At 42.0% G+C, this 57671-nt stretch carries 46 protein-coding genes (2 of these 46 cut by a window edge); 30 read left to right on the plus strand and 16 right to left on the minus strand.

Going from position 1 to position 57671, the window contains the following annotated elements; all coding sequences use genetic code 11:
- The 3 genes in view from pstB to pstC are tightly spaced (at most 27 nt apart) and all read right to left on the minus strand, a layout consistent with a single transcriptional unit that may run on beyond the window.
- Nucleotides 1-588 carry the 5' portion of a phosphate ABC transporter ATP-binding protein PstB gene (gene pstB / locus DWW23_RS15560; protein ID WP_122354195.1) on the minus strand. The gene continues 165 nt to the left of window position 1, outside the view, so the window shows 588 of its 753 coding nt (coding positions 1-588); the start codon lies at nucleotides 586-588; its stop codon lies off the left edge, out of view.
- Nucleotides 589-615: 27 nt separating this feature from the next.
- Nucleotides 616-1503: a phosphate ABC transporter permease PstA gene (pstA, locus tag DWW23_RS15565; RefSeq protein ID WP_122354196.1), complete on the minus strand. Its 888-nt coding sequence runs from the start codon at nucleotides 1501-1503 to the stop codon at nucleotides 616-618.
- A gap of 7 nt (nucleotides 1504-1510) precedes the next feature.
- Nucleotides 1511-2698, minus strand: coding sequence for a phosphate ABC transporter permease subunit PstC (pstC, locus tag DWW23_RS15570; protein ID WP_122354197.1), 1188 nt, complete (start codon nucleotides 2696-2698; stop codon nucleotides 1511-1513).
- Nucleotides 2699-2943: 245 nt separating this feature from the next.
- Here pstC and DWW23_RS15575 point away from each other — a divergent pair, with 245 nt between their 5' ends.
- The 4 genes from DWW23_RS15575 to DWW23_RS15590 are packed head-to-tail and all read left to right on the plus strand — an operon-like array spanning nucleotide 2944 to nucleotide 7070.
- Nucleotides 2944-4146: a glycoside hydrolase family 88 protein gene (locus tag DWW23_RS15575; protein ID WP_122354198.1), complete on the plus strand. Its 1203-nt coding sequence runs from the start codon at nucleotides 2944-2946 to the stop codon at nucleotides 4144-4146.
- Nucleotides 4147-4152: 6 nt separating this feature from the next.
- Nucleotides 4153-5373 carry a DUF2264 domain-containing protein gene (locus DWW23_RS15580; RefSeq protein WP_122354199.1) on the plus strand — a complete coding sequence of 407 codons (1221 nt, stop codon included), beginning with the start codon at nucleotides 4153-4155 and terminating at the stop codon, nucleotides 5371-5373.
- 46 nt (nucleotides 5374-5419) lie between these two features.
- Entirely contained in the window at nucleotides 5420-6262 is an 843-nt protein-coding gene (gene kduI, locus DWW23_RS15585) for a 5-dehydro-4-deoxy-D-glucuronate isomerase (RefSeq protein WP_122354200.1), read from the plus strand.
- A 13-nt stretch (nucleotides 6263-6275) separates the two neighbouring features.
- Complete coding sequence (locus DWW23_RS15590) at nucleotides 6276-7070, plus strand: gluconate 5-dehydrogenase (RefSeq protein ID WP_122354201.1); 795 nt, start codon at nucleotides 6276-6278, stop codon at nucleotides 7068-7070.
- A gap of 127 nt (nucleotides 7071-7197) precedes the next feature.
- On the opposite strand, the gene DWW23_RS15595 is transcribed toward DWW23_RS15590, so the two are convergent.
- The 3 genes from DWW23_RS15595 to DWW23_RS15605 form a co-directional block, all read right to left on the minus strand.
- Nucleotides 7198-8472, minus strand: coding sequence for a hypothetical protein (locus DWW23_RS15595; protein ID WP_122354202.1), 1275 nt, complete (start codon nucleotides 8470-8472; stop codon nucleotides 7198-7200).
- Nucleotides 8473-9301: 829 nt separating this feature from the next.
- Nucleotides 9302-10798 carry an acetyl-CoA hydrolase/transferase family protein gene (locus DWW23_RS15600; protein ID WP_122354203.1) on the minus strand — a complete coding sequence of 499 codons (1497 nt, stop codon included), beginning with the start codon at nucleotides 10796-10798 and terminating at the stop codon, nucleotides 9302-9304.
- 75 nt (nucleotides 10799-10873) lie between these two features.
- Nucleotides 10874-11311, minus strand: coding sequence for a hypothetical protein (locus tag DWW23_RS15605; RefSeq protein ID WP_122354204.1), 438 nt, complete (start codon nucleotides 11309-11311; stop codon nucleotides 10874-10876).
- Nucleotides 11312-11562: 251 nt separating this feature from the next.
- Between DWW23_RS15605 and miaB the strand changes: the two genes are divergently transcribed.
- The 26 genes from miaB to DWW23_RS15735 all read left to right on the plus strand — a co-directional run bounded on the left by miaB (nucleotide 11563) and on the right by DWW23_RS15735 (nucleotide 47353).
- On the plus strand, nucleotides 11563-12936 hold the full coding sequence (gene miaB / locus DWW23_RS15610; protein WP_122354205.1) for a tRNA (N6-isopentenyl adenosine(37)-C2)-methylthiotransferase MiaB: 1374 nt from the start codon (nucleotides 11563-11565) through the stop codon (nucleotides 12934-12936).
- A gap of 231 nt (nucleotides 12937-13167) precedes the next feature.
- Nucleotides 13168-13983 carry a hypothetical protein gene (locus DWW23_RS26385; RefSeq protein ID WP_147382618.1) on the plus strand — a complete coding sequence of 272 codons (816 nt, stop codon included), beginning with the start codon at nucleotides 13168-13170 and terminating at the stop codon, nucleotides 13981-13983.
- A 6-nt stretch (nucleotides 13984-13989) separates the two neighbouring features.
- Nucleotides 13990-14754 carry a hypothetical protein gene (locus tag DWW23_RS15620; RefSeq protein WP_122354207.1) on the plus strand — a complete coding sequence of 255 codons (765 nt, stop codon included), beginning with the start codon at nucleotides 13990-13992 and terminating at the stop codon, nucleotides 14752-14754.
- A 286-nt stretch (nucleotides 14755-15040) separates the two neighbouring features.
- Nucleotides 15041-15619 carry an RNA polymerase sigma factor gene (locus DWW23_RS15625; RefSeq protein WP_122354208.1) on the plus strand — a complete coding sequence of 193 codons (579 nt, stop codon included), beginning with the start codon at nucleotides 15041-15043 and terminating at the stop codon, nucleotides 15617-15619.
- A 66-nt stretch (nucleotides 15620-15685) separates the two neighbouring features.
- Entirely contained in the window at nucleotides 15686-16759 is a 1074-nt protein-coding gene (locus tag DWW23_RS15630) for a FecR family protein (RefSeq protein ID WP_122354288.1), read from the plus strand.
- A 147-nt stretch (nucleotides 16760-16906) separates the two neighbouring features.
- A complete protein-coding gene (locus tag DWW23_RS15635) occupies nucleotides 16907-20338 on the plus strand; it encodes a TonB-dependent receptor (protein ID WP_122354209.1) in 3432 nt (1143 codons plus the stop codon).
- An 11-nt stretch (nucleotides 20339-20349) separates the two neighbouring features.
- A complete protein-coding gene (locus DWW23_RS15640; RefSeq protein WP_122354210.1) occupies nucleotides 20350-22242 on the plus strand; it encodes a RagB/SusD family nutrient uptake outer membrane protein in 1893 nt (630 codons plus the stop codon).
- Between the two features lie 27 nt (nucleotides 22243-22269).
- The gene (locus DWW23_RS15645) at nucleotides 22270-23451 is read left to right on the plus strand and encodes a DUF5000 domain-containing lipoprotein (RefSeq protein ID WP_122354211.1); all 1182 of its coding nucleotides are present in this window, start codon (nucleotides 22270-22272) and stop codon (nucleotides 23449-23451) included.
- 21 nt (nucleotides 23452-23472) lie between these two features.
- Nucleotides 23473-24180, plus strand: coding sequence for a DUF4998 domain-containing protein (locus tag DWW23_RS15650; protein WP_122354212.1), 708 nt, complete (start codon nucleotides 23473-23475; stop codon nucleotides 24178-24180).
- A 143-nt stretch (nucleotides 24181-24323) separates the two neighbouring features.
- On the plus strand, nucleotides 24324-26585 hold the full coding sequence (locus tag DWW23_RS15655) for an alpha-N-acetylglucosaminidase (RefSeq protein ID WP_122354213.1): 2262 nt from the start codon (nucleotides 24324-24326) through the stop codon (nucleotides 26583-26585).
- 651 nt (nucleotides 26586-27236) lie between these two features.
- Complete coding sequence (locus DWW23_RS15660) at nucleotides 27237-30194, plus strand: TonB-dependent receptor (RefSeq protein WP_187576740.1); 2958 nt, start codon at nucleotides 27237-27239, stop codon at nucleotides 30192-30194.
- Between the two features lie 23 nt (nucleotides 30195-30217).
- Complete coding sequence (locus DWW23_RS15665) at nucleotides 30218-31732, plus strand: RagB/SusD family nutrient uptake outer membrane protein (RefSeq protein ID WP_122354215.1); 1515 nt, start codon at nucleotides 30218-30220, stop codon at nucleotides 31730-31732.
- Between the two features lie 155 nt (nucleotides 31733-31887).
- Entirely contained in the window at nucleotides 31888-33201 is a 1314-nt protein-coding gene (locus DWW23_RS15670) for a hypothetical protein (protein WP_122354216.1), read from the plus strand.
- A gap of 13 nt (nucleotides 33202-33214) precedes the next feature.
- On the plus strand, nucleotides 33215-33730 hold the full coding sequence (locus DWW23_RS15675; protein WP_122354289.1) for a hypothetical protein: 516 nt from the start codon (nucleotides 33215-33217) through the stop codon (nucleotides 33728-33730).
- A gap of 263 nt (nucleotides 33731-33993) precedes the next feature.
- Complete coding sequence (locus DWW23_RS15680) at nucleotides 33994-34872, plus strand: ABC transporter permease (protein WP_122354217.1); 879 nt, start codon at nucleotides 33994-33996, stop codon at nucleotides 34870-34872.
- 12 nt (nucleotides 34873-34884) lie between these two features.
- Nucleotides 34885-35127 (plus strand): DUF3098 domain-containing protein, encoded by a 243-nt coding sequence (locus tag DWW23_RS15685; RefSeq protein ID WP_122354218.1) that lies wholly within the window; start codon nucleotides 34885-34887, stop codon nucleotides 35125-35127.
- On the plus strand, nucleotides 35124-35924 hold the full coding sequence (locus DWW23_RS15690; protein WP_122354219.1) for an undecaprenyl-diphosphate phosphatase: 801 nt from the start codon (nucleotides 35124-35126) through the stop codon (nucleotides 35922-35924). The genes DWW23_RS15685 and DWW23_RS15690 overlap by 4 nt, the downstream gene beginning before the upstream one ends.
- 6 nt (nucleotides 35925-35930) lie before the next feature.
- On the plus strand, nucleotides 35931-36662 hold the full coding sequence (gene truB, locus DWW23_RS15695; RefSeq protein ID WP_122354220.1) for a tRNA pseudouridine(55) synthase TruB: 732 nt from the start codon (nucleotides 35931-35933) through the stop codon (nucleotides 36660-36662).
- A gap of 32 nt (nucleotides 36663-36694) precedes the next feature.
- Nucleotides 36695-37744, plus strand: coding sequence for a tRNA preQ1(34) S-adenosylmethionine ribosyltransferase-isomerase QueA (queA, locus tag DWW23_RS15700; RefSeq protein WP_122354221.1), 1050 nt, complete (start codon nucleotides 36695-36697; stop codon nucleotides 37742-37744).
- Between the two features lie 11 nt (nucleotides 37745-37755).
- Nucleotides 37756-38223 carry a 2-amino-4-hydroxy-6-hydroxymethyldihydropteridine diphosphokinase gene (folK, locus tag DWW23_RS15705; protein WP_122354222.1) on the plus strand — a complete coding sequence of 156 codons (468 nt, stop codon included), beginning with the start codon at nucleotides 37756-37758 and terminating at the stop codon, nucleotides 38221-38223.
- Nucleotides 38224-38263: 40 nt separating this feature from the next.
- Entirely contained in the window at nucleotides 38264-38452 is a 189-nt protein-coding gene (locus tag DWW23_RS15710; protein ID WP_122354223.1) for a hypothetical protein, read from the plus strand.
- A 250-nt stretch (nucleotides 38453-38702) separates the two neighbouring features.
- Complete coding sequence (gene metK / locus DWW23_RS15715) at nucleotides 38703-39989, plus strand: methionine adenosyltransferase (RefSeq protein ID WP_122354224.1); 1287 nt, start codon at nucleotides 38703-38705, stop codon at nucleotides 39987-39989.
- A gap of 107 nt (nucleotides 39990-40096) precedes the next feature.
- A complete protein-coding gene (locus tag DWW23_RS15720; protein WP_122354225.1) occupies nucleotides 40097-40633 on the plus strand; it encodes an RNA polymerase sigma factor in 537 nt (178 codons plus the stop codon).
- 83 nt (nucleotides 40634-40716) lie between these two features.
- Nucleotides 40717-41859, plus strand: a complete 1143-nt coding sequence (locus DWW23_RS15725) for a FecR family protein (protein ID WP_122354226.1) — start codon at nucleotides 40717-40719, stop codon at nucleotides 41857-41859.
- Between the two features lie 145 nt (nucleotides 41860-42004).
- Entirely contained in the window at nucleotides 42005-45394 is a 3390-nt protein-coding gene (locus DWW23_RS15730) for a TonB-dependent receptor (protein ID WP_122354227.1), read from the plus strand.
- Between the two features lie 18 nt (nucleotides 45395-45412).
- Complete coding sequence (locus DWW23_RS15735) at nucleotides 45413-47353, plus strand: RagB/SusD family nutrient uptake outer membrane protein (RefSeq protein WP_122354228.1); 1941 nt, start codon at nucleotides 45413-45415, stop codon at nucleotides 47351-47353.
- A 71-nt stretch (nucleotides 47354-47424) separates the two neighbouring features.
- On the opposite strand, the gene DWW23_RS15740 is transcribed toward DWW23_RS15735, so the two are convergent.
- From DWW23_RS15740 to DWW23_RS15780, 10 genes are all read right to left on the minus strand, one after another.
- On the minus strand, nucleotides 47425-48195 hold the full coding sequence (locus DWW23_RS15740; RefSeq protein ID WP_122354229.1) for an ABC transporter ATP-binding protein: 771 nt from the start codon (nucleotides 48193-48195) through the stop codon (nucleotides 47425-47427).
- Between the two features lie 3 nt (nucleotides 48196-48198).
- Entirely contained in the window at nucleotides 48199-48945 is a 747-nt protein-coding gene (locus DWW23_RS15745; protein WP_122354290.1) for an ABC transporter permease, read from the minus strand.
- Between the two features lie 110 nt (nucleotides 48946-49055).
- Complete coding sequence (locus DWW23_RS15750; protein ID WP_122354230.1) at nucleotides 49056-50588, minus strand: PD40 domain-containing protein; 1533 nt, start codon at nucleotides 50586-50588, stop codon at nucleotides 49056-49058.
- Nucleotides 50589-50598: 10 nt separating this feature from the next.
- Nucleotides 50599-52332: a DUF6057 family protein gene (locus DWW23_RS15755; RefSeq protein ID WP_122354231.1), complete on the minus strand. Its 1734-nt coding sequence runs from the start codon at nucleotides 52330-52332 to the stop codon at nucleotides 50599-50601.
- Nucleotides 52333-52346: 14 nt separating this feature from the next.
- Nucleotides 52347-52577: a hypothetical protein gene (locus DWW23_RS15760; RefSeq protein ID WP_122354232.1), complete on the minus strand. Its 231-nt coding sequence runs from the start codon at nucleotides 52575-52577 to the stop codon at nucleotides 52347-52349.
- Between the two features lie 11 nt (nucleotides 52578-52588).
- Nucleotides 52589-52738 carry a DUF5989 family protein gene (locus DWW23_RS26555; protein WP_183672329.1) on the minus strand — a complete coding sequence of 50 codons (150 nt, stop codon included), beginning with the start codon at nucleotides 52736-52738 and terminating at the stop codon, nucleotides 52589-52591.
- Between the two features lies 1 nt (nucleotide 52739).
- Nucleotides 52740-54557 (minus strand): carbamoyltransferase, encoded by a 1818-nt coding sequence (locus DWW23_RS15765; protein ID WP_122354233.1) that lies wholly within the window; start codon nucleotides 54555-54557, stop codon nucleotides 52740-52742.
- A gap of 14 nt (nucleotides 54558-54571) precedes the next feature.
- The gene (locus DWW23_RS15770) at nucleotides 54572-56515 is read right to left on the minus strand and encodes an SGNH/GDSL hydrolase family protein (RefSeq protein ID WP_147382619.1); all 1944 of its coding nucleotides are present in this window, start codon (nucleotides 56513-56515) and stop codon (nucleotides 54572-54574) included.
- A gap of 72 nt (nucleotides 56516-56587) precedes the next feature.
- Nucleotides 56588-57274 carry a DUF3823 domain-containing protein gene (locus tag DWW23_RS15775; RefSeq protein WP_122354235.1) on the minus strand — a complete coding sequence of 229 codons (687 nt, stop codon included), beginning with the start codon at nucleotides 57272-57274 and terminating at the stop codon, nucleotides 56588-56590.
- Nucleotides 57275-57292: 18 nt separating this feature from the next.
- Nucleotides 57293-57671, minus strand: partial view of a RagB/SusD family nutrient uptake outer membrane protein gene (locus DWW23_RS15780; RefSeq protein WP_122354236.1) — the final stretch only. It continues 1409 nt past the right edge of the window; 379 of the gene's 1788 nt are visible here — the last part of the coding sequence; its start codon lies beyond the right edge, outside the window; its stop codon occupies nucleotides 57293-57295.

A 57671-nucleotide genomic window follows, 5' to 3' on the forward strand; every position in this document is an offset into this window, starting at 1 on the left:
ATATTCATTTTTAAGCTCATGTATGAGTTCCTCTATCTTGCTTGTCGATATAGGGTCCAGTGCAGAAGTCGGTTCATCCATCAGAAGAATAGAAGGCGATATCGCCAATGCACGGGCGATGCACAAACGCTGCTGTTGTCCGCCGGACAAGGCGAAAGCCGATTCTTTCAGTTTATCTTTTACTTCGTCCCAGAGAACGACCTGTTTAAGCGTCTTGACAACCGTCTCTTCGATATAGCCATTGTCTTTTACCCCGTTTACCCGGAGTCCGTACGCCACGTTTTCAAAGATTGTTTTCGGGAAAGGATTCGGTTTCTGGAATACCATACCCACATTTTTACGGAGCTGGTCTACCTTTTCCCCTTTTCCGTAAATATCCCTTCCGTCGATCCCGATTTTTCCGTCCATATGCGTATCGGGTATCAGATCGTTCATTCGGTTGAACAAGCGTAAGAAGGTGGATTTACCGCAACCGGAAGGACCGATGAAAGCGACCGAGGTGTTTGCTTCAATCTGCATCGAGATATTCTTTAAGGCATGGAAATCGCCATAATAGAAATCTACGTTTTGAGCATCAATCTTTATCATATTATTATTGTTTTATTCTTTCTGTTGTTAGTTCATTTTTACTTTTTTGGCGAAATAACTTCTTAGTGCATTGGCCAGTAAGTTTACAACCAGTACGATGGCGATCAGGACCAGCGCCGTTCCGTATGCCATTCCGCGTGAAGCTTCGATATCTGTTCCGCTGGTGGATATTACATACAAATGGTATGGTAAAGCCATACACTGGTCGAAGATACTTTCCGGTAATTGCGGGAGGAAGTAGGCGGCAACGGTGAAAAGGATGGGGGCTGTTTCTCCGGATACGCGTCCGATCGACAGGATCAGTCCGGTAATAATATTCGGGAAAGCCATCGGTAATACGACACGAGCTATAGTTTGCAGTTTGGTTGCTCCCAGTGCCAGGCTGCCGTGGCGGAAAGAATCGTCGATACTTTTCAGGGCTTCTTCCGTCGTGCGGATGATCAACGGCAGAGACATCAATGCCAGAGTGAACGAGCCGGCGATAATAGAATCTCCCCATCCCAGCGTGATCACGAACAGTGACATACCGAATAACCCGAAAACAACGGATGGTACACCGCTCAGGTTGTTGGTCATGATCCGGATGAAACGGATGATCTTTCCGTTTGTAGCATATTCATTCATATAAATCCCGCTCATGATCCCGATAGGGAAGCTGATCAGGCTGCTGCCTAATACGAGATAAAGTGTTCCGACGATAGCCGGGAAGATGCCTCCGGCAGTCATCCCTTCGGCAGGAGCTTCCGTAAGGAAATCCCAGCTGATTACTTTTCCTCCCTGGATAATGATAAAACCGAGGATAAAGAAGAGTATGACTACGACCAGATAACTGAGAAGAGTGAATATACCGAACGCAACTTTCTGTGAAGTCCGTTTCTTTGTGTCGACGTTGCCTAATTTTTGAACAGGTGCCATAGCTTAATCACATTTTTCTTTTGGATGAGATATATTCTACTGAAATACTTAACAGTAGCGTGATGATAAATAATACTGCCCCTAACAGGAACAATGCTTGGTAATGGGCTCCCCCGGCAGGTGCTTCACCCAGTTCTGCTGCGATGGTTGCCGGAATGGTTCGTACCGGCTCAAAGAAAGAGGTCGGTATAACGGCCGCATTACCTGTCACCATTAAAACGGCCATTGTCTCTCCGATAGCCCGTCCGATACCCAGGACGATCGCCGATGTGATACCGGATATGGAATAGGGGATAATCACTTTATAAATTGTTTGCCATTGAGTAGCTCCCAATGCCAGACTGGCCTCTTTCATTGCCCGGGGAGTCGTGCGCATGGCATCTTCTGCAACTGTGATAATGGTCGGTAATGCCATGATAGCCAATACGACGCTACCGGCAAAGGCTGTCTCTCCGACCGGAAGGTTCAATCCTTTCTGTATGAGCGGAACGATTACGACCAGACCAAAGAAACCATATACAACGGAAGGAATACCAGCCAGAAGCTCAATAACCGGTTTCAGTATTTCACGGGTTCGCTTATTGGCTATTTCCGCCAGATAGATGGCGACTGCCACACCGAATGGAAGTGAAAGGACGATTGCTCCGATGCTGACCAGCAATGTTCCCAGCAATAAAGGAATAAGTCCGAAGATGGGAGCAGGTGCGGAAGTCGGATACCATTTAGTCCCGGCGAAGAAATCGGATAGTGATATTTTCTCTTCAGGAAGAACAGTCCCCTGGAAATTTTGTGCCAGATATTGCTGGGGGAAGAATGCAATGATTCCCGGCTCTTTTCCGACCAGTTCGCTGATTTTTTCCGGGACATACTGGAACTCATCTCCCAATTCTTCTTCACTGTAATATTGTGTCAGGTCGGAAAAGCGAAAGACCAGGATCTCTTCATCTTTGCCGTTCACCTCTTTCCAGTTGGTTATTTTGGCATCGAAAATATCCATGATCGTTTCCGGAGACAGATGGCTTACATCATTACTCTTATTCACAGCGAGTACATACCCTTCTTCCACAACCGGACTGCTAAAAAGGCCGGAAGCCTCTTTAAAAAGGAAAAAGACAATCAGCAGGATCGTGAAACTGGTTACACTTCCGCTGATCAATAGTCCTCCTTCGACAATTTTTTCAAAAAACTTTCTCACGTCATTTACCTCTTTGTTCTGAGTGCAAAGTAAGGTAACATGTATTAAGAACAGGTTAAGGCGCTTTGAAGTAAATGTTACATTGATATTTCAAAAATGTTACACGGACTGACAGGTATTAATCGTAAGCCTTTTTTATGTTGTAAATTCAAGTATCTTACCTTTTTTGGATGGTTATGTCGAATTTTAGAATATAAACCAGTATATTTGCCACAAACTTAAAAACTTAATAACCTATTTTTATCATGAACAAATTTCTTTCGTACGGAGTGTTTGCGTTCACAGTGCTATTGGCTTCTTGTGATTCACAACCCAAACAGGAACCTATTGCTGATGTTATTGACCGCGGTCTGAAGGCTTCGACCGAACAAGCTCTTTTAATGGCAAAAGACCTGGAAAACCAGGAAGGTCGTCTGCCTAAAGCGATCAACAAAGAAGGCACGTTGGAAACAAGCGACTATAGCTGGTGGTGCAGCGGCTTTTTCCCTGGCGAATTATGGTATCTGTATGAAAACAATCCGACTCCGGAATTAAAGAAATATGCCGAAATGTATACCGACCGTGTGGAAGAAGTGAAAAATATCACTTACAGCCATGACGTCGGTTTTATGTTGTATTGTAGCTATGGTAACGGATACCGTCTAACCGGAAAACCGGAATATAAGGATGTGATGCTGACCGGAGCCAATTCGTTGGCGACTCGTTTCGACGAACGGGTGGGAGCGATCCGTTCCTGGGATTTCAATAAAAAGGTATGGCAGTTCCCGGTTATTATCGATAATATGATGAACCTGGAGTTTTTCAGCTGGGCATCCAAAGCATCGGGTGATGACCGTTTTCGCAAAATGGCTATCTCTCATGCAGATAAGACAATGAACAACCATTTCCGTGACGATTATAGCTGTTACCATGTAGTCTCTTATGATACGATAACTGGTGTTCCCCATAAAAAACAGACCCATCAGGGAGCTGCCGACGAGTCTGCATGGGCTCGCGGACAAGCATGGGCTTTGTACGGATTTACTATGATGTATCGTGAAACGGGAAAACCAGAATATCTGGATCAGGCAAAACATATCGCTGCATTTATCATGAATAATCCGAATATGCCGACTGATAAAGTGCCGTATTGGGATTTTGATGCTCCGGGCATTCCGAATGTTCCGAGAGATGCATCTGCCGCCGCTATTATGGCATCTGCCCTGATCGAATTGAGCCAGTTGGATAAGAGTGAAGAGGCCAAAAGTTACCTTGATTTCGCTGAACAACAGGTGCGTTCGTTGACTACTCCTGAATATCTGGCAGCTAAAGGTTCCAATTGTAATTTCGCATTGATGCATTCTACCGGCCATTTCCCGGGTAACAGCGAAGTGGATGTGCCATTGAGCTATGCAGACTATTATTATGTGGAAGCATTGATGCGTTTAAAAAAACTGACAGAAAAATAAGACTTTATGACTAATCTGATAAAAACAACTGCTTTTTTAGTATGTTTCCTGTGTTTTTCATTGAATGGTAAAGCACAGCAGAGCGGGGCGGAAGACCGTGCTTTTTGGGTAGAAACATTGACCCGTATTGCTGATCCGGTATTGACGAATCTGAGTAACAATACGTTGAAGAAGAATATGCCCTATGAATCTCTGTCGAAAGACAGGAGTGATTTCTCTCACCTGGAAGCTGTAGGCCGTCTGATCTGTGGTATTTCTCCCTGGCTGGAATTGGGGCCGGATAATACACCGGAAGGTCAGTTACGCGATAAATATATCCGTCTGGCGGTAAAAGGACTGAAGAATGCCGTCAATCCGGAATCTCCCGACTATCTGGTATTTGGAAAACCTTATCAGCCTTTGGTGGATGCCGCTTTTCTGGCGCAAGGTTTGTTACGGGCTAGAACGCAATTGTGGGATAAGTTGGATTCGCAGGCTAAAGAATGGATGATTACTGAATTTAAACGCAGTCGTGCCATTAAACCCTGGGATAACAACTGGCTTTTATTTGCTTCGACAGTTGAGGCGGCTTTGCTGGAATTTACCGGTGAGTGTGATATGGATCGTCTGACTTATGGTGTTAAGAAATTCCGTGATGACTGGTATAAAGGGGATGCCTTGTATGGTGACGGCCCTGCTTTCCACATGGACTACTATAATAGTTTTGTTATCCATCCGATGCTGACAGATGTATTGCTGGTTATGAAAAAGCATAATCTGGAAGGTGCCGATTTTGTCGATACCCAGTTGCCTCGCTTGACCCGTTATGCAGAACAGTTGGAACGTTTTATCTCTCCGGAAGGAACTTTCCCTGTAGTCGGTCGTTCTATCGTGTACCGTTTCGGTGCATTTCATGCATTGGCACAGGCTAGTTTGATGCAGGTGTTGCCCGAACGGGTAAAACCGGCTCAGGTGCGTTGTGCTATGACAGCAGTGATCCGTAACCAGATGAAATCGCCGAAGAACTTCGATGCCAACGGGTGGTTGCGTGTCGGCTTTACCGGTGAACAAATCGATATGTCTGAGTCTTATATTAATACAGGGAGTGTCTATCTGTGTGCTGTCGGTTTGCTGGCATTGGGGTTGCCGGCTTCAAATGAATTCTGGTCGGCTCCTTATGCGGAGTGGACAAACCTGCGTGCCTGGAAAGGTGAAAGTGACGTAAAGGCAGATCATGCGCTTAAGTAATTGAAAGTGGAGAATTGAAAATTGAAAATTAAATACAGATAAGAAGATGAAAACAAATTATGAATTGCGTTATGCTGCGCATCCGGAAGATGCGAAGCAATATGATACGAAACGTATTCGTCGGGATTTCCTGATCGAAACGGTTTTCGCACCGAATGAAGTAAATATGGTTTATTCCATGTACGATCGTATGATTGTGGGTGGCGCCATGCCTGTAGGTGAGGTCCTGAAACTGGAAGCGATCGATCCGTTGAAAGCTCCTTATTTCCTGACACGCCGTGAAATAGGTATTTTCAGTGTCGGTGGTCCCGGTATTGTAAAAGCGGGTGATGCAACTTTTGAACTGGACTTTAAAGAAGCGCTTTACCTGGGTTCGGGTGATCGCGAAGTGACATTTGAAAGCAAAGATGCCAAGAATCCTGCTAAATTCTATTTTAATTCGACTACGGCTCATCGTAATTATCCGGATAAAAAAGTGACCAAGGCGGATGCTGTTGTGGCTGCTATGGGGTCGCTGGAAATGTCGAACGACCGTAATATCAACAAGATGATCGTGAATCAGGTATTGCCTACCTGCCAGTTGCAGATGGGAATGACCGAACTGAAACCGGGTAGTGTATGGAATACGATGCCGGCACACGTTCATAGCCGTCGTATGGAAGCTTATTTCTATTTCGATATTCCGGAAGATCAGGCTATCTGTCATTTTATGGGTGAAGTAGACGAAACCCGCCATATCTGGATGAAAGGCGACCAGGCTGTTCTGTCTCCGGAATGGTCTATCCACAGTGCGGCCGCTACTCATAATTATACTTTTATCTGGGGTATGGGTGGTGAAAACCTGGATTATGGCGATCAGGATTTTTCTAAAATTACAGACTTAAAATAAATCGAATACTAAAATGGTAAATTTCTCATTAGAAGGAAAAGTGGCACTTGTAACAGGTGCTTCTTACGGGATTGGTTTTGCGTTGGCTACTGCTTTTTCTCAGGCAGGTGCAAAGATCGTCTTCAATGACATCAAACAGGAGCTGGTGGATAAAGGTCTGGCTGCCTATAAGGCAGAAGGTATCGATGCCAAAGGTTATGTTTGCGACGTGACCAACGAAGAACAGGTAAATGCGATGGTTGCCCAGATCGAAAAAGAAGTAGGTGTAATCGATATTCTGGTAAACAATGCCGGTATTATCAAGCGTATTCCGATGCACGAAATGACGGCTGCCGAGTTCCGCCAGGTGATCGATGTCGACCTGAATGCTCCGTTCATCGTTTCAAAAGCAGTTATCCCTTCAATGATCAAAAAAGGTCACGGAAAGATCATCAATATCTGTTCGATGATGAGTGAACTGGGACGTGAGACAGTTTCTGCCTATGCCGCAGCTAAAGGTGGCCTGAAAATGTTGACACGCAATATCGCTTCTGAATACGGCGAATATAACATCCAGTGTAACGGTATTGGTCCGGGTTATATCGCGACACCGCAGACGGCTCCGCTTCGTGAACTTCAGCCGGACGGTTCACGTCATCCGTTCGACTCTTTCATCATTGCCAAGACACCGGCAGCCCGTTGGGGAACTCCGGAAGATCTGATGGGACCGGCTGTGTTCCTGGCTTCCGATGCTTCCGACTTCGTAAACGGACATGTGTTGTATGTAGACGGTGGTATTTTGGCTTATATCGGAAAGCAACCGAAATAAATAGCCTGATAAAGACGATGGTCTTTGCTGGTAAAAAGGGTTCCTTCCGGGAGAAATTCAGATTTCTTTCGGAAGGAATTTTATTTTCTACCGGATGGAATATAAAATACTCTATAAAAAGGAAATCTTACCCCATCAATGTAATCTCCTTCACGACATGATTCTTGACAAGGGCATACATTATATGTCCCGCAAAGGAATCATCCCTGTCTTGGAAATAGAGTTCCAACTCATACAGAATACGGCCATCTTCTTGCTCTTCTGTCTTTATATGCAAGGACTGTAAATCAATTCGAGATGCAAAGTCTTCTACCGACAAAGGAGGTTCTCCTGCAGCCTCTCTCCATGAGACCAGACTCTCTGCCATTCCTTCGGCCATTCGCCGACGCCAAACCGTTTCACCTTCATCCTCCAGTTCCTTGACATACGTGTGAATGGCTGAAAGATGCTTTTTTATCAGTTCTTCATGCGGACACGGTACAATCTCCTGCCTTTTACGATTTTGCTTTTTTACGAGTTCTATCGCTTGTTCCAGATACTCTATTCGGTCGACTGGTGACAATAGGCGATTTTCCCAAAGCGTTTGCAGCATGACCAACCGTTCTTCTATCGGTTTGTCTCCATACAACGCTTCTCCATCCAATTCCAGAGAGGCGTTATGCTCATCCAAAGTCATTCTCCGTTCTATACCGAACAGTTTATTTCCTCCCTCAATCATCCGGTCGGTAAAATCATCTATGAAAACAATCAACTCATGCAGTTGAACTGGTAAATCGATCCGGTTCTTCTCTGCATTCTCTTCCACGATTCGGGCAAACTGTAGAACCCTCGCCAATACCAAAGAGAACTTCGTATCATCACGCATCAACTCGTCCGGTAAGTGCATAGCTTGTAGAGCAGGTAACATTCTAGCCAGATACTCGCTTGCCTCGCGGCATTTCACAATCATATCCGCTTCCTTATTATCCCAGGCAACAGCTGCACATTGCAGATTGTCAATAAAAGACTGGCGATCTAAATAATCCCAGTACCGCTTTTCCATCGCTTCATCCGGAAGTTCAGGAAGATGTTCCTTCAACTCTTTTATTTTAACCTTCAACGAATTCACATAAGCACGTTGCTCCGGTGGAAGCGATGTAGTTCTCTTCTTTTTTTGAGGTGCCGCAATAACGGGAGGGTAGTCTGTCGGCATTCCCACAGGTGCGATGGAAAAAGAGAAATCCACTTTCCTGCCCCAGATGGTCACTTTATAATTTTTCGATGTCTTATAGCCGTAAAACCATAATTTCATCGATTCGATCCAAAACTCCGTATTCTCCTCTATCGATACTTGCGAGATATTCGCAATCTTGTCCGTTAAGCGAAATTTCCACACATTTGTTTTATCCTCTCCATTTCCCATCTTTCTTAAATTTTCCGTCTTTAGCACTAAACAAACAACAACTTGAACAAAATACCACAACTACCAGTAAAAAAAGTTTCACAAGTTTCATGTTATTAATCGTTTTATGGTTCACTGTCTCATAGTTCTAAGGAAACGTCGGGAAGTTACAGAAAAAGTTTCGTGCTGACAAATAGATATACTCTTTATTATTTTACTAATAAAATCTTGTTTAGGATACTATTCAGTTTTGGTTTATTGGAAATATATCAAAATGACAATTCACCTATCCTATGGTTGTCCCCTCTGTGTCCTTTATCAAGTCTATTGAATCAAATGCGTTTTAATAGAAGTTGTCGGAGGTCGTTGTGTTGCTGATTGACTGGTTATTGTGTCGGTTGGCTTTTATTTGTGGTTTGGGTTTTTCAATGTGTTATATATTTATTCCTTATGGTGATATTGTGATGTTTATATTTATATCTGTTTCAGTGGTGAAGTAGAAGATGAAAACTGCTAAAAAGCATACTTTAGGGTCTGGATATGGTTACTTTTAATAGGTGTTTTTACTATAATTAACAAAAATATCTCTTTAAATGGTCCCCCATTTTATTTAAAAGGAATTTTTTTTCGTTTAAAACGAACTTACATTTTATTTAAAACGAGATGAAAGGTAGATGTTTTTTAGAGAATGTGTTAATATTTGTATTTAAAGTTTGTCCGGAAGGAAGAAAAAGAGAAATAGTAGTGTTCTTATAAAGGTCTGTTTTGTGTCAAAAAGAAATAAAAGGCGAGAAAAGAATAGCACGCAGACAGATTATTCATTGTTCTGCGTGCTATTAATATGTGATAATTATTTGTTGTATTTGCTCCAGTCTACATTGTGCATGTCACCGCTTGCTGCCAGTTCTTCGTGGAAAGCGAAGCAACATTTCAGGTTCTGCGGAGTGTGACCTTTTACACCCATTGCCAGATATTCTCTCAATAACGGCTTGTAATCCGGATGGACGCAATTGTCAATGATACAGTTTGCACGTTCGATCGGCGATTTACCACGCAGGTCGGCTACACCGTATTCTGTGATGATGATCTTTACAGAGTGTTCGCTATGATCCAGGTGAGAAACCATCGGAACGAAAGCACTGATCTTACCTTCTTTTGCTGTAGAAGGAGTTGTGAAGATAGACAGCATAGCTGAACGGGTAAAGTCGCCTGAGCCACCGATACCGTTCATCATTCTTGTTCCTGATACGTGGGTAGAGTTGATGTTACCGAAGATGTCGGCTTCCAATGCTGTGTTGATAGCGATCAGACCTAAACGGCGGGCAACTTCCGGGTTGTTGGAAATTTCCTGCGGACGAAGAAGGATTTTATCCTTGAAGAAATCGAGGTTCGCATAAATTTCGCGGATCACTTCGTTGCTTACAGATAAAGAGCAACCACTGGCGAATTTAACGCGGCCTTCTTTCATTAGGCTGATAACAGCATCCTGGATAACTTCTGTATATACATTAAATGCCGGGATTTCTTCGTTAGCTCCCATACAGCCTAAAACAGCATTGGCAACGTTGCCTACACCACTCTGCAGGGGAACGAATTCTTTCGGCAGACGGCCTGCTTTGATTTCGCTAACCAGGAAGTCGGCAACATTCTTACCGATAGCCATTGTAACGTCATCCAGCGGAGAGAACTTACCACCTTCGTTCGGTTCTTCTGTTTTAACAATGCCGACGATTTTAGCCGGATCTACCTTTACATAAGGTGTACCGATACGGTCGGAAGGAGTATAAACAGGAATTTCACGGCGATAAGGAGGATCGGCCGGTTCATAAATATCATGCATGCCACGAATTTCTTTCGGGTGGCGGCTGTTCAATTCAATAATAATACGGTCAGCCATCCGGCAGATAGTCGGCAGGATACCGACGCCACTGGTCGGAACGATTTCACCGTCTTCTGTTACATCGGCTGCTTCAACGATCGCTACATCGATTTTTCCCAGGAAACCGTAGCGCAGGTCTTGCGCCAGTTCGGAAAGGTGCATATCGAAATACTGTGCTCCGTGAGAATTCAACAATGCGCGGAGGTCTTTGTTCGATTGATATGGAGTACGGAACTTGATAGCGTTGGCACGTGCCAGTTCGCCGTCCAGCTTATCACCGGTAGAAGCGCCGGTAAACATACCGATCTGGAAAGGATTACCTTTTTCATGTTCCTCCATCGCTTTTTTTGCAATGGCTCCCGGAACAACTTTCGGACATCCGGCAGGTGTAAAACCACTGAATCCCACATTGTCGTCGTGATGTACGAACGAAGCAGCTTCTTCAGCTGTAATGAATTTTAAAGCCATGATATTATTTTTTTTATTAGATAAATACTTGTTAGTCAGCTAAACGGCTGCAAAGGTATTAAAAAAGAAGATAGATCAATACTTACGGTTAAGTATTTCTGAGTAAATAACAGCTTTTCTTAACTCTTCGATATTATTGAACTCAATATCTTCCAGCATGGTGTGTTCTTCTTCATACGGAAAGGCCATAGGGCGGGACGTACTGACTTTGGATTGATGGATTTCTTTTTCTGCGGAAAGGAAAGCTTTCGGAGTCTGCGCCTCTTTTTTCAAATTCTTTTTACCGGAAGTGGCTTTGGCCGGAGCCGGTTGTTGTGGCGACACATTTTTTACTTCTTCCAGAATTTCCCAGAAACCTTTGCCCGAAGATGTATTTTCTTCAGGGAACGTGTCATGTCCGGGCTGTCCGAGTACCTGTGTCGGGCGCTTTTTTTTGTTTTTTGAACTGAATAAACCGCTCACGGCGGCAATTATCAGAAAAACAATATAGATCCAATCGCCTAAGTTATCCATAACTTTGATTATTTTTGCACTCCAAATGTAAGAAGAATAATTGAATAGTGAAAGAGGTAAGTAATATAAGCAGTATAAAAGTAAATAAGGGTAACTTCACAGCCACCCTTATTCGATTTAACCAAAACCTTAACTATGAAAAAATTTACGTTTTTCGTATGCAAATATAGCAGTTGAATTTGAACTGTGCAAACCTTTGGAGGTTTATTTTTATAGAACGTAAGATTTTAAATTTTATTAACAAGGACAAAATGACGAATCAGGAAAATGGCGCAGACTTAAAATCTGCAGCCGGATTTGAGGAGAAAAAGTTGTTCATCGAAACCTACGGGTGCCAGATGAATGTAGCGGACAGTGAGGTAGTCGCTTCCATTATGAAAATGGATGGATATGCCATGACTGACAAAATTGAAGAAGCGGATGCTGTTTTTGTGAATACCTGTTCTGTGCGTGATAATGCGGAACAGAAAATTTACGGAAGGCTACAGTATTTCCACTCGCTTAAACGCAAAAAGAAATCGCTGATTGTCGGTGTATTGGGATGTATGGCCGAACGGGTGAAAGAAGAGTTGATCAATGTGCATCATGCGGACCTGGTTGTCGGGCCGGACTCTTATATGGACCTGCCGAACCTGGTAGGGGCTGTAGAGCATGGTGAAAAAGCGATCAATGTGGAGCTCTCCACGCAGGAGACCTATAAAGATGTGATGCCGCTGAAATTGGGTGGTGTGCATATCTCCGGTTTTGTGTCGATCATGCGCGGATGCAATAATTTTTGTACGTATTGCATTGTACCTTATACCCGCGGTCGTGAACGTAGCCGGGATGTGGAAAGTATCCTGAACGAGATACGGGATATGCGTGACAAAGGCTTTAAGGAAGCAACGTTGTTGGGGCAGAATGTGAATTCGTATGCTTTTGAGAAGGATGGTGAAACCGTAACGTTCCCGATGTTGCTGGAACGTGTGGCTTTGGAAGCTCCCGAAATGCGTATCCGTTTTGTGACATCTCATCCGAAAGATATGAGTGACGATACGCTCCGTGTGATTGCCGCCCATGATAATATCTGTAAGTATATCCATCTTCCGGCCCAGTCGGGAAGTTCGAAGATACTGAAAGTGATGAACCGGAAATATACCCGCGAATGGTATCTGGACCGTATCGCTGCTATCCGACGCATCGTCCCCGAAGCGTCTATCGCAACCGATTTGTTTTGCGGCTTCCATTCGGAAACGGAAGAGGATTATCAGGAAACGCTTTCATTGATGCGTGAAGTCAAGTATGATGCAGCTTTCCTGTTCAAATATTCCGAACGTCCTGGCACTTATGCAGCCAAACATCTTCCGGATACTGTATCGGAAGAAGAAAAAGTGCGCCGCTTGCAGGGAATGATCGACCTGCAAAATAAGTTGTCGGAAGAAAGTAATCTGCGTGATATCGGAAAAGAATTTGAAGTGTTGATCGAAGGCTTCTCCAAACGTTCCCGCGAACAGTTGTTCGGTCGTACCAGTCAGAACAAAGTCGTTATTTTTGATAAGAAGAACTATAAAGTCGGGCAGTTTGTGAAGGTGCGGATTACCCGTGCTTCTTCTGCTACATTATTTGGCGAAACGGTAGAAGGATAAAATTTTGTGTCCTGGAGTCCTAGTATAGGCTGTATATTGTCGGTGCGTTACCGATAATATGCAGCCTATATTCTTATGGTGTAAAAAAAGTTAAGATAGGACGTTTTTGTTGTTAAAATAGAGGAGTAGTCCATTATGTTCTAGTTTTATTAATAAAAGCTATAGGTATTGTTATGCGGGTCGCAGATAGTATTATAATGTTGTTAATTTTAATATTTAATAGTTATGAGTATGAGAAATGTATTAGGAATTGTAATACTTATTTTTAGTATAAGTTGTTCTGAAAGTGATTTATTGGTAGACAGAAAATTTAATAATGAAGTTATCCATTCATCTTTAAAATCGGATTCAGTTTTATTACTTAATTCAAATTGTGGTAATCGGTGTTTGCCAGAAGTAAATGTTTATCACTCTCCAGGAGGAACTGAAATATCTTGGAATTCATCTTTAAATGGAAAAGAGTGTAATTCTTTTTTTCTTTCATGTTCTGGAGCAGGACAATATCGTAGCGGATATGTAAATGAAAGCGGTTCTTGGTTTTTTAGTCATGAGGAGACTGCATACACTTTTACATATATGCTCACTTGTAAGTCGGGATGTTCTTCTTGTAGTGATAGAAAATCATTCGTAAAAAAATCAGATGAGCCAGATGGCTCTCTTAGTACTTTTACCGATTGTCAAAAAGAATATTTAAATTATAGAGTGGAAATAACAGGTGGAAATACTTTTTTGATATATAATCAAAGTTCTTTGGATGAGCAAGCCAATACAGAACATTTTTTGACTGTTGATTCTTATAAAATATATAAAATGAAGAATGGTTCTTCTATTCAGTTATTGTCTGAAGGTTCTATTTATCCTAATTTAATGATTAATGAAGTTGCTATACCTGGGGTTGATCCTTGGGACCATTGTGAAATTCGATTGTATAGTAGTTTTTGTAAATATAGTGAAGATCATTATTTATATAATGAGTTCTTCTATGATGGTTTAAATACATTACTTTCATCTATAAATACACAAACAGTAAGAATGCATTTTAATTAATTTGTTATGAAGAAGACGGGAAAATTTATTTATTTGTTGCTAGGAGCAATTGTTTATTGCTCTTGTGCTACCCAATTGAAGAAAACTCCATCAGTTGCATTTGAAAAGGTAAATGGGGATACGATTGTTTGTGAGAATATTCCAATGCAAAAGGGGAAAATCTGTATTGTCTATACAACGTCTTATGGCAACGAGTTACCTTCAGATTGTGTATTTAAGAAATCTTCTCAAGCAGATTTTACTTCTCAAAATCCTGGTCAAGGTTTGCTGGGAGGACGATTTTTTTCTGGAAAATCGGATACCACTGTAACCAGTAATATATTAGTCCAAGCAGCTGTTTATGAGGTTACACACAGGATGTTGCCAGGTATGGAATTTGTTTTGGTAAATAAAGATGATTTTAAAGATGAAGAAAATCAATATCAAACGTCAAAATTGATTAAACAGTATGAGCCGGATGTTGTGATTTCGCTGACAGATCTTACTTTCTTGGTGAATGGAGATATTAATATAGCTGGAATAACACAAATTCATACGGAAGGAACAGATACTTATACTATTGGAACTGATGATAATTATAATGGGAGTGTTTGTATTGGTTATCAGTCTAAATGGTGTGTTGATTGGATCGAAAAACAAATTAGTAAAAAAATAGAACAAAGAGGAGAGATCTATACACCCTATAGAAAAGATTATAGTTTACCTCAGGAATTATTTGTTTGTGCAAAGTTAGCAGGAGGAGATTTTGCATCTTTATTAGTTATAGAATAATGGCTACAGAGACTTGTTGTTAAGTCTTGGAATATTTAATCTTTTAGTCTTTTGAGAAAAAATATCTTAGTTCTTTAAGAACGATGTCATTTGCAATGTGCAAATATAACCTATTTTGAATAAGTTAGCTTTAAAAAAAATTAAATAGTAAAAATGGTGTAATTGCTAAGGCTCTCATTAATAGTGTGTTTTTGTCAAAAAAATATCTTAGTTCTTAAAGAACAATGTCAAATTTTCAAAATTTTTTTGTGAGAATACAGATAAATAAGATTATGCTATTTATTCAATGAAAGAGCTGAATCAATATTCAGAAAAAGCCGATGCGTTGTTGTGGGAGAAGATGATAGGTGGAGATAAAGTTGCTTTTGAGCAATTATATCGGCGTTATTATTCTCCTTTGATATCCTATGCGCTCTCTTTAAGCTTTGATGAAGGATTTGCTAAAGATTGCATTCAAGACTTGTTTATCAAGATTTTTTTATCTAAAAGCCTTAAACCTATTATTTATGTTAGAGCTTATCTTTATAGGGCGTTAAGAAATAGCTTACTGGATAGATTGAGTCTTGTCTCTGATTTTCAGGTGATTGATGATGTTGTGTCTGATAAATGCCTGGTTGAGGATGAAGAATTGATACGTTTGTTTTCGGAAGAAGACGAATCTCTAAAACAAAGCAAACTATTAGTAAATGCTTTAAATTATTTATCTGATAATCAAAAAAATGCAATTTACCTTTATTATATAAAAGAGTTTTCTTGGGATGAAATGGCTGCAGCTCTTGATATTAATCCACATTCATGTATGAATTTAGTTGCTCGCTCGATTGTGAAATTGAGGAAGTTAGTAGACCTCTTGGAAAAAAAATAATTTTTTTATAAAAAAGTGAGGAGTAAAATCTCTTTTTCCAGTTATGTAGATGATATCATATATAACATGGAAAAAAAATATAAGCAAATACAGGAAGTTGAGAAACAGTTAATCACCTTTCTTCGTTCTCGGGAAAATGAACAGAGGAGGGGAGAAGATGAGGTGTGGGAAAAAATAGAGAAAGGGCTTGCTTCAAAGAAAAGACTTTCCTTAAAACAGCGTATCTATATTTGGTCGACAGCAGCTGCTGCTGTATTTATATTTTTATTTTTCTTTATCGAATATAAGTTATCTGACGATTTAAATTCTTTGGACGAATATGTTGCATTACTGGAGGAGCCTGTTTTAGAAAGCTCCCAGATTCAAGTCTATTTATCTTCCCAGGATAAAATAACCGTGGAAGAGAATACTGCTTCAGTTACATATTCCTCTAAAGGAAATGTATTGATTAATGAAGAAAAACAAGAAACGGACTCTTTGGGAAAAGTAGAACAAGAGTATAACCAGATTGTGGTTCCGAAAGGGAAATATACCCATCTGACCCTTTCCGATGGTTCAACCGTACATATTAATTCCGGAACACGTGTTGTTTATCCTCGTGTGTTCTCCGGTAATCACCGGGAAATATATGTGGAGGGGGAAGTTTGTCTACATGTGACAAAAAATGAGAAATTTCCGTTTGTTGTTAAAACGGCCCTTTTCGCAGTAGAGGTCCTGGGAACCACATTTAATGTAAGTGCATACAAGAATGACCTGAATAATGAAGTTGTGCTGGTTAATGGTTCTGTCCGTTTATCCGACCGGAATAAAAATAAGATTGAATTAAAACCGGATCAATTGGCTGCTATTAATAATGGAAAAATAGATGCGGTAAAAAAAATCGAAGCATTAGATTATATCGCTTGGACAGATGGATTGCTAATCCTTCAATTCGAGCCTTTATCCAATGTGTTTAAAAAGTTGGAACGTTTCTATGGTGTAACAATCAATGTATCTCCTGAGGCTAGCCTGTTGAAAATGCGAGGTAAAATCGATCTGAAACAATCGTTAGACGATTTGATTGTCCTAATTTCATCTACAGCCCCAATTGTGTGGGCGAAAACAGATGAAGGATATTCCATTTATAAAAAAGAGAGATAGAATATATATTGTTTAACCTTAAATAAAATGATAAGCCTATGAGATAAGAGAAACGGAAATAAAAAATCCGGATAGTATTAGCGGTACTACCCGGATGATTAGATTGAACCAATTTGCATACAGGTTAAATCCTTAAATCACAAAGATATGAATTATAATACATTTAAAATGAAGTGGATGATAAAAAAAATAAAAATCCTCTTCTTTGTTAATCTTTTTTTGACAATTTCGTTGAATCTTGATGCTGCTTCGGTATCGAATTATGCTCAGATAAAACAGTTTACTTTCCATTTTGAGAAAAAAACAATACAAGACGTTTTTAATTATATAGAGCAGAACAGCGAGTTTGTATTCCTTTTTTACGAAAAAGTGTTGGATACGAACCGCAAGGTAAATGTTTCCGTCAAAGATGAATCTATTGAGTCTGTATTAAATAAGTTGCTGAAAGATACTTCAGTGACATACGATATCAAAGATCGTCAGGTTGTATTAAAAAAGAAGGAAGAGAAATCTCTGCCAGTTCCTGCATCGACTCCGCAACAGCAAAAAAGTGTGACGGGAAAAGTAGTGGATGAAACGGGAGAACCGTTACCAGGTGTGGCCATTGTGGTAGAAGGATCTCCTCGTGGTGTCACGACGGATATCGACGGAACTTTTAGTATAGATGTAAAAAGTTCGGACAAGCTGATATTCTCTTATCTGGGAATGGAACCTCAGACGATCCCTGTGGCAAGTAAGAAAGAGTTGATTGTCACTTTGAAAGCGAAGGTGGATGAATTGGAAGAAGTTACGGTGGTTGCTTTTGCCAAACAGAAAAAAGAAAGTGTGATTGCTTCCGTTTCAACGGTTAAACCTTCCGACCTGAAGGTCCCTTCCAGTAACTTGACAAATGCTTTTTCCGGGCGTATTGCCGGTATGATTTCTTATCAGCGTACGGGGGAACCCGGAGAAGATAATTCGGACTTTTTCATTCGTGGTGTGACGACCTTTGGTACCGGAAAGTCGAATCCGTTGATCCTGATCGATGGTGTGGAAATGACGACAGAGGACTTGGCCCGTTTGACAACCGATGATATTGCCAGCTTCTCTATTATGAAGGACGCCAATGCAACTGCTCTTTACGGAGCGCGTGGTGCGAATGGTGTTATTCTTGTCAGTACCAAGGAAGGAAAAGAGGGAAAAGTCAGTATTTCCGTTCGGGCAGAAGGTTCGTTCTCTTCTCCGACAGAACAAGTGGGAACTGCCGATCCGGTCACTTACATGCGTATGCACAATGAAGCTGTGCGTACACGTGACCCGTTGGCGGCATTACCTTACTCTACATCAAAAATAGTAAATACGGAAAAAGGATTAAATCCTCTCCAATACCCGGCCATCGATTGGCGTGATATGTTGTTCAACAATCACACGTTCAATCAGCGTTACAATATGAGTATTAGCGGTGGTGGTAAAATTGCCCGTTATTATGTTGCAGCAGCTTATAATAAGGACAATGGTATCATTCAGATGGATAAACGTAATAATTTTAATAATAATATCAGTATCAATAAATATATATTGCGTTCAAACATTAATATAGACCTGACAAAATCGACTGAAATCATTGTCCGTCTGCATGGGGCTTTTGATGATTATTCCGGTCCGCTGGACGGTGGTTCGTCTTTATATGAGAAGGCGTTAAATGCCAGTCCTGTATTGTTCCAGCCTTATTATCCGGCTGACGAAGCTAATAAATATACTTCCCATATTCTTTTCGGTAATTATGGAGAAGGTAATTATTCGAATCCTTATGCCGATATGGTTAAAGGCTATCAGGAATATAGCCGTTCGACCATGTTAGCTCAATTTGAGGCAAAGCAGAAGCTGGATTTTATTACAGAGGGATTATCAGCAAGAGCTTTGTTTAATGTGAACCGATATTCTAAACTGGGTAATTCAAATTCATATAAACCGTTTTATTATTCCTATTCTGCCAATCCGGACAGTCCGGACTTATATAAATTGACAGCCTTGAATCCGGATGGCGGTACAGAATATCTGGAGTTTGCAACCGGGGCCAGAGAGGTAACCAGTACCTTGTATTTTGAAGGTGCGCTTGCTTATCAGAGGGAATTTAATGATAAGCATAATGTTTCCGGAATGTTGGTTTATACAATGCGCGATTATGTGGACAGTAATGCAGAGACATTGCAGTTGGCTCTTCCGCATCGTAACATAGGATTGGCCGGACGTTTTACTTACGGATACGATAGCCGTTATTTTGTGGAGGGTAACTTCGGTTACAATGGTTCCGAACGGTTTGCTAAGAATGAACGCTTCGGTTTTTTCCCTTCTATCGGTTTAGGTTGGATAGTATCCAATGAGTCTTTTATGAAGCCTTATTCCAAGTGGTTAAGTAAACTAAAGTTGAAGGCTACATACGGATTGGTCGGTAACGACCAGATCGGAGAGAATAAAGACCGTTTCTTCTATCTTTCCCAAGTAAACGCAAACGATTCGGGGAAAGGTTTTACTTTCGGCGAATATTTTAATTATACCAGAAATGGTGTTTCCATATCTCGTTATGAAGACCCTTTCATTACCTGGGAAATAGGAAAGAAAATGAACCTGGGACTTGAGTTGAATTTGTGGAATAGTTTGGAGTTGCAGGTGGATTATTTTACGGAACATCGTTCGAATATTCTACAGGAACGTTCATATATTCCGACTACAATGGGATTGCAAGCCACTCCGCAGGCTAATGTTGGTAAAGCAAAAGGAGGAGGTATAGATATTTCCCTTGACTATAATCATTCTTTCTCAAAAGATTTATGGGTATCTATGCGCGGAAATTTTACTTACGCAAGTAGTGAATATGTGGAATATGAAGAACCCAATTACAGTGATACACCTTGGTTGTCGCGTAAAGGAAAGAAAATATCCCAGACATGGGGATTGGTTGCGGAACGTTTATTCCTGGACGAAGAAGAAGTAAAGAATTCACCTAAACAAACTTTCGGCGATTACGGAGCCGGTGATATCAAGTACAAGGATATTAACGGCGACCAGATTATCGACGATCGCGACAAGGTGCCCATCGGTTTTCCGAAAACACCGGAAATAAATTATGGTTTCGGACTTTCTGCCGGTTATAAAGGTATTGATTTCTCTTGTTTCTTTCAGGGATCAGCTCGCTCATCTTTCTGGATTGATCCTGCAAAAACAGCTCCGTTTGTAGGAAATACAGCTCCAAGAGCCTTGTTACAATATTATGCAGATGACCATTGGTCTGAAGACAATAAAAATATTTATGCTTTGTGGCCCAGGTTATCGGCTAGTCAGGTCAAAAATAATGAGCAGGCCAGTACCTGGTTTATGCGGGACGGTGCATTCATTCGTTTAAAAACAGTGGAAGTAGGTTATTCTTTGCCTCAAAAATGGGTAAAAACGATAAGTCTGGCTAATGTGAGGCTTTATGTGACCGGCAACAACCTTTGTGTCTGGTCGAAATTTAAAATGTGGGATCCTGAGCTGGCTGGTAATGCTTTTAATTACCCGTTACAGCGTGTCTTTAATTTTGGAGTCAATATTAACTTATAAATCAGAATATTATGAAATACTTTTCGAGATTGATCATAATTGCATTGACCTTTTTCTCTACCTCATGTGCAGATTATCTGGATATTGTGCCGGATGATATTGCTACAATAGAGAAATCGTTTAATAACAGGGCGGCAGCAGAACGTTTCTTCTTTACTTGTTACAGTTATCTTCCGAATCCGACGGATATTTGGAATAGTACGGAGCTGATGACCGGAGATGAGATATGGTGGGATATTGATCAACCTAACTGGGTTACCAATCCGGTGACTTATATTGCTAAAGGAAGTCAGAATGCCAATAACCCGTATCTCAACTATTGGGATGGCGAACAAAACGGGAAGAAATTATTTGTGGCAATACGCGACTGCAATATTTTTCTGGAAAATATTGACCGGGTGCATGATATGGAGGAGTATGAAAGGAGCCGCTGGATTTCGGAAGTTAAGTTCCTGAAAGCCTACTATCATTACTATTTAATGACTTTATACGGACCTGTTCCGATCATTGATAAGAATTTACCGGTTTCGGCTTCTCCGGAAGATGTTCGTGTATACCGGGAGCCGGTGGATGATGTTGTAGAATATATTGTGAATTTGATAAATGAAGCTATCCCCGATCTTCCGCTTGAAATTGCTGATAAGACAAATGAAGCCGGACGTATCACGCAGCCTATAGCTGTTGCTGTTAAAGCAAAAGCTTTAGTCTGGGCTGCCAGCCCGTTATTCAACGGGAATGCGGATTATATACATTTTGTAGATAATCAGGGACGGAAACTGGTAGACACTGAATTTAAAGTAGAGAAATGGCAACGTGCGGTAACTGCACTAAAAAATGCTATAGATACCTGTGAGCTGGCAGGACATCAATTGCATACTTTTAGACCGACCACTTCTATATCTGATACAACTGCATTAAAGTTGACACTTCGTTCTGCCTTTTCTGAAAAATGGAATAAAGAGGTTGTTTGGGGATCGACGCATGATGTGGGGGCTTTACAAAAACTTTGTATGCCTCACCTGGTCGTGAACAATTTGGGGAACGGTACAAATGAAATATGTGCTACTCTGAAGATTGCAGAACAATTTTATACCGAAAATGGTATTCCTATCGATGAGGACCCTTCATGGGACTACGAAAACAGATATGATACGCAGAAAGTTACGGATAAGGATAAGTTTTATCTGGAACCGGGTGAGGTGACAGCCAAACTTCATTTTAACCGGGAACCTCGTTTTTATGCAACTCTGGGATTTGACAGATCTGTTTTTGAAGGTGCCGGTAAAATTACGGATAATGATAAGTGGTATTTACATGCCCGCAAGAGTGAGATATCCGGATTCAGAAGTACGGGTGAACATATTCCGACCGGCTACTTTATTAAAAAGTTGATCAATTATGAAACAACGGCAGGGACAGCTTCCAATACTTATAACGGAGTTCGCTATTCATTCCCGCTAGTCCGTATGTCCGATCTCTATCTTTTATATGCCGAGGCCTTGAATGAGGCAAACTCTACTCCTGTGGCAGACGTTTATGCATATACCGACAAGGTTCGGGAACGTGCCGGACTAAAAGGTGTTGTCGAATCCTGGAAGAAATCCAAACTGGCTAATAAACCGAATACGCAGGAGGGGATGCGGGAGATCATTCACCAGGAGCGTCTGAACGAACTGGCTTGTGAAGGTGTACGTTCCGCTGATTTGCGCCGTTGGAAAGAAGCTATGGATTATTTGAACCAACCGGTTAGAGGCTGGAATTATCAAGGGGAAACGGCCGACTCTTATTATACGGTGGTGACTTATGCAAACCGTATATTTAAGACTAAAGATTATCTATGGCCGATCAAAACGAATTCTATAACTATTAATTCGAATCTGGTACAGAATCCTGGCTGGGAGTAATATGTAGAAATAATAAAAGAGAACATTATGAAACAGTTAATATATTCATTTTTTTTGTTGATATTGATCTCATGTGCGGAAGACCATATCGGACAAACTCCAACGGATGGTACAGCTCCGTCGACGATCACGGCGGTGGAGGTAGAAAGTACGCCCGGTGGGGCTAAGATATCGTATACAATACCTAAAGAAACCGATATTTCGTATGTGAAGGGTGTTTATTATGTAAATAACCGGGAGCATGTGGTGAGGTCTTCCATCTATAAAAACAGTTTGGAAATTGAAGGTCTGGGTACAACGGATCCATTAGATATCACATTATATGTCGTCGATCATAGTGAGAATGTTTCCGAACCGTACGTGGTGACCATCAATCCGTCGACGCCGATAGTCGATCTTATATTGAGCTCTGTTAAATTGCAGGCAGACTTTGGCGGTGTCAATGCCACCTGGAACAATGGTTTGGGCTCGGAGATTGGTTTAACTATAATGGCTACAAACAGCAAAGGAGAATTGGAAGATGGCGAAACATATTATTCGAATATGAAAGAAGGTGACTATTCATTTAGAGGTTATGATGATGTCAAACGAGTGTTTGCATTATATCTGACTGATAAGTGGGGAAATGTTTCTGATACCATTCAACAGGAGGTTTCTCCGTATTATGAAATGCAGTTGGATAAGAGCAAGCATAAACGGCTTGTTTTGCCAAAGGATAATAGTACGAACCTGAATACAAATTATACATTCGAAAAAATGTTTGATAATAGCCTTTCGAGTATGTGGCATACAACGGAAAAAGATGGCTCTATACCAATCTGTTTCACACTGGATTTGGGTGTCGATGCAAAATTGAGTCGCTTTAAGCTGTATCATCGTGACGGTACGTCCTGGTTCTATAAACATTACAACCCCAAAACATTTGAAGTATGGGCTACCGATACTTATAAAGAAGGAATGGGTGATGAATATTGGACGGAAGAGTGGAAGAACGATTGGGTGCAAGTGGGCGATTATGTCACCTTGAAACCTTCCGGAGACGGAACTGTCACCAATGAAGATGCGGAGTATGCTTCTAAGGGATTCGAGTATTCTGCACCTTTGGACCTGAAAAAAGTACGTTATCTGCGTTTTGTCGTAAAAAGTACATGGTCGGGAGCTGCCTATTTGCATATTGCTGAATTGACTTTCTGGGGTAATGATCGATAAACTATTAAAATGAGAATCAGAATGAAAAGTATAATAAAAAACATTGCAGGGTTTATTTGTATCATCATAGGATTGATCAGCTGTGAAAATATCAATGATGTACATGAAGAGTATCTGAAATGGGGGGAAGAAATCTATACAGGCGTTGTAGATTCATTGGAAGCGTATCCCGGAAATGAGCGTATTAAATTTACCTGGATGATCAATGCGGATCCTCGTATTACTAAAACTGTAATTTACTGGAATGACGGGGGAGATTCTGCTGTTGTAGAAGTCAATCGTACTCAATCAGGTATTATGCGGATGGAAACAAGTTTGAATTTACCTGAGAATAGCTATATTTTTAAATTTGTGACAAAAGATGATGAAGGTCATAAATCGTTGAATGTAGAGAAAACTGCGGAGATTTATGGTTCCAGATATGTTTCGACTTTGCGAAACAGGGAAATCAGAACGATAGTAGTTCAGGAAGGTAATAGCGTTAAGTTGACCTGGAGTTCGATCGAGAGCGAGACTTTATTGTATACCATGATCACTTATACGGATAATACCGAGCCGTCTAATCCGAAGACGATTGAGAAGAAAGTGGAGAATGATATGTCAGAAACCGTCCTGTCGAACTTGAAAGCAGGAGATGAATTTACTGTGGTTTCTGTTTATCAACCTCTTGGTTCACTGGATACTTTTGAAGCGAGTGCAACGGTCTATCATGTCCCGATTGCGGAATAGTAACTGAAAGGTGATTATGAACTGATGGTATGCAGATAATACGTTCGGAATGTGTTATTGTGCATACCATTGGTATGTTTGGAGATAGTTTATTCTAAATTACGAGTATTTGATACTAATAAATAACAAACAAGATATACGAAATGAAACTAAAAATAGCATTATTTATTCTTACAATATTCTGTATTGGATGTACGAAAGACCCGCAGATCCGGGCGGCTTACGATTTGATCGAGCGTGTTACACCCGGATATGGAAAACAGTTCAAACTGGAACTGATCGAACCTGTCGACGGACAGGATGCATATGAAATAACATCCGTAGATGGAAAAGTGCTTCTTCGGGGTAATAATACCGTTTCCTTGGCTACAGCCTACAATCAATATCTGAAATATACCTGCAATGCGCATGTTTCCTGGTTTGGTGACCAGCTGGATTTACCGGAACAGTTGCCTCTCCCTGAAAAAGAAATAAAAAATACGATTAATGGAAAATACAGAGTGTACATGAATTACTGTACTGTCAGCTATACCGCTGCCTGGTGGGACTGGGACCGCTGGCAAAGGGAATTGGACTATATGGCGATGAACTCCATCAATATGCCGTTGTCCGTTGTCGGACTGGAAGCCGTGTGGTATAATACTTTATTGAAATATGGCTTTACCGATGAAGAGGCCCGTGCTTTCCTGGCAGGACCCGGACATTTCGCCTGGCAGTGGATGCAAAACCTGCAAAGTTATGGTGGTCCGTTACCGAAGTCCTGGATTGACAGCCATGTAGAATTAGGGAAAAAGGTCATCGATCGCCAATTGGAATTGGGAATGCAACCCATACAGCAGGGATTCTCCGGTTATGTCCCGCGTGAACTGAAAAACAAATATCCGGATGCAAAAATTCAATTGCAACCTTCTTGGTGCGGTTTTACCGGTGCTGCACAGTTGGATCCGACCGATCCGCTTTTCAGTGCTTTTGGACGTGACTTTCTGGAGGAGGAAAAGAGATTGTTCGGTGCGCATGGCGTGTATGCTGCCGATCCGTTTCATGAAAGCCGACCGCCGGTCGATACACCCGAATATCTGAGTGCAGTAGGAAATTCCATCTATGAATTATTTAAGAACTTCGATCCCTCGGCCATGTGGGTTATGCAAGCCTGGAGTCTTCGTGAACCGATAGTGAAAGCAGTTCCTAAAGAACACCTTTTGATACTCGACCTGAATGGCGGAAGAAGCAGACAGGAAAATACTTGTTGGGGATATCCGGTTGTTGCCGGGAATCTGCACAACTTCGGTGGTCGTATCAACCTGCACGGTGACTTACGTCTGCTGGCTTCCAATCAATATGTGCTTGCCAACCGGAAGTCGTCCAATGTTTGTGGTTCCGGTTTGTTTATGGAATCGATCGAACAAAATCCGGTTTATTATGATCTGGCCTTTGAAATCCCGCTTCATACCGGTGACGTGGATGTCGAGGAGTGGTTAGGCAACTACGCAAAGCGGCGTTACGGAGCTATTTCTGAGAATGCTCATAGGGCCTGGTTGTATTTGTTAGAAGGTCCGTACCGCCCCGGGACAAATGGTACGGAGCGTAGTTCCATTATTGCTGCTCGTCCGGCACTGAATGTGAAAAAATCCGGTCCGAATGCGGGATTAGGTATTCCGTATTCACCCTTATTGGTTATCCGGGCACAAGGTTTATTATTGAAAGATGCCGGTAATTTAAAGGCCTCTGCTCCTTACCGTTTTGATGTGGTCGATATTCAACGCCAACTAATGTCGAATCTGGGTCAGGCTATTCATAAAAAAGCGGCCGAAGCTTTTGAAAAGAAGGATAAAGCTGCTTTCGCTCTGCATAGCAGCCGTTTTCTGGAAATGCTTCGTGATGCAGATATCTTGTTGCGTACGCGTCCGGAGTTCAATTTTGATAAATGGTTGACTGACGCTCGTAGCTGGGGAACTACCGGTGAAGAAAAAGACTTGCTTGAAAAAGATGCCACAGCACTGGTGACTATTTGGGGAGCTGACGGTGATCCGCTGATCTTTGATTATTCGTGGCGCGAATGGTCAGGTCTGATCGATTGTTATTACCTGAAACGTTGGGAAATGTTTTACGCTATGCTGCAGAAGCATCTGGATATGGGAAAGGATTATTCGGAAAAAGGTCTTCCTATGACTCATGGCCGTGAAGCCTTTCGTGCCAATGAATTCTATAGTCAACTGGGAGACTGGGAACTGGAATTTGTTTCAAAAACCGGCAAAGCCCGTACTCCGGTCATTCAGGGGGATGAAATAGAAACGGTTCAGAAAATGTATAAAAAGTATGCAACTCTAGCCCGGGAATATTATCAGGATGAAATGAAAGCGGATAATATTCAGGAAGGTAACATTTTTGAAAATCTGGGTGAATGATCTGATTGTTGTAATCTGTTAATTGTCACTACTGTTATTTATTCAGGTGTCAGTGTCGTTTTGACTGGCACCTGAATTATTGATATGGAAAAACTGCGGGAAAGTGAGAATTTTTGTTTACATCTTTTTCTATATGTTATTATGTCGATAGGCAAGGTGAAATAGTGTATGGATTCTCAAATAGTGGATTGTTTTGCATCAAATGATATTCAAGGATAGAAAGGATAAATTAACATAGTTCTCGTAGGACTACGTTCTTAGTAAATGCAAATTTACACATATATTTATTTATATAAATTAAATAGCGGGAGAAAATATAGCAAAACTGCCGTATAACATATATTCTTTTTTATAGACTACCTTATTGCACAAATTGTATTTTAAATGATTTTATTGATTTGTAGCTTGCTTTATATGCTGTTTTATTCCCGCTTAACGCATATTTATTATTCTTTATAATTAAAGCTTGTTAGATAAAATATGTTAAGCTGTTTATTTGGCGCTAATTTTTATCACCTCAATTAAAAAAGCGTAAGGCGCTGTTTGGCACTTTGTTAAGTCCCTCCTTCATTGTAGACCTCTCTGATAATTTACATAAGTCCTACGAGTACTTAGTATTATAGACTTAATACTCAATCTAAATGTAAAATTATGAGAAGAAGAATGATGTTATTACTTACCTGTTGTATAATAGGTGTAGGTTTGGTGATGGCTCAGTCGTCTAAGGTAACCGGTAAAGTTCTTTCCGATGAGGATGGAGAAGCTATTATTGGAGCGACTGTGATGGTGAAAGGGACAACTATCGGTACTGTAACTGATGCAGATGGTTTTTTCAGTTTGAGTAATGTCCCGGCTTCGGCAAAAGTTCTGGAAATCTCGTTTGTCGGAATGGAAACGATGACCGTTAAAATCGCTCCGAATCTGACAATCCGGATGAGAAACTCTTCAGAGATGCTGGATGAAGTGCTGATTACAGGAACCTATGGTTCGGCAAAGAAATTAGGTTCAATGGTTGGGTCTGTTGCCGCCGTTAAATCGGAAAAGATTTCTAATCGTCCGAGTGCGAACTTTGCAGACGCTTTACAAGGGCAGGTTGCCGGTCTACAGGTATACACCTCTTCGGGAGAACCGAGCGAAAATGTTTCTATGCGTTTGCGTGGTGTCGGTTCTATCAATTCTTCTACGGAGCCCTTATTTGTTTTGGATGGCTCCCCGATTTCCAGCGGTGTTTTTACCGCTTTGAACCCGAGTGATATTGAAAATGTCACAGTTTTGAAGGATGCGTCGTCAACATCCATTTACGGTTCCCGTGCAGCGAATGGTGTCGTGATAATTACAACTAAGCGTGGTAAAGGTTCAAAACCCACGGTTAGCGTTAAAGGACAGTATGGCTTTTCACAGCCGGCGTTGCCTACAACGGAAATGATGAACACGACGCAGTATTACAATTTCTGGAAAACGGTTAAGCCGGATGCCAATCTTTCTACGGTTGAAAAATACATGAATATGGGAATTTCTACCGATTGGGCTGATTATTTTTTGAAGGATAATGCCCCGACATGGCAATTGGATGCAAGTATTACAGGTGTTGCCAATAATACGAATTACTTTATTTCTGCCAGTCATTATGATGCGGAAGGTGTGGAACCGGCTTCTGGTATGCGTCGTGAAACATTACGTAGTAATATTGATTCAAAAGTATTTAGCTGGCTGCGGGTAGGGCTGAATTTGGGTTTGTCTTATGAAGATTTTGAGACAAACGGATTTGCCAGTACAGGAAATAGCTGGTATAATGTTGGTACTTTAAGCCGTTGGGCTGTCCCTTATGAAACTCCTTATGAAATAATAGAAAACGCGGATGGTAGTATATCCTATGGTAAGCGGAAAGATTTACTGGATGTGCTGGGACTGTGGAATCCATATTATTTATTAGAAAATCAACCGACTGAAAAAAATAAAATTCGTCTTTATGGGAATATGTTCGAAGAACTGACTCCGGTTAAGGGACTGACAATTCGTGCCGCCCAGGCTATGGATGCATTTGATTACAGGTATCGCTATAAAAGTTTACCGGCCAGATATAATAATTATTCCGGCAGTGCTGCCGAAACTTTCCAGCGGTATTCTTCTTTTACGCTGACTAATACGGCTGAATATAAGTTCGATATCAATAAGTCGCATAACCTTACAGCTCTGGTGGGGCAAGAGTCGATTATATACGATGGCAGTTCTTTCGGAACCAGCGTAGACGGCATAACCGATTCTCGTTTGTCGATGGTAAGTCATGGTACAACATACAAAGCGCCGAGCGCGAGTCTGAAGAAGAAAACGATGAACTCTTTCTTCGCACGCGCGGAATATAATTTCAATGAAAAATATTATCTGGATGCCTCTTACCGTACGGATGGTTCTTCTTTGTTTGGGGTAAACAAACGCTGGGCTTCCTTCTTTTCTGTTGGGGCTATGTGGAATATGAAGAAAGAACAATTCCTGGCTGATGTAGACTGGTTGGACGAATTGCGTGTGAAAGCCAGTTATGGTACAACCGGTAACTCTGCGTTTGAAGGTGACCCCTATTACCCGTCCTTAGGATTGATCGGTACAGGACTTTACAACGGGAACCAGAGTTTCGGAGTTTCTTCCGTACAAAATGACGATCTGACCTGGGAAAAACAAAAAACATTGAATATCGGCTTCAATTCACGTTTCTTTAATCGCTTGAGTATCGACTTTGACTTCTATAACAAGGTGACGACGGATATGTTGATGACGATCCCGTTCTCTTATACAACCGGTCATGATTCAGGGTGGGGAAATATTGGCAGTATGTTTAATCGTGGTATCGAACTTACCGCTTCTTATGATATAATCTCCAATAAGGATCTCTTTTGGAGTATTTCGGCTAATATCAACTATAACAAGAACCAGATTACAGAATTGTTTGGCGGACGTGATGAGTATGTAGTGGCTAATACAGGTGTTAAATATGAAGTAGGTAAAACATATGGCGATTTCTATTATGTGAGATGGAAAGGCGTTGATCCGCAGGACGGGCAGCAAATATGGCTGGATAAAGACGGGAATGAAACAAAAACTTATTCTGAAGATAATGCCGTGTTTACCGGAAAAAATCAATTTGCACCCTGGATAGGTGGTTTCAATACCCAGTTTTCCTGGAAGGGTTTCACTTTGAATGCGGACTTTTCTTTTATGTTGGGTAAATATATGATCGATAATAACCGCTACTTCGTTGAAAATCCGAATTTCGTCGGACAGTTAAACCAGGCTGTCGTGATGGAAAATATGTGGACAACACCTGGGCAGGTAACGGATATTCCGGCAGCAAATTCTGCAATTCAATTTGATACTCACTTGATTGAAAATGCATCGTTTATGCGTCTGAAGAATTTGACGATCGGCTATAACCTGCCGGACAATTTATTAAGAAAAACAGGCTTTATCCGTGGTGTTAGAGTCTTTGCTGTTGGCCGTAACTTGTTGACTGTTACAAAATATCAGGGAGCGGACCCGGAGGTGGATTCAAACTTGCAGTTAGGTAAATATCCGAATACCCGCCAGTTCTCATTTGGTGCTGAATTTACGTTCTAATAATTTGTAAAAAGAAGAAAATCATGAAGAAAAAATCTATTATATTGTCAGTTGCGACCTGTTGCTTTGCTGCTTTTACGGCTTGCGATATGGATTTGGCTTCGGAAACAAGCATACCTACCAATCAATCTGTTCTGTCTGTACAGGATTGTGGGAAATATAGTAATTTGTTCCATGCGGAATGGCGTGGTTATGTGCAAAATGCCTATACCATGGATGCGTTGGTCCAGTCAGGATTGATAACAGCCACGGCTGATTACGGAAATACGTATGGCGCTTTTTACCGTTGGGATTATACTATTACAGATGGTGCTTTTTCTGGCTGTTGGAGCAATAATTATAATTTTATAGCAAACGCCAACGTCCTGTTGAAAGGGGCAGAAGCTTTATTAGCTGATAATTCGTTATCGGATGCCGATCGGAATGAAATCCGGCTTTATATGGGCCATGCTTATTTTACAAGAGCGTATGCTTATTTTGAGTTGGCTCTTCATTTCTGTAAAAATTACGATCCGGCTACCGCTGCTAAGGAATATGGCGTTCCTCTTGTGGAAGAATATAATTCGACTCCATCTATCGCCGGAACTTATCCGGGACGTAGTACGCTGGAAGAAACTTATAAACAGATCGATAGCGATTTGGCAAAAGCAGAAGAATATGTAACGACAACAGGAGAGATAAACTCTGCTTATATCACGGCTGATGTGGTAAAAGCTTTAAAAGCCAGAATAGCATTGGAAAAAGAGGATTACCCGACTGCTATATCTGCCGCTACCGCGCTGATAAACAGTGGTACTTATCCATTGATGACAGACGGTGATGCTTATGCTGATATGTGGCTGCATGACAACGGAACGGAAGCCATCTGGCAGTTTGCTATGGTGAAAGCCAAAGAAACGGGACCGAATGCCTTGGGTAGCGCTTTCTGCGGTATTATAGATAAATTACCCCGCCCTTCTTATTTGCCGACTAACACTGTATTGAATTTGTATGATAAGGAGAATGATATTCGTTATAATGCCTATTTTACGTATGACTCGATCGATGCCCAGACTGTTCCGGACTTTATGATTACGTATTGTAAGAAATGGCCGGGTAACCCTGAATTGTATGAAGGAAAGAGCAATAACATAAATAAGACCAAGGCTTTCCGTATTTCAGAAATGTATCTGATTGCGGCTGAGGCTTATGCGATGTCAGGAGATGAAACGAATGCTTCCGCGATGTTGAATAAATTGAAGACAGCCCGTGTGAAAGGATGGAGTGATAAGTTTTACAAAGGCGATGCTCTGATAAAAGAAATTCAGGATGAGTATGTCCGTGAATTATTCGGTGAACATCCTTACCTCTTTGACCTGAAACGTTGGAAGAAAGGGCTGAACCGTTCTTCAAGCGAAGCTCAGGATATTTCTTATCTGCCTGCTTTGGGCACGGATATGGTAAAGGCCGCCGACGATTATATGTGGGTATGGCCGATCCCTAAAGATGAGATCGATGCGAACCCGCAGATCAAAGAGCAGCAGAATGCTGGGTATTAAGTTATAAATTGGAGTCAGTCTTATTGGAAATGAATTTTCGATAAGACTGATCAAAATAGAATATCTAAAAAGTGTTTGTTGGCTGTTTGTTATTTTTCTTGCAATAAAAGTTACAAGACTATTTTTAAGTATTGTATGCCTAAATCGAGCTTGTTATGAAAAAAATAAAAAGTTTAAAACTGTTTGTTTTCATCAAGTGTCTGCTTTTATTAGGATTGATGTTAACATGTAAAAATGAAGAGGATGTAAATTTGAGAACAGTTGCTGAAAACGCTTTTTTTACATATAGCGGAACAGCACCTGCTATTAGTGAAATTACACTGGGACTGAAAGACCTAAATGAACAAAAGAACTTTTCTTCAGCATTTATAGCTAATTATGGACAACCTGTGTGGCTAGAATCTATAGTTGTTACAATTGATAAAGAAGAAACTATAATTATAACCCCGATTAAATTAGGACAGCAGAAACAGATAAATACGCTTTGGGTGTTTTTTGCTCGTAATAATATCGTTTCTAATATTGTTCTTACTAAAGAGATGCTTTCTAAAACTGAAATGGATTTAGAATGGGGATTTGATTATTTTAACCAAAAAATGTTCTCAGAAGAAATGAATTATCAATATCATTTTCATGAGTTAAATGATGATTTACAAACGCGTTCTGGAGTTTTAGTTACATATTGTGTAAACTATACAATCGAAATAGAGTTTGAAGGGAAAAAGGCTACCAGTTCCGGCACTCATTGTTGGAATGAATACTATAGGACTCATGAATTTGAGGTTATAGATCATGTAGATTCTCCGGCAAATGTCGTTGTTGATGAAATATATGTATCCAATCAACAAGCGTGGGAGGGAGGAGGCGGTGATACTCATCCGATGGGTAATACCCCGAGAGAGAGATTTAATAGGGTTTGCAAAATTATTACAGAAATTAGAGATCAAGAACGAGATAGAATAATCTCTGTTGTCGATAAGTTTGCGACTACTCCTGTTTTTGAAAGACTGTATTTTCTTCTTAGTCGTAAAACGTTATATATAAAAATGGATCCTATGATAGGTGTGAATGCACAGTATGATAAGTCAACAAATACGATTTCTTATAGAACAGAGACAGATATACTCAGTATATATTTTGATGAAGAACTTATACATGCATCTCAAGCGATAGAGTATGGTGATCGAATGTTGAATAAATATAAGAATTTTGAGTTTGAAGCAAAAGTATTAAGAGACTTGGTGGCACATCGTGCAGATGGTGGAGCTTTTATCGGTAGTGTTAATATGGATGACCAGTTTATGGGTCAATATCAAGATTTTATACTTGATATGTGTGATCGAAAATCCATATCAGATATAGATATTCAACTCTATTTTGGCTTTTTGGAGCGGTGGACAGGTTATCCTGGTATTGTAGATAAATCTATTCTGCCGCAATTATTGATTGCATATAGTGTATTATTTTAAATATATTGAAAATATGAAGAGACTTAATCTTATATTAATTTGTTTGATCGGAATATGTAGTGTGAATGCTCAGAATATTCCTGATTTGAGATATTTTGAGGTATCTAAGAAGTTTGAAAAACGTATTGTTTTAGACGTTCCTTCTTTTCCAAAGCCGAAAGGTAATTCCGGAAGTTTTCGTAGCACACCTGAATCTGACCTTCATGGGTTGTTTGGAAAGAAAATGCATTCAATGCTGGAGTCTTATTTTACGGATCAGGATTGGAGTGATAAAAGAGACTGGCTAAAGAAATATGGACCATCTTATTCAATTTATTTCGATAAAAATATGAAGATATTTGCGTATAGCATTATGTTGAAACCGGAGGTGTTTACACAAATGTCTGAAGAGTATCTTAAAGGTTTTGGGGAGGAATTGATGAAAATGGATCTTTGCCCTTATTTTGAAATAGAGGAAAAAGATAAGGAGACTTTTACCTGGGGAGCAGTGCATGTCTGGGTTGCTATACGGTACAGGGAAAGAAAGTGACATACATTTTTATAAACACACTGATAAGGGAATGGTCAGATGTGAATCCCGCCATTTCCCGTTTTTTAGTTTCTATATACTTTTAATTGCAGGTTTGTGTAATAGAATCATTTTGAGTTCTTTTGATAATTGTCTTTAATTGGTTAAATAATTATAATCTGCTGCCTGTCTCACAATTTATTCGTTATTTTGCAGAAAAATTGGGAGGTATGTGCTCTGTACGTATCTCCCCAATTTGTTGAATAATAATAAGGTTACGTCTGATGGCTGAAAATAATAAGGTTAACTCGGTTTCTTTCTTTAATTCACGTCTTACATCTATTATAAGTATAGCCCTGGTATTATTTTTACTCGGGTTGATTTTGTTGATGGGACTGCTGGGGAATCAGTTATCGGTCTATGTGAAGGAAAATATATCCTTTTCCATTGTTTTGAAAGATAACCAGAAAGAGGCGGAGATCAAGAAGATGCAAAAAAGCCTGGACGCACTACCTTTTATCAAATCCACAGAATATATCTCGAAAGAACAGGCTGCGAAAGAACTGGAAGAAGAATTGGGGGAAAATCCCGAGACTTTCCTGGGCTTCAACCCTCTGCAGGCATCTATCGAAGTAAAGTTGCATTCCGAATATGCCAATCCGGACAGCCTACAACATATTGAAAGGAAAATTAAAACATATACTTCCGTTTCAGATCTGCTTTATCGTAAGGATATGATGCAGATGGTTAACGATAATATGAAACGCCTGAGCATTATCCTGCTTACGCTGGCTGTTATGTTGATGGCCATATCGTTTGTTCTGATCAGTAATACGATCCGTTTGTTGATCTATTCCAAACGTTTTTTGATCCATACGATGAAACTGGTTGGAGCGACTTCCGGTTTTATCAGGCGTCCTTTTGTGCGCTATAATGTGGTAAGCGGTATTTTTGCATCCATTCTGGCAATATTAATGCTGACCGGTTCGTTATATTATTTACAACACGAATTGGACGGTTTTATTCAGTTATTGGATATGAAGGCTTTATTGGTGGTTTTTGCCGCAGTGTTCCTCTTAGGAATCTTGTTGTCGGTAACAGCTACTGTATTTGCTGTAAACAAGTACCTCCGTATGGGTGTTGATAAGTTGTATTATATATAATAAACAGAAAAGATGGCTAAGAGAGATTTTGCTTTCGGAAAAGAAAATTTTATTCTGATCGCGGTTGCCGTGGCAGTGATCATTATTGGTTTTATGTTGATGAGTGGAGGAGGTTCTGCCGATGCAACCAGTTTTAACCCGGAAATATTCAGTACACGTCGTATTGTGGTGGCTCCGGTTGTGACGATGATCGGTTTCGGCCTTATGATTGTAGGTATCCTGAAAAACAGCAAAAGTAAAGAAGTTACGGAATGAGTTGGTTTGAAGCCTTGGTGCTGGGGATCGTACAGGGACTGACGGAGTATCTTCCTGTAAGCAGCAGCGGACATCTGGCAATCGGATCGGCGCTGTTTGGAATTGAAGGAGAAGAGAATCTGGCATTTACAATCGTAGTCCACGTGGCTACGGTATTTAGTACATTAGTTATACTCTGGAAAGAGATCGAATGGATATTCCGCGGATTGTTCAAGTTTCAAATGAATAGTGAAACCCGTTATGTGATCAATATCCTGATTTCTATGATACCGATCGGTATTGTCGGAGTATTTTTCAAAGATACAGTCGAAGCTATCTTTGGCTCGGGTTTGCTGATAGTCGGTTGCATGTTGCTGGTAACGGCAGCATTGCTGTCTTTCTCTTATTATGCAAAGCCCCGGCAGAAAGAGAACCTTTCGATGAAAGATGCTTTTATTATCGGTTTGGCCCAGGCTTGTGCCGTTTTGCCCGGACTTTCACGTTCCGGAACAACGATCGCTACAGGTTTGTTGCTGGGGAATAATAAAGCTAAACTGGCTCAATTCTCTTTCCTGATGGTCATTCCCCCGATTCTGGGTGAGGCCCTGTTGGATGTATTGAAGCTGGTAAAAGGCGAAAATATAGCCGGAGATATTCCGATGCTTTCGCTGGTTGTCGGTTTTGTAGCTGCTTTCCTTTCTGGTTGTCTGGCTTGTAAGTGGATGATCAATATCGTGAAAAAAGGAAAGTTGATCTACTTTGCTATTTATTGTGCGATAGTCGGGCTGATCACTATTGCATGTACATTGATGAAGTAATATAGAATGGATTTTATAGCAGGAGAGGTTTTATATTTTAACAAGCCGCTGACGTGGACTTCGTTCGATCTGGTGAACAAGTTCCGTTACAAATTATCGCGGAAGCTGAAAGTAAAAAAAATAAAAGTCGGACATGCCGGAACGCTGGATCCGCTGGCTACCGGGGTCATGATCGTTTGTACCGGGAAAGCAACCAAGCGGATTGATGAATTCCAGTATCAGACAAAAGAATACGTGGCAACCCTGAAGCTTGGGGAAACGACGCCTTCCTTTGATCTGGAAAAGGAGATAGATGCCGTATATCCGACAGAACATATAACTCGGGAGATGGTCGGGGATGTGCTGAATTCGTTCGTAGGAACGATCCAGCAGATCCCGCCGGTTTTTTCGGCCTGCAAAGTGGACGGAAAGCGTGCATACGAGTTGGCACGTAAAGGGGAAGAAGTGGAGTTGAAGTCAAAAACACTGGTGATCGATGAGATGGAACTGCTGGAATGCAGCCTGCCGGTCATTAAAATCCGTGTGGTATGTAGTAAAGGTACTTATATCCGTGCCCTGGCACGTGATATCGGTGTTGCCTTGAATTCGGGCGCCCATCTGATCGGATTGGAGCGTACCCGGATCGGAGATATAACATTGGATAAATGTATGAATCCGGAAGAGATAGATGCTTTTCTGGAGGAAGCGGTCGGAGATCGTGTGGCTGATGAAGCCGGAGCGGCTCCGATAGAAAAATGATAAGAATAAAAGAAAATAAATAAAGTAACATTATGAAGCTATCTAAATTCAAATTTAACTTGCCGCAGGAACAGATCGCTCTTCATCCCGCAAAGAACAGGGATGAATCCCGGTTGATGGTTGTACACCGTAACACAGGGGAGATCGAGCATAAAGTCTTTAAAGACCTGTTGGAATATTTTGGAGAAAAAGATGTATTCATCTTCAACAACACGAAAGTTTTTCCTGCCCGTTTATATGGTAATAAAGAAAAGACTGGTGCACGTATCGAAGTATTTTTGCTGCGTGAACTGAATGAAGACCTTCGTCTTTGGGATGTCTTGGTCGATCCTGCCCGTAAAATCCGTATCGGTAATAAACTTTATTTCGGGGAAGACGATTCGATGGTAGCCGAAGTGATCGATAATACTACGTCACGCGGTCGTACCTTGCGTTTCTTGTATGACGGAAACCATGATGAGTTCAAAAAAGCATTGTATGCTTTGGGAGAGACTCCGCTTCCTAAATATATCGATCGTCCGGTAGAAGCGGATGACGAAGATCGTTACCAGAATATCTTCGCGAAAGAAGAAGGTGCGGTAGTGGCTCCGGCCGCCGGTCTGCATTTCAGCCGCGAATTAATGAAACGTCTGGAGATCAAAGATTGTCGTTTTGCATTCCTTACAGTTCATTCCGGATTGGGTAATTTCCGCGAAATAGATGTGGAAGACTTGACAAAACACAAGATGGATTCCGAACAGATGATCGTGAATGGGGATGTCGTGGATATCGTGAATACAGGTAAGGATGACGGTCGTCAGATCTGTGCTGTCGGAACTTCTGTGATGCGTGCGGTAGAAACTGCTGTAAGTACGGACGGACATCTGAAAGAGTTTGAAGGATGGACGAATAAGTTCATTTTTCCTCCTTATGATTTCAGCGTGGCTACCAGTATGATCACCAACTTCCACATGCCGCTGTCTACTCTTTTGATGATGACTGCTTCATTCGGCGGATATGACCTGATCATGGATGCTTATGACGTGGCATTGAAAGAAGGATACCGTTTCGGTGCCTATGGCGACGCAATGTTGATCATCTAAGACGTACGTTTATGGCTATTGCATACCTGGCTTTAGGTACGAATATAGGAAATAAAAGACGGAATATGATAACGGCCGCTGCGCTGTTAGCTGAAAGGGTGGGAGATGTTCTCGCCCTTTCCGGTTTTTATGAAACCGAACCCTGGGGATTTCAGTCGGAGAATACGTTCCTGAATGCTGCTTTGCAGCTCGAAACCTCTTTATCTCCGCTGGAGTTGCTGAAAGCAACCCAACAGATCGAGGTGGAGATGGGACGTACGCAGAAAAGTAACGGTACTTATCATGACCGTATCATCGATATCGATATTCTGCTGTATGACGATCTGATCCTGCAGACGCCGGAACTGACATTGCCGCATCCGTTAATGCAGGATCGTCGGTTCGTGATGGAACCCTTGCTTGAAATAGCTCCGAACGTGGTTCATCCGGTGTTTAAAAAGACAGTTGTTTCCCTCATGCGGGAACGCAACATTTTGTAACTTCATACTGTTTTCAAATAAAACAATAAAAGATAAAGCAATGAACGATATAGAAAAGATCCTGACCGGCGGAGGAATGGTTTTCAAGAAGGCCAAGGAAGAGAATGCCGGAGAAAAAAAAATCAAATACGCTGATTTCCTGAAAGGTACCCATAAATCGGGTTCAGCAAAGATGAAAGCTGAATACAAGTATAAAAAAGCACTTCGTAACACAAAGAAGAAAAAATAATTTTCAATTTTCAATTTTGAATTGTCAATTAATTCTTATCTTTGTCTCCGAATTGATGTGGATAGATTTGTATTGCTTGCAACCACAGGAAAAAATGCTAAAAACAAGTTACTTTTCTTAGCCGTTCCGGCGAACAGATTCCTTCCGTTATCAATTCATTATTAATAATCAATTGTCAGTGTCAGATTCAGTCTATGGTTTTTTACAACTGTCAACTGTCACTTGTCATCTGTCAACTAATTTAAAAGTAATGAGTTATTTATTCACCTCCGAATCGGTGTCCGAAGGGCACCCCGATAAAGTAGCCGATCAGATATCGGATGCTTTGCTGGATGAGTTCCTTGCTTATGACAAGAGCTCGAAAGTTGCTTGCGAAACCCTTGTTACAACCGGACAGGTTGTCTTGGCTGGAGAAGTTAAATCAAGTGCTTATGTAGATGTGCAGGAAGTTGCACGCGGTGTGATCGAAAAGATCGGTTACACGAAAAGCGAATATCAGTTTGAAGCCAAATCATGCGGCGTATTCTCTGCTATCCATGAACAGAGTGGCGATATCAACCGTGGCGTTGAACGCGAAGACCCTTACAACCAGGGGGCTGGCGACCAGGGTATGATGTTCGGATATGCAACGAATGAAACTGAAAATTACATGCCTCTGGCCCTCGACCTTTCACATAGTTTGTTGTGGGAACTGGCTGAGATCCGCAAGAATGAGAACGACCTGATGCCTTACCTCCGTCCGGATGCAAAGAGCCAGGTCACTATTGAATATGATGACAACGGCAAGCCGTTACGCATCGACACGATCGTTGTTTCTACCCAACATGATGAATTTATCGGTCCGAAAGGTATCAGTCAGGAAGAAGCCGATATCGCCATGCAGAAGAAGATTGCAGCCGATGTGAAGAAGATCCTGATCCCGCGTGTGAAAGCGCAGTATCCGGCTTATGTACAAGCCTTGTTCAACGATGATATCATTTATCATGTAAATCCGACCGGTAAGTTCGTGATCGGTGGTCCTCATGGTGATACAGGTCTGACCGGACGTAAGATCATTGTGGATACATACGGTGGAAAAGGTGCTCACGGCGGTGGTGCATTCTCCGGAAAAGATCCTTCGAAAGTTGACCGTTCTGCTGCTTATGCAGCCCGCCATATTGCGAAAAACCTGGTTGCCGCAGGTGTTGCTGACGAAATGCTGGTACAGGTTTCTTATGCGATCGGTGTAGCAAAACCGATGAATATTTTCGTAAATACGTTTGGTCGTGCCAATGTAAAAATGACAGATGGCGAGATTGCAGAAAAGATCTGGGATCTTTTCGACATGCGTCCGAAAGCGATCGAAGAACGTCTGAAATTACGTAATCCGATCTATCTGGAAACAGCCTCTTACGGACATATGGGACGTAAACCGGAAATTGTTACCAAGACATTTACTTCTCGTTATAACCCGGAACCTACTATTTGCGAGGTGGAGTTATTTACCTGGGAGAAACTGGATTATGTGGATAAAGTGAAAGAAAGTTTTGGATTGTAATAACTAACTTATAAGTTCTAGAGTAGACTCCTGTTCTGAAATATCTCGGAGCAGGAGTTTTTTTATATTATTATCGTTATTTTTGCCGAATAAGGATTTGTTATAATATGAGTGAAGAAGTCTTTTGCGTACAAAAAATAAAAGAGGGGGATCAGATGGCATTCTGTTCTTTTGTCGAATTGTACTCGAAAGATTTGTATTATTTTGCCTTGGGGTATGTAAATGTCCGTGAACTGGCGGAAGAAGTTGTAAGCGATGTATTCCTGGAGGTCTGGAATAACCGTGCCCGCCTTGACGAAATAATCCATATCAAGTCATGGTTACTTGTTTTGGTCCGTAATAAAGCTATTTCTTATCTGCGAAAAGAGCAGCCGGATACTACCGTTTCATTTGACGAGATAGACGATTTTCATGTTCCTTTGTTCCAGTCACCGGATAATAAAATGATAAGCCGGGAGGAGATCGCTAAGATCAACCAGGCAATTGCTGCATTACCACCAAAATGCAAAGAAGTATTCGTATTAGCCAAAATAGAAAAACTACCCTATAAAAAGATCTCAGAAATGCTGAATATTTCCGTGAAAACAATCAATGTACATATTTCAAAGGCTCTGAATATCATATCAGGAATCCTTTGTGAATAAATTATTTGAATAAAATCACTTTTTGAGTAGGACATTTTTTTTTCGTCTGCGTCTTTTATATGTAAGCACATTTGAAAAACAGAATGAAAACAGATCACGATATATTTGATGATGACACTTTTCAGCCTCGGGACAGGGAAGAAAAGAAAAAAATAGAATTTTTCTGGGAGGATTGCCTGCCGGAAGAAGAGGAGGATGTGGTCGCTTCGATCCGTGCTAAAGCTCTCCGGAAAATACAGGAAGAAGGGAAACAGCAGGTTCTTCCGTCTGCAAAGAAAAAAAGAACAAACAGGTTTTATATTGCAGTTGCCTCTGTTGCGGCAACTATCGCTGTATTGTTGAGCATACCTTATATATCCGATGATCTTTCTCAAAAGGAAGACTTCAGGCAGGTCATTGCCCTGATGGATATGCTTCCGGTCGAGGAAACGGACGATGTGGTACTGGTGATGTCTGATCAGGAGAAGTTACAATTAGCTTCTGACGCGAAAATTGCTTATACGCCGAAGGGCGAAGTCTCTGTCGATTCGGAAGAACTTCCGGTGGCTGAGTCCGGACAGAAGGACGTAACGACACCTTACCATGAGTCATATAACCAGTTGATCGTACCGAAAGGAAGACGTTCCCAACTGTTACTGTCAGACGGTACCAAGGTGTGGGTAAATGCCGGGACTAAAGTGGTCTATCCCCGTGTTTTCGGAGAAAAGAAACGCGAGATATACGTAGACGGTGAGGTTTATCTGGAAGTAACTCATGATGAGAAGCGTCCTTTCTATGTGAATACCGAGGGCTTTGAAGTAAAAGTGTTGGGTACTTCTTTTGATGTTTTTGCCTATAAACAACTGGCAACCAGTCGTGTTGTATTGGTTAACGGATCGGTAGAGATCAAGGACCAGCAGAACAAACAGATGAAGATGGTGCCCAATGAACTTGTCTCGCTTGAGAAAAATAGTATTACCGACAAAAGAACAGTGAATGCGGGTGATTACAAAGCCTGGATCGATGGTGTGATGATTTTGAACGGTGATTATCTGAAACTGCTTGCCGAACGGTTAAGTTTGTTGTACGGAACAAAAATAGTATGTGATTCATCTTTAGACAATGAACAGATATATGGGAAATTAGATCTCCGGGATGACCTGGATGAGATAATTGATTATATTAAATCGATGATTCCTCTTTCTGCGCGCGAAGAAAATGGAGTGATCTATTTAAAGAGAGAGTAGTAATCTTTTTTAAATTAAAAAATTATGCCATGAAGAAGAGAAGTTAGCTTTTTTCATATGAAAAAAGCCGGATGATATGCCCGTATCATCCGGCGGAGAATTAATCTAATCATATTAATGATTAATCAAAAATCTAAGTAAAGTTATGAATAAGAAAATTAATCCTTGCAGGATAGCGAGGAGAAAACCTTTGTGTTTTTTTATAATTAGCATTTTTTTATTTTTTTCTACTACTTCGCTATATGCGGTAGAGAGTGACGTGTATATACAACAGAAGAGTTTTACAGTGAAAATGGAAAATAAAACTGTAAAAGATGTAATTCATTACGTCGAGAGTAACAGTGAATTCATTTTCATGTACACGCAAAAGTTATTGAAAGTTCTCGATAAGAAAGTATCCATAGATGTCAAAGATAAGAATATCTCGTCGATCATGGAACTGTTAGCCTTGGAGACTGGTATCAGGTACGAAATAAAGGATCGGCAGATTATTTTATCGGAAGCGGCGGAAACGCAACAACAGCAAAAGAAAGGTGTCAATATCAATGGTACGGTTTGGGATGAACAAGGAAATCCTTTACCTGGTGTGAATGTGATTGTAAAATCGACCAATTCAGGTACGACTACCGATATTAACGGTAATTACTTTTTGTCGGTTCCCGGAAAGAACTCCGTCCTGACATTCAGTTATATTGGTTTTGAATCGCAGGATGTAACGGTGGGCGGACAAATCAATATCAATGTCAACCTGAAAGAGATATCTACCGGTCTGAACGAAGTGGTGGTAGTCGGTTTCGGTTCACAGAAAAGAGAGTCGATCGTGGGATCCATTACAACGATAGAACCAGGCCTGTTACAGCAAAGTCCGTCGCGTGCCCTGAGTAATAACCTGGCAGGTCAATTAGCCGGTGTGATTGCCGTACAGCGTTCCGGTGAGCCGGGAGCTGATGGTTCGAGTTTCTGGATCCGGGGTATTTCATCTTTCCAGAATGCAGGACGCAGCCCGCTGGTTTTGGTGGATGGCGTAGAACGGACATTGGACGATATGGATCCTTCGGAGATCGAGTCCTTCTCCGTGTTGAAAGATGCGGCAGCCAGTGCCGTTTATGGGGTACGTGGTGCGAATGGCGTTATCATCGTCAATACGAAGCGGGGTAAGTTAGGAAAACCGACTGTAGATGTACATTATGAACAAGGTTTTACCCAGCCGGTGAAGCTGCCTAAATTTATCGGTTCGGCGGATTATTTGTCATTAATGAATGAGCTGTCTCTGGATGGCGGAGGATCGACGATCTACTCTCCGGACCTGATCGAGAAATATCGTACTAATGCGGATCCTGAATTATATCCGAATGTAGACTGGTTGGATGAGATCACTAAAGACCATGCGACTAACCGGCGGGCAAATCTGACGGTAACCGGTGGTAGCGACGTTTTACGTTACGCGTTAGTCGCTTCTTATTATGGCGAACGGGGTATCTTTGAGCGTGATGAAAGCCAGACCTGGGATTCTTCCACTAAATTGAATAAATACAATATGCGTTCGAATGTAGATGTTAATATTACGAAGACTACAATCGCCCGTATCAGTATCGGTGGTTATTTGCAGGAGACGAACGGAATGATAGACGATGGTGATACAAGGGCTTCGGATTTCGTCTTGGATAAAGCCTTTGAGACGCCGCCGTTCGTTCACCCGGCTATCTATTCTTCCGGTGAAATACCGAAGGTGAAAAACCGTACCAATCCCTGGGCGAGAGCTACCCAGCATGGTTTTACAACTTACTCGAATGCAAAGATCGAATCGATGTTCTCCCTGGAACAAGATTTGAAGTTCCTGCTTCCCGGATTAAAAATCAAAGGTATATTCTCTTTTGATCGCTATATCCGTTCCGGCGTGGTTCGTTCAAAGAGTCCGGATTATTATTATCCGGCAACTCAACGTAATGAAGACGGAACATTGGATATTACGATCGCTGATTACGGACAAATGTTTTTAGGAAGCGAAGAAAAAAAAGAATGGGGTAACAAAGCTACTTATCTGGAAGGTAATTTAAGTTATTCCAACAGATTCGGGGAACATGCTGTGGAAGGTATGTTCATGTATAATCAACGTGATTATCAGGACGGAAGTGTCGTTCCTTTTCGCCGGTTAGGTATTGCCGGAAGGACCTCTTATACTTATGGCAACCGTTACATAGGCGAGTTTAACTTTGGATATAACGGTTCGGAAAACTTTGCCAAAGGATATCGTTTTGGCTTCTTCCCGTCTTTCGCTGTCGGTTATTTATTGTCTGAAGAACCATTCATGGAAAAATTTAAAGATACATTTTCCAAAATAAAATTCAGAGGCTCATGGGGTTTGGTAGGTAATGATCAGTTGGAAGGACGGCGTTTTGCCTATATCACTACTATCAATAGTCATGATGATAATCAGTATAAGTGGGGTGTGAATAATGATTATCACCGTACAGGTCGTTATGAAGGAGATTTCGGTATCCCTAATCTGACTTGGGAAACTGTGGAAAAGACGGATATAGGTTTTGAATTGGGGTTGTGGAATGCTCTTGATTTTCAATTCGACTGGTTCCAGGAACATCGTCGTGATATCTTTATGAAACGAAATACGATCCCGTCAGCAGCCGGTTTTATGAATACACCCTGGGCTAATTTCGGAAAAGTTGACAATAAAGGGGTTGACTTGTCCCTTACATTTAATAAGCAATTGAATAAAGACTGGTATCTGAGTTTGCGTGGTACGATGACCTATGCTAAGAATGAGGTCATTGAGAAAGACGAAGCTCCGGGTAGATTAGGAACAAATCGGCAGGAGACTGGCTTGCCTGTCAATCAGTTGTTCGGACTCGTTGCGGAAGGTTTATTTACTGAGGATGATTTTGAAAATGTAGAGCAGGGTGTATTGAAAGATGGAATACCTACTCATACGTTCAGTTCCAAGGTTCGGCCCGGTGATATCAGGTATCGTGATGTGGATGGAGACGGCTCGATCACAGATATGGACCAGGTTCCTTTGGGAGGAACGAAAGATCCGCAGATCGTTTACGGTTTCGGTGGAAATGTCACTTACAAGAATTTTGATTTGAATATTTTCTTTCAGGGAAACGGGAGAACCTGGCGTTTTATCGGAGGTTCAGGATTCCTGCCCGGAAGTTCGATGGGCTCTATGTATAATATTTATGATAATTATCAGGATCGCTGGACATCGGAAAACCCAAGTCAGGATGTCTTTTATCCGCGTTTGACCTACGGGCAAAATGAAAATAACCTGAAAGAGTCGACCTGGTGGTTACGTAATATGAGCATGTTGCGCGTGAAGGATATCGAAGTAGGATATCGTTTTCCCAAAGCATGGATGAGCAAGATCGGTGTAAGATCGCTCCGCCTTTATCTGAAGGGTTCTAATTTGCTGACTTTTTCAGGTTTCAAGATGTGGGATCCGGAACTCGATACAAATAACGGTATGAAATATCCGATCATGAAGTCGGTTTCTTTCGGATTGGATGTTAATTTCTAATATCATAAAATGACTAATATGAAAACTCTAAATTTATTCAAGTATATAGGTGTTTCTGCTATATGTCTGGTCTTGAACGGTTGTTCTGATTTTATCGACAATGCTCCCGATGACCAGCTGACACTGGAGATGGTTTTTAACGATAAGACCCGTACGGAAGACTGGCTGGCTAATATCTACTCCCGTGTCCCGGATCCTTACTGGGGATATGCCAACAAGATCGGTTGGGAAATTGCAGGTGATGATATGACTGCTTCGCAGCGTTGGGTACAATGGTGGGGTGGCACATTACTTAATTTCCGCGTGGGTAATTTTTATACGAGTTCCGATTGGGATGCCAGATTCTGGAATGAATTGCCCCAACGCATCCGTTCTGCTTATATCCTGATCAACAATGCTCATGCCAATCCCCTGCAAAAAGTAACGGAAGAAGATATAGAAACGATGAGAAACGAATGCCGTTTCCTGATTGCATATTATTACTGGACAATGACAGAAGCTTATGGTTCTGTGCCTTATTTCGGTGATGTGGTCGATGTGAATGCACCGTTGGAAGAAATGACGGTCGGACAGATGGCTTTCGATGATATGGTAGATATGCTAGATAAGCAATTGCTGGAATTGTCGGGTAAACTGCCGACAAAATGGGAAGAAGCCTTTTTCGGCAGGGCGACCTCGATCGCCTGTCTGGCGGTACGGGCACGTATGCTCTTATTTGCAGCAAGTCCGTTAGTGAACGGAAATGAGATGTACAAAGGATTTTTGAACAATGACGGTAAGGAGCGCTTCAATTCGGCTTACGACCCGAATAAATGGAAGAAAGCGGCGGATGCCTGTAAACTGTTGATCGACAAAGCGCATGAAGCAGGACACGGATTATATTATGAATATATTAATGGTAAGATCGATCCGTTTATGTCATGTTATAATTTGCAATTGAAGAAAACATCCGAGGGCAATAATGAAATATTGTTTGCCCGTCCTGATTGTAATTATGGGGATTGGGAAGGCCATTCAACTCCCCGCGGATGCGGTGGAAACGGTGGATACGGTGTTACACAAGGGTTGGTGGATGCCTTCTTTATGAAGAACGGGCAATCTCCGATCCTGGGGTATAATGCAGACGGCTCTCCTGTTATCAATGAAGCATCGGGCTACACGGAAAAAGGCTTTTCTGCTGAACCGGAGATAAGGGAAACGAATTGGGATCCTTGTCGTAAATACCAGGGAGTGAAATCCGGACAGATAACGACTCCGAATACCTTCAATATGTATAGCAACCGTGAACCGCGTTTTTATCTGGCTGTATTGTATAACGGTGCCTGGTTCCATCAGGAAGGACGTATGACGGAGATGATGTCTAACCAGGCGGACGGAGGACCGACCCACGATGCGCCTCAAAACGGCTACCTGAACAGGAAGAAAATATCACTGGAATCTATTCCTAGAGATGGCAAACGTCCTTATCGTCCGGGTATCCTGTACCGTATGGGAGAGGCTTACCTGAATTATGCGGAGGCTTTGAACGAATGTGAACCGGGAAATAAAGATATCATGCTTTATCTGAATAAGATCCGTGAACGTGCCGGTATTCCTGAATACGGAACAGGAACAGATAACAATGGCTTTCAACGCATCCCTTATACAGACAATCAGGCGACAGTACGTGAACTGATTCGTAAAGAACGTCGTGTTGAATTATGTTGCGAAGGTATCCGTTATCACGATGTCCGTCGTTGGAAATTAGGTGAAGAACTGCTGAACGGGTATGATTATGGAATGAATTTCGGCGGTACGGAGTATTCTGACGATGCTTCCAACAGCAATGCATTCTTTGTCCGTTCAAAATGTTTGTTGCGTGCATTCCAGAAGAAACAGTATTGGATGCCTATCCATCAGAGTGAAGTGGATAAAGACCCGACTTTGATTCAGGCCCCTTTCTGGAATACGAATGAGTAAAATAGAAGTGTGTTTTTAATTATTATATAGTTTATTGCAAAAGAGGATGTTAGTACTAACATCCTCTTTTATTATCCTTCTTCCTGCTTCATCTCTACTTCTTTCACTTTCCGGAACAGATCGGACGCAAAAATAAAGTCGTTCAATGCTTTATTATTCGAGGTGATGACCTGGTCTTTCGTTCCCTGCCATTCTTTTACACCTTCCTTGATAAAGATGATGTTTTCTCCGATATTCATAACGGAGTTCATGTCGTGGGTGTTGATAACGGTCGTCATCTGGTATTCGGTAGTGATATCATGGATCAGATCGTCTATCAGCAACGATGTTTTAGGGTCCAGGCCCGAGTTCGGTTCATCACAGAATAAATACTTCGGATTCAAAGCGATCGCGCGGGCAATGGCAGCACGTTTCATCATACCACCGCTGATCTCGGACGGGTATAAATGTTCAGCTTCCTCAAGATTGACACGTTCCAGGCAGAACATGGCCCTTTTTTCTCTATCTTTATAAGACTCTTTCGAGAACATATTGAGCGGGAACATCACATTTTCAAGAACGGTCATACTGTCAAACAAGGCAGATCCCTGGAACAGCATTCCCATTTCCCGGCGGAGCATGTTCAACTCCTGTTTGTTCATTGAAGTAAGGTCCCGTCCGTCATACAGAATCTCGCCCGAATCAGGTTTCATCAGGCCGATGATATTTTTGATCAGAACCGTTTTACCCGAACCGCTTCGTCCGATGATCAGGTTGGTCTTCCCTGTTTCAAAGACTGCGCTGATATCGTTCAACACTTTACGGCCTTCAAATGATTTCGTTATGTTTTTTACTTCTATCATTTTTTACGTAAGCATTAAATGGGTCATTATTACGTCTGCCAGCAGGATCATGATGCTGCTCATTACGACAGCATTCGTACTAGCTTTACCGACTTCGAGTGCTCCTCCTTTCACATAGTAACCGAAATAAGCGGCTATCGATGAGATGATGAAGGCGTAAACTACCGATTTTATAATAGAATACCAGATATAAAATTCATTGAAATAAAATTGCAATCCATATTCGAAGGAAGCCGGTGTCATACCCGTTCCTGTCGAATGGCTGGCCGCTATACCTCCCAGTATCCCCGTGAACATACTGAAAATAACCAGTACAGGAATAAAAATCATCAGCCCTGCGATTTTCGGCATGATCAGGAAGTTGGCGGAGTTGACGCCCATGATCTCCATCGCATCGATCTGCTCTGTTACCCGCATCGTACCGATCTCGGATGCAATGTTACTCCCGACCTTACCGGCAAGGATCAGACACATGATAGAGGATGAAAACTCCAGCAGGATAATTTCACGGGTCGTATATCCGATCGTAAATTTAGGAATCAGCGGAGAGCTGATATTCAACGATATCTGGATGGCGATAACCGTACCGATAAAAACGGAGATGATAATTACGATCCAAAGCGAATCTACCCCCAGCTTATATATTTCTTTTATCAATTGTTTGAAGAACATGCTCCATCTGTCAGGGATCGACAAGGATTTTCCCATCAAGATGACATATTCTCCCATTCTTTGTAATGCTTTATTCATCATTTTATTGATTACTTATCTGTTCCAGTCTGCAAATATAACTGAAATATGTCAACAACTGTTCATGGTTTAGGATTTTATAGCTTACCCGGAATGTATAAGACAATCCGTTAGTTCACCTCGCTTTTATTTCCGGACTTGCCGGAAACGGAAGGAACATGGCCGTCTTTACGAAATTTGACTTGTCCGGAAACGGCAGATTTTGCCGTTTCTGCTATTTCATGGGGATTCACTTTCACTGCGCCTTTCACGAGTTGCGGAAGGTTATAGGCTTTGAATAAGTCTTGATAGAAATCCGGATTCTTCTGGGGAAGAAGAAATGGTTTTCCTATCTCCCCGTTCTCTCCGATATGGGCGATAAAAGGACGGTTATATACACCGTCCAGCCGGCGGCTGCTGAAAACGATCCACCGGCTGTTGGACGACCAGTTGGTATAGCTTTCCGAATAATCCGTATTCAGCGCTTTTGCAGGCTTAAAACTTTTTGTGCGGGTGTCATACAGGTACAGATCCGATTCTTTATCCCAGCTCAGGAAACAGCCGCTGGAGGCAACGCTGCAAAGAATATAGCGTCCGTCGGGCGATATACTCGGTAGTGAAACTCCTTTTCCTTCGGAAACCAGGTCTACCAGCGTGTCGACTTTCGAAGCGAACTCTTGCCGGTCGACATCGAAATCGATGCTGCATAGCCGGTATTTCACACGGTCGAAATCCTGGGGCAGACTGTCCACACGCGGACAACTACAGAAATAAAGTTTTTTCCCATCGGGAGAGAAAACCGGGAAATTCTCTAACTGCTCCTTGTCGGATAATAACGGGCTGGTATAGACTTCATTTTTGTCTGTATCGTAGAGTACGATATCTGAATACAGGTCGTACACTTCTATCAGTTTACTGTTCGCTTCAAAAAAAGACATTTGAGTGTTATTGGTAGAAAATGCGATATCTTTTCCGGAAGGATGCCAGTACGGGTATACAAAATTGGAAATCGTATACTCGGTTTTGGTTTCCAGTTTGACGACCGATCCGTCTTTTATCAGGATAGTACCCGGATTGATCTTGCGCATATGAAGGACCATTTGATCCGGATCTCCCTGATTGAAGGAATGGCAGTTCATGCAGTTATGTCCCGTTTTATCATTGGCAATGATCTCTTTTTCTGAAAAAGAAGAAAGTTCCCGCTGATAGATTCCCATTTCATTCCAGTTGGCGTAAGTCGGTTCTATCAACCGGTAAACGAGATGACTGTCTATCGGATCGGGGGAGATATGCCAATGGAACGGGCGATGGGCTATCCAGCCGTCCTGATCCGGAGTATAAATAGTTACCGTCACCTTATCCCCCTGAGCCTGCTCTAGCAGGTGGCGCCATTTTGTTAACGGGATGTTCACGTAATCGGAGACCGATAGGGTGAACTGGTAATCCCTGGCCGAAAACAGCACCTTGCATTTTCCTCCGGGTTCCAGGCGGAAATTCAACGGTGCAATATTGACAGGAACCGTAATCTCTTTATAATCCGGGAAAATAGGCGGACAATCCTCGGAGGACCGTGCCTCCGAAAGTCTTTCGGAACAACTTAGTGCCAATGCACTCCAAAAGAGTAGGATCGATATAACCGGGCGGATATGTATTTGGGGTTTCATTTTTTGAGGATTAAAATTCGTTCGTGTACTGTACGTAAAACCAATACGACTGCTGGAAATTTCCGCTTAACTGCTTTTTGATCACCTCCGGGGTTTGTCCGGACTGGTTGATTTGCAGGTAACGGTAAAAATCAGTGACGACGTCCTGGGGTATATTCCATTTGCCGATCAGTGTATTGTCGCGTAACATATAAGCATACATAAGTAAAAACTCCTGGTAAGAACGGGGAAACGGCCTGCCGGTCCCATGGGGAAGGTTCGCTATGCAATGGATAAATCCTTTGTAATCATTCGCCAGGATATATTTGGCCAACAGGAAATCACGGACTTTAGGATTCTCCGGGTCCTCCCTGTGTTTGCATGCCACGTTGTAGAGCATTTCTTTTGCCAGGAACGAATCGTTTTCTTTATATTGTGCCATCGGTATCCGTAAATGCTCCGGGTACTTTCCGGACAAAACGGCTTGCTCCATCTCTTTGGCCCAATTCCGGTAACGTAAGGTCTGTTTTAAGGCATGTATATACTTCATTCCGGATTTGGAGTTCCCGCGTATAATCTCCAGTTCTGCCAGTCGCTGGAACATATAAGGAGATTGTCCCGAAGGTGATTGGGTGTTAGCCATGTAGAGGTAGGCACGGGCTCCGTCATACATGTCCAGATAATAATATGTCTCACCGGTCAGGAACATAGGGAGATAACTGGAAGTCCAGAACTCGTTTATATTCGCCCGTTGTGAGAAACTCATCATTTGGTCGGGCAATTCTCCCTGGTTCAGTAAAGCCAGATTGACGTATGAAACAAAGACGGGATTCCGGTAGGGATGTTCGCTGGCGATCCGGACTATTTCTTTCCACTCCCTTTTTTTGAACAAGTGATCGAGTGTATAAAGCATCTCTTCACTTTGGTCCCTTTTGCTGCAGATAAGGACTCCGCTACCTCCGATAATACAACAGGCAAGTAAGGCGGAAATCCGGTCTGCATATTTAGACTTGGCGGTCATCCGGCTGCCCCATATTGCGAGGAGGCTGCTCAATGCCGGAGAAAAGAGAATATACCAAATAAGAACAGGACTGTTATTCCCCTGGTAAAAAGCGGTGCCGAACCAGGTATCGTTCCAGGATAGCGGGATCAGGTATTGTCTTACGTACAAAGGAAATACTAATGATAATAATAAAAGTACCGTCAGAAAACAGCTGTTTCTGCCGCCTCGCAGTAGTTCGTGAACGACTAGCAGCGACGTATAAACTATCAGGCCACCTCCCGTACTTCCGTATATGACGGGGACCAGCAGTAAAGCTGCGGCATAACGCAGCCACCTCTTAGCGAAGCAGGAGACACCCCAGGCAAGTCCCATAGCGATCAGAACTGCTGCCAAACCTCCGAACCGGGCATTTATATCCATAAAAAACAGAGTGCATATAACCGGTGGAATCAATAAAAAGGTATCCGTGGCTTTCAGTTCCCAGCTACGGACAATACGCTTTTGTAGGGAGAATAAAAGTAATAAAGCGAATGTGAGTAACAGACCTCCGGCATAGTTCCAGGCATAAAATTGGGTGAAAAATGCCCCCAGATAATCAGCTGCTCCCCCGGGTTTGCCGATCAGCGATTGAAAATAAAGTCCCGTGAAGCGGAACAACTGTAGTTGTTCGACATATAACAGATGGTAGTTATAGAAGAAACAGAAGAAAACAGCTATGAACAGGAATAGGATACCGGCCCTGTATTTTGATAGAAGTTTCATGTATAATCGTTTATTTACCATGGATTTTCAAAGTCTTTAGCAGTGAATGTCTTATTGCGTCCGATAAAAGAAGTGCCGTCCGCCGGTTTCTTTCTGTTTGTTAAACGATACAACAAAGCGACCGGTGTAAGAACGATAAAATAAATACATCCCAGAATCAGGGGCGTAAAGAGCCGGTTCAGCAATAAACCGAACTTGCTCCATACGCGAATAACCGGATCTTTTATTTTTTGAAACAGAGTCATTTTGCAGTCTTTTAGAATAAGGCATAAATAAAAGGAGCCAGTACCGTATTACCGGTTGCCAGCAATAACAGTCCGATCAGTAACAACAGAACGATCAGAGGCATCAGCCACCATTTTTTTCGTTCACGGAAAAATCCCCATAGATCTTTTAGAAATTCCATATTATGTTTTGCATTGTTTTTTATCGAAGATTATATTTTCCATTACCAGATAATCCATATCCGTTGTCATGAAACAACGGAAGGCATCTGCCGGAGAGCAAACGATCGGTTCGCCCCGGACATTAAAACTTGTGTTGATCAGCATCGGACATCCGGTTTGCTCTTTGAAAGCTGTCAGCAAAGACCAGAATAGCGGATTCGTCTCCCCGTCTACCGTTTGTAACCTGGAGGAGTAATCGACATGTGTGATCGATGGATAATCGGATTTGGCAATTCTCCTTTTTTCCGTGATTTCCAGGTCTGCATATCCGGGCGGAAGTTCTTTTTTGTAGCAGTCTCTTATCTCTGCTGTCAGCAACATATAGTCGGAGCACACCGGACAATCAAAATAAGAAGCCGCCTCTTCTTTTAATATCGCCGGGGCAAACGGACGGAAGCTTTCCCTGAATTTTATTTTCAGATTGACTCTTTGCTGCATCTCCGGATAGCGGGGATCGGCTAAAATACTCCGGTTTCCCAATGCCCGCGGACCAAATTCCATTCGTCCCTGAAACCAGCCGATACAGTTTCCCCGCGCTAACAGGCGGGCGGTATGGCGGCAAAGTTCTCTCCGGTCGTCGAAGGTCCGGAACGGTACATTTTCCTTCTCAGCCAGTTCCCGGATCTCAGCATCGGTATAAGCAGGTCCGAGTAGCGCCCCTTTCATTCGGTCCGGTTGGCGGCAGGCGCGTTCTTTACCGGCATGAATATAATACGCAGCCAATGCAGCCCCCAAGGCGCCCCCGGAGTCTCCGGCAGCCGGTTGGATAAAGAGCTGGTCGAATACTTTTTCTTTTATGATTCTACCGTTTGCAACGCAATTCAGGGCAACTCCTCCTGCCAGGCATAAGGCGGTGGCCGAGGTCTCTTTCCGGGCTTCGTGAACCAGTTTCAACAAGATCTCTTCGGTGACGATCTGTGCTGCACAAGCCAGGCTGCAATGCGTCGGCAGAAGATCGGTTTCCGGTTTCCGTCGGGGAAAACCGAATAACTTTTCCCATTTCCGGCTTTTGACCATTGTCAAGCCTGTCTGATAATTGAAATAAGCTTGATTCAAAGTGATCGAACCATCCGGGTGGATACGTACCAGGCGTTCTTTTATCAGCTCGGCAAACCGTAATGTCGTTTCTGAGGACCGGTCTCCGTATGGGGCTAATCCCATTAATTTGTATTCTCCTGAGTTTACACGAAATCCCAGGTAATAGGTAAAAGCAGAGTAAAACAATCCGATTGAATCCGGGAAATGCATCTCTTTCAGTACTTCGATCTTATTTCCTTCTCCCAGCGACAAAGACAAGGTGGCCCATTCGCCGACTCCGTCGACCGTCAGGATCGCTGCTTTTTCATATGGAGAGGCAAAGAATGCGGAAGCCGCATGTGCCAGATGATGTTCCGTGAAAAGTAACCGGGTATGTGTTTCGTCATATCGACCGAGTGTACGCAGTTCTTTTCTCAACATCTGTTTGAAAAACATTTTCTCTTTGATCCATATGGGAATACCTTTCAGGAAAGGCCTGAATCCCAGCGGAGCATGCCGGTAGAAGGTTTCCAGGATACGTTCGAATTTCATGAACGGTTTGTCATAAAAAACGACGATATCGATTGTTGATAAAGTAATTCCGGCTTCTTGCAGACAAAAAAGAATTGCCCTGCGGGGAAAAGAGGGATCGTTCTTTATCCGGGAAAAACGCTCTTCCTGTGCAGCGGCGACAACTTTACCGTCTTTTAACAAAGCAGCGGCCGAATCGTGATAATATGCTGATATTCCTAATATATACATTTGCTTTTGTTCCTCTATCTGGTCAGTTTTCGATCCGGATACAGAGCAGCAGCCTCCGTATTTCCTATTTGTAAATAGATTTCCCTGATTTTCCGGTAGATCTCATCCGACGGAGTTGTTTCCAGTAATTTTTTATACCGGATGATCTCGATGCAATGATTTTTTAACGTCCGGAAATTCATGGCACTTTGATTGTTGGCTATTGCATATTCCATATATTGGACAGCAGTCTCCGGCTTGTCGAGGCGTAGGGCGACTGATATGATTTCTTTTGCATATGGAAATGAGTTATGCAGAGCGAAACTTTTCCGGTAATGCTCCAGTGCCTCTTCATACCGATGCATCACGGTACAAATATCCCCCGCTGACGAATAAAAGGCCGGATCATATTCATTGTCCAGTATGCGTACCCTCATCAGGTCGAGAGCCAGCGGGTAATCTTTTACCGATACGGCATATTTATAGAGGGTTTCCATCGACTTATACCAGTTTTTCTCACGGACATATTGCATCGCCATCTTTTCAACCGGTGTTTCAGCCTGTATCGTATCGTTTCCTGTTTCGAAGAACGGGAACCCTTGTTTCAGGCGGACGCAGGAATATGCTCCGGCCAGTGAGTCGAATTCCAGGACCGGAAAAGTCGACAGGCTTTCTCCGGTAACGACATATTCGTTCATCTTTTTCTCCCGGAAAAATCCGGCTCCGTTCAATTCCCGTAAAAAACATTTTGCGATCAGCCTGTGTCCTTCTATGGTCGGATGCACATGTTCCAACAACAGTTTATAACCGGGGATATGATCAGGAGATTCGGCTTTGAAAGCGGCTTCTGCGTCTACTTTATGTGTATTGTTGAATGTACCGGCTAGCCGGTCGATCGTTTCGTTTATTTCATCCGGTGCCCGGAAACGTAATCCGTCTTTTTGTTTCGCATCGTTGAAATAGCTGTAAGCCTTTTCTTTTTCCCCCAATGCCAGTTTTACCTTCCCCAGAAGGTAGGAACAGTCAGCATAGGCAGGATCCTGGTTGTAAAGGAGGGTCAGGATGGAATCAGCCGTTGTGATCTCTCCTTGACCGACAGAGAGCCGGGCAGCCTGTAACTGTTCCCGGTAAAATGTGGAATCGGTCTTTTCCGACAAGATACTCCTGAAAGGATATTGGTCTTTCAGATTCATCCCTACGGTAGAGCAGAATACCGGAATATTCTCTTCATGGAAAACAGACATAAGGTCCTCCATATTACGTCTGAACTGGTCGATACCCTTGTAAAAAAGCGGACTTTGATATTTTATCAGTTGGTTTTTAACTACATACTTCATCAGATTGTCAGACTCTTTATCGATGCTGCGACTTCTGAATGAATGGGTGATCTGCTCCAATAACTGGACCAGCCGTGTCTGGCGCAAGCGGATGATCATTCGTACGGTTGTCGGATTGTTACCGAACGTATTTGTCGATCCTACACCCAATGCACCGTAATATTCATTGTGTCCTCCGTAGATGAGGATCGCATCCGGTTCGTATTTTGCCAGTTCTTTTCCGAAGTCATAGAATGTGTAGGAGTTGATTGCCGTCAGGGAAAGATTGATGATCTCGATGTTTTTTGAAGGATTATTTTTCTGCAATTCATATTTCAGCATTCGCTGGAAAGAAATATTGTTTGGATAAGGAAAACCGAGGGCGGCAGATTCTCCCAGAACGAACATACGTATGGTGTTGGCATCTTTCTTTTTTTTGAAGAATTCGATATTTCCTGTGGTTGCCTGTGAGGCTGTAAAATAACGCTTACTGATCTCTTTATTCATGTACAGATATTGCCCGTCGGGTGTCGTGAGGAACAAATGATCCAGATCGATCCCGTATCCGCCCCATCGTAATCCTGATTCGGCAAGAAACAGTATCACAAGAGGTAATAACAAGCTGAAAAGTAATCCAAATGTATTTTTATATCTGTTTGTCATGTTTGAGCCGATATGTATTATGAACACAGATGGCATAGATAAAAGTGCCATCTGTGTTCTGTAAGGATAGTATTACGGGATTTTCACTTCTATAACAGTGCTGTAATTGTAATAATTACCGGAGTTTTCTCCTAAAGCACCTGCCCGGAAGTAATAAGTTTTCCCGCTTTGCAGGCCTGTAAATTCAGCTTGTAATGTAGAAGAAGCGATTTGATCGTCCGTCATTTCACTTAGTTGGGCTTCTACTTTGCCCGTATAAGTGTTTTTATCTACATACTGAGTTTTTCCACAGTAAAATTCTACCGCCTTTATCACTCTTTTGCTGGAAGTGTGTTTTACTGTTGCCGTCATTTTAACAGTTGTTCCAGAAGCTGTTGCATTGGCTGAAACACGGAGGAAAGGGGTTACTTTCATCTCCAGCGTCTGGGTACCGCTGATTTCTATTTCTACTTTTTCCGGAGTCTCAAACGGCCCCTCGGCTACGATTTGGTATTTCCCCGGGAAAATAGCATTATTGGTAAACGTCCCGTCTTGTTTCGTATAGAAATCGTTCGGCTGGTTTGCCCAATTCCCGTTATAAAACTCATAGATACGGATACGGGATCCGTTCTGATACTGGCAAGGTACATTCTCATTCGTTTCTGCATCCACCAACGCTCCTGTGAGTGAGGCTGTCGGTTCGTCGTAGTTGTCCAGGCTGCACCCCTGGAAACCGATTAATCCGCAAAGGACTACTGCTAAAAATATTATTTTTCGCATATGTATCTGTTTTGATAATTAAAAACCAGGATTCTGAACTAACAAATCGTTCTTCTCGACTTCTGGTATCGGTTGATAATAGTTTTTATCCAGGAATGTTTTAGGCAACTGCATGGTGTTCGGACCTTTCTCGAATGTATATTTGCGGGTCTTATAATCCATCCAGGGGATCAGGGCGGAGAACATGGTGTTGTTCATCACTTTGGTCGCAGTTCTCCAGCGTACCAGATCCCAGAATCTCAGATTCTCGAAAGCCAGTTCGACCTGGCGTTCGTGACGCACGTCTTCGATCGTGATACCTGACTTCTCTTTGATACCGGCACGTTTCCTCACTTCGTTCAACCGGGGCAATGCCTGACTGCCCTTACCTAGTTCGACTGCCGCTTCAGCATAATTC

It is taken from the genome of Parabacteroides sp. AF14-59 (assembly GCF_003479515.1).
GTDB lineage: Bacteria > Bacteroidota > Bacteroidia > Bacteroidales > Tannerellaceae > Parabacteroides > Parabacteroides faecis.

Excerpts from the sequence above, each read along its gene's own strand:
- pstA (WP_122354196.1), bottom strand. The coding sequence starts at position 1,503 with ATGGCACCTGTTCAAAAATTAGGCAACGTCGACACAAAGAAACGGACT.
- DWW23_RS15575 (WP_122354198.1), top strand. The coding sequence starts at position 2,944 with ATGAACAAATTTCTTTCGTACGGAGTGTTTGCGTTCACAGTGCTATTG.
- DWW23_RS15580 (WP_122354199.1), top strand. The coding sequence starts at position 4,153 with ATGACTAATCTGATAAAAACAACTGCTTTTTTAGTATGTTTCCTGTGT.
- kduI (WP_122354200.1), top strand. The coding sequence starts at position 5,420 with ATGAAAACAAATTATGAATTGCGTTATGCTGCGCATCCGGAAGATGCG.
- DWW23_RS15590 (WP_122354201.1), top strand. The coding sequence starts at position 6,276 with ATGGTAAATTTCTCATTAGAAGGAAAAGTGGCACTTGTAACAGGTGCT.
- DWW23_RS15595 (WP_122354202.1), bottom strand. The coding sequence starts at position 8,472 with ATGGGAAATGGAGAGGATAAAACAAATGTGTGGAAATTTCGCTTAACG.
- DWW23_RS15600 (WP_122354203.1), bottom strand. The coding sequence starts at position 10,798 with ATGGCTTTAAAATTCATTACAGCTGAAGAAGCTGCTTCGTTCGTACAT.
- DWW23_RS15605 (WP_122354204.1), bottom strand. The coding sequence starts at position 11,311 with ATGGATAACTTAGGCGATTGGATCTATATTGTTTTTCTGATAATTGCC.
- miaB (WP_122354205.1), top strand. The coding sequence starts at position 11,563 with ATGACGAATCAGGAAAATGGCGCAGACTTAAAATCTGCAGCCGGATTT.
- DWW23_RS26385 (WP_147382618.1), top strand. The coding sequence starts at position 13,168 with ATGAGAAATGTATTAGGAATTGTAATACTTATTTTTAGTATAAGTTGT.
- DWW23_RS15620 (WP_122354207.1), top strand. The coding sequence starts at position 13,990 with ATGAAGAAGACGGGAAAATTTATTTATTTGTTGCTAGGAGCAATTGTT.
- DWW23_RS15625 (WP_122354208.1), top strand. The coding sequence starts at position 15,041 with ATGAAAGAGCTGAATCAATATTCAGAAAAAGCCGATGCGTTGTTGTGG.
- DWW23_RS15630 (WP_122354288.1), top strand. The coding sequence starts at position 15,686 with ATGGAAAAAAAATATAAGCAAATACAGGAAGTTGAGAAACAGTTAATC.
- DWW23_RS15635 (WP_122354209.1), top strand. The coding sequence starts at position 16,907 with ATGAATTATAATACATTTAAAATGAAGTGGATGATAAAAAAAATAAAA.
- DWW23_RS15640 (WP_122354210.1), top strand. The coding sequence starts at position 20,350 with ATGAAATACTTTTCGAGATTGATCATAATTGCATTGACCTTTTTCTCT.
- DWW23_RS15645 (WP_122354211.1), top strand. The coding sequence starts at position 22,270 with ATGAAACAGTTAATATATTCATTTTTTTTGTTGATATTGATCTCATGT.
- DWW23_RS15650 (WP_122354212.1), top strand. The coding sequence starts at position 23,473 with ATGAAAAGTATAATAAAAAACATTGCAGGGTTTATTTGTATCATCATA.
- DWW23_RS15655 (WP_122354213.1), top strand. The coding sequence starts at position 24,324 with ATGAAACTAAAAATAGCATTATTTATTCTTACAATATTCTGTATTGGA.
- DWW23_RS15660 (WP_187576740.1), top strand. The coding sequence starts at position 27,237 with ATGAGAAGAAGAATGATGTTATTACTTACCTGTTGTATAATAGGTGTA.
- DWW23_RS15665 (WP_122354215.1), top strand. The coding sequence starts at position 30,218 with ATGAAGAAAAAATCTATTATATTGTCAGTTGCGACCTGTTGCTTTGCT.
- DWW23_RS15670 (WP_122354216.1), top strand. The coding sequence starts at position 31,888 with ATGAAAAAAATAAAAAGTTTAAAACTGTTTGTTTTCATCAAGTGTCTG.
- DWW23_RS15675 (WP_122354289.1), top strand. The coding sequence starts at position 33,215 with ATGAAGAGACTTAATCTTATATTAATTTGTTTGATCGGAATATGTAGT.
- DWW23_RS15680 (WP_122354217.1), top strand. The coding sequence starts at position 33,994 with ATGGCTGAAAATAATAAGGTTAACTCGGTTTCTTTCTTTAATTCACGT.
- DWW23_RS15685 (WP_122354218.1), top strand. The coding sequence starts at position 34,885 with ATGGCTAAGAGAGATTTTGCTTTCGGAAAAGAAAATTTTATTCTGATC.
- DWW23_RS15690 (WP_122354219.1), top strand. The coding sequence starts at position 35,124 with ATGAGTTGGTTTGAAGCCTTGGTGCTGGGGATCGTACAGGGACTGACG.
- truB (WP_122354220.1), top strand. The coding sequence starts at position 35,931 with ATGGATTTTATAGCAGGAGAGGTTTTATATTTTAACAAGCCGCTGACG.
- queA (WP_122354221.1), top strand. The coding sequence starts at position 36,695 with ATGAAGCTATCTAAATTCAAATTTAACTTGCCGCAGGAACAGATCGCT.
- folK (WP_122354222.1), top strand. The coding sequence starts at position 37,756 with ATGGCTATTGCATACCTGGCTTTAGGTACGAATATAGGAAATAAAAGA.
- DWW23_RS15710 (WP_122354223.1), top strand. The coding sequence starts at position 38,264 with ATGAACGATATAGAAAAGATCCTGACCGGCGGAGGAATGGTTTTCAAG.
- metK (WP_122354224.1), top strand. The coding sequence starts at position 38,703 with ATGAGTTATTTATTCACCTCCGAATCGGTGTCCGAAGGGCACCCCGAT.
- DWW23_RS15720 (WP_122354225.1), top strand. The coding sequence starts at position 40,097 with ATGAGTGAAGAAGTCTTTTGCGTACAAAAAATAAAAGAGGGGGATCAG.
- DWW23_RS15725 (WP_122354226.1), top strand. The coding sequence starts at position 40,717 with ATGAAAACAGATCACGATATATTTGATGATGACACTTTTCAGCCTCGG.
- DWW23_RS15730 (WP_122354227.1), top strand. The coding sequence starts at position 42,005 with ATGAATAAGAAAATTAATCCTTGCAGGATAGCGAGGAGAAAACCTTTG.
- DWW23_RS15735 (WP_122354228.1), top strand. The coding sequence starts at position 45,413 with ATGAAAACTCTAAATTTATTCAAGTATATAGGTGTTTCTGCTATATGT.
- DWW23_RS15740 (WP_122354229.1), bottom strand. The coding sequence starts at position 48,195 with ATGATAGAAGTAAAAAACATAACGAAATCATTTGAAGGCCGTAAAGTG.
- DWW23_RS15745 (WP_122354290.1), bottom strand. The coding sequence starts at position 48,945 with ATGAATAAAGCATTACAAAGAATGGGAGAATATGTCATCTTGATGGGA.
- DWW23_RS15750 (WP_122354230.1), bottom strand. The coding sequence starts at position 50,588 with ATGAAACCCCAAATACATATCCGCCCGGTTATATCGATCCTACTCTTT.
- DWW23_RS15755 (WP_122354231.1), bottom strand. The coding sequence starts at position 52,332 with ATGAAACTTCTATCAAAATACAGGGCCGGTATCCTATTCCTGTTCATA.
- DWW23_RS15760 (WP_122354232.1), bottom strand. The coding sequence starts at position 52,577 with ATGACTCTGTTTCAAAAAATAAAAGATCCGGTTATTCGCGTATGGAGC.
- DWW23_RS26555 (WP_183672329.1), bottom strand. The coding sequence starts at position 52,738 with ATGGAATTTCTAAAAGATCTATGGGGATTTTTCCGTGAACGAAAAAAA.
- DWW23_RS15765 (WP_122354233.1), bottom strand. The coding sequence starts at position 54,557 with ATGTATATATTAGGAATATCAGCATATTATCACGATTCGGCCGCTGCT.
- DWW23_RS15770 (WP_147382619.1), bottom strand. The coding sequence starts at position 56,515 with ATGACAAACAGATATAAAAATACATTTGGATTACTTTTCAGCTTGTTA.
- DWW23_RS15775 (WP_122354235.1), bottom strand. The coding sequence starts at position 57,274 with ATGCGAAAAATAATATTTTTAGCAGTAGTCCTTTGCGGATTAATCGGT.